The organism is Xanthomonas sp. CFBP 7698, assembly GCF_003600855.1.
Classification (GTDB): domain Bacteria; phylum Pseudomonadota; class Gammaproteobacteria; order Xanthomonadales; family Xanthomonadaceae; genus Xanthomonas; species Xanthomonas cannabis.
Map to the genome: position 1 here is coordinate 1,444,301 of NZ_PRDN01000001.1, position 57,671 is coordinate 1,501,971.

Here is a 57,671-nt window from a genome sequence, read left to right on the forward strand (position 1 = left end):
AGGCACCGCCTCGAAGAACGGGTTCTTCAGCGCGGACGGGTGATTGAGCACCAGCGCACCCTGGCCCAGGTAATTGAGCAGCAGCATCGGCAGCACGAAGAAATACCAGCCGTGGCGGATCGGCTTTGCGCCGAAGTGCCCCATGTCCGCGTACAGCGCCTCGCCGCCGGTCACCGCCAGCACCACCGCGCCCAGGATGAACACCCCGTGCCAGCCGTGCTCGATGAAGAAGCGGATCGCCCACCATGGGTTGAAGGCCTTCATCACCTCCGGTGCGTCGACGATGTTCCAGGCGCCGATCGCGCCCAGCGACAAAAACCATAGGCAGGTAATCGGGCCGAACACCTTGCCCACGGTCTCGGTGCCGAAACGCTGCACCATGAACACGATCAGCAGCACCACCACGGTGATCGGCACGATGAAGGGATGCAGGCTGGGCGCAGCGATTTCCAGGCCTTCCACCGCGCCCATCACCGAGATGGCCGGGGTGATCACGCCGTCGCCGAAGAACAGCGAGGCACCGAAGATGCCGAGAATGCCCACCACATACGCCGAACGCGAACCCTGCTTGAGGGTGCGCTGGGTCAGCGCCATCAACGCCATGATGCCGCCCTCGCCCTCGTTGTCGGCGCGCATGATGATGGTGACGTACTTGAGCGTCACCGTGATCATCAGTGCCCAAAACGCCAGCGACAGCACCCCCAGCACCGTGTCGTGGTCGCTGCTCAGCCCGTAGTGCGGCGAAAACGCCTCCTTCAGGGTGTACAGCGGGCTGGTACCGATATCGCCGAACACGACGCCGATGGCGCCGATGACCAAGGCCATATGGCTGTTGGCGGGCGCGTGGCCGTGGCCCGCTGCAGGAGTGGAGGTCTGTGACATGAGTGGGCAGGGTATCGCCGAAGGGCGTGAAGAATGGGAAAGGTCGAGGCTGCTTAACGCAGCGCGGCCTGCAGGGCCTTGCGAATGACCATGGCGACGTCGTCGCCTTCTGCCCCGGCCTCGCGTGCCATGCGTGTGGCCTCGGCCGGCTTGTAACCCAGCTGCTGCAAGGCCACCGTGGCTTCGGACACCGCATCAGGGCCGAGCTGGCCGGTGATCGGCGCACCGCTGCTGAAGTCGGCGGCGCGGTCGCGCAGCTCGACCACCATGCGCTCGGCGGTCTTCTTGCCGATGCCGGGGATGCGCGTGAGCGCGGTGATGTCGCCGCTGGTGATCAGGCGGGCGAACTCGTCCACGCTGACGCCGGATAGCACTGCCAGCGCGATCTTGGCGCCGATGCCGGTGACCTTCTGCACGTCGCGGAACAGCCGCCGCTCGCCCTCGCGCAGGAAGCCGTACAGCGCCACGCTGTCTTCCTTCTGCGCGTAATGGGTAAACAGGATGACGTCGCGACCGACGTCGGGCAGGTCGTAGAAGGTGCTCATCGGCGCCTCCAGCTCGTAGCCCACTCCACCCACGTCGATCACCAGCCACGGCGGCTGCTTGTAGGCCAGGATCCCGCGCAGACGGCCTATCACGCGGCACCGCCTTGGCGGTGCCGGGAATGGGGAATCGGGAATGGGGAATCGAAACAGCGTGCGCTGCTCTGGACCCTGCTCTTGCAATTCCCGATTCCCGATTCCCGATTCCCGATTCTCATCTTTTGCGGCTCCAGGCCTGTTGCGTATTGACGCCCAGACGTTGCGCGGTGGCGCGGACATGGGCGTGAGTGATGGCGACGGCCAGTGCGTCGGCGGCGTCGGGCTGCAGCTTGCCTTTCAGGTTGAGCATGATGCCGACCATGTGCTGCACCTGCACCTTGTCCGCGCCGCCCTTGCCGACCAGCGCCAGCTTGATTTCGGTGGCAGCGTACTCGTGCACCGGCAGGTCGCGCATGACGACCGCGCAGATCGCCGCGCCACGTGCATGGCCAAGCTTGAGCGCCGAATCGGCGCTCTTGCCCATGAACACCTTCTCGATCGCTACCTCGTCCGGCCGGTAGATCTCGATCAGCTCGCCCAGCCCGTGCAGCAGGCGCTTGAGCCGCTGCGCAAAGTCGCCCTCGCCCAGCAACACCAGCGGCGCGTGGTGCACATGCCGGCTGCGACCGCCTTCGTCGATATCGATGATGCCGATGCCGGTGCGCTGCGAGCCGGGATCGATGCCCAGGATGCGGGTCATCTAGAGGCCGGGATTGGGGAGTCGGGAATCGGGAATGGGTAAAGCGGCCTACTGGCGTGCTCGACATTGCCGAGCGATGCAGGATGCTGCTGTTTCGATTCCCGATTCTCCATTCCCGATTCCCGGCGCTTACGCGCCGAGTGCCGCTTGGTCGACGTTCGAATAGACGTCCTGGACGTCGTCCAGGTCTTCGAGCATGTCGAGCAGCTTGCGCACCTGCACGGCGGTGTCGCCGTCCACGGCGATGTCGTTGTCGGCGCGGAAGGTGATTTCGGCATGCGCCGGTTCCAGCCCAGCAGCGACCAGTGCGTCCTTGACTTGGGCAAAGGCGTCCGGGGCGGTCAGCACGTCGATGGCGCCGTCTTCCGGGTACACCACCACATCGTCGGCGCCGGCCTCGATGGCGGCGTCGGTGAGGGTGTCCTCGTCGGTGCCGGCGGCAAAGCTCAGCACGCCCAGGCGCTTGAACATGAAGGCCACCGAGCCGTCGGTGCCCATGTTGCCGCCGCACTTGCTGAAGGCGTGGCGCACGTCGGCCACGGTGCGCACGCGGTTGTCGGTCAGGCAGTCCACGATCACCGCCACGCCGCCGGGGGCATAGCCCTCGTAGCGCACTTCTTCGTATTCCACCCCTTCCAGCTCGCCGGTGGACTTCTTGATGGCGCGCTCGATCACGTCCTTGGACATGTTCGCCGACAGGCCCTTGTCCATGGCGGTGCGCAGGCGCGGATTATTGGACGGGTCGCCGCCGCCGGCGCGTGCGGCCACGCTGATCTCGCGGATGATCTTGGTGAACATCTTGCCGCGTTTGGCGTCGGAGGCGTTCTTGCGGCCTTCGATCGAGGGGCCTCTACCCATGGGTGGTTCCAGACTGGCTTGGATGACAGGGCGCGGATTTTACCTGATTGCTCGCCCGCACCGGGGCGCCGACATGCGCCAGCGGATGTTCAAGGCGCAAAGTGGCCGTTGCGGAGGAAGGCCAGGGCTTGCCGGGCCGCCTCGGGCGAGCGCAACAAGCCGCTGTGGCTGGCCTGCACCACGCAATGGTCGCGCAGGCCGGGCAGGCGGGTTTCGGCCAGCGCAACGGTGCCGTCGGAGCCGGCGTCCAGTGGCGCCAGCCAGCGGCCGACGCCGCGTGGCACGCAGCCGGCCACCTGGCCGATCTCGGCCGGCCCGTCCCAACGGGTGAACCCGTGCTGCAACAGCGCGGCGCTGCGGCCCATGGCCCATACGCCGCCACGCCGGGCGAGGCTGCGCGCGGCGGCACTGCCGCGCAGCGGCGAGCCAAGGCAGACCACCCGACGCACCGGCAGATCGGGCGCGTCCTGCAATGCCTGCAGGGCCACCAGGCCGCCGAGGCTATGGCAGATCAACAGTTGTGCACGGCTGGCGCGCAGCCGCGCGATCAATTGCGGCACTGCCTGCGCCGGACCGCCGAACACGCTGGCATAGCCGAACACTGCAGGCGCCAGTCCCTCGCTCCGCAGCCGCCGGGCCAGCGGCAGCAGCCAGTGGGCGGTGTTCCAGATGCCGTGGACCAGCAGCACGTCGGCGGTGGCGGTGGTCGCCGGCTTGCGCGAGGCGCGCCTGGCTGCACCTGGAAATGCAGCGGCCGCGCCGGGCATCAGCGCGATTGCCTGCAGGTGGCGCGCAATCGCCGGGCAAGTGCGGACGGTGCCGGCATGCCGTCAATCGGCCGCGATCAGCGGCCTGCGACGCAGGATGTGTTCGCGATCGACAACTTTGCCCACCGGGAAGTCGTACTCCCCCACTTTCTCGAACCCGTAGCGCGCATAGAACCGCTGCGCGCCGAAGTTCTCCGACCACACGCCGATCCACAGGGTGCGCGGGCCGTCGCGCTCCAGCCACTCCAGTGCGGTTTCGAACAGCCGGCTGCCCCAACCGCTGTTCTGGTAGTCCTTCAGCAGATACAGCCGCTTGAGCTCTCCATCGGCTGGGCGTACGTCTGCGTGCGGCAGCCCGCAGGGGCCGGCGGCGGAATGACCAACCAACAGGTTGTCCATCTCCAGCAACCAGATCGCGTAGTCCGGATGCCCCAGCACGATGCGCGCGCGCTCGACCGCATACGTTTCTTCGAGAAAACCACGCAGGTCTTCTTCTGGATACAAATGCCCGAAGGTTTCGGTAAAGGTCTGTGCGGCCAACAGCGACAGTGCTTCGGCATCGTCCGGTGTGGCGCGGCGGATGCGGGTCATGCGGGCTTCTCGTACCGGATGGGACGTGGCAGCTTCTCGCATGCGGCGGCGCTGCTGCAAGTGGAGAATCGGGAATCGGCAAATGCGGCGCCTGAGCGCGGCGCACGGATGGGTCGCCACCACTTCGCCAAGGTCGTTGGCGCCTGGCGGGGCAAACAACACGGCCACGCGCGAGGCGTGGCCGTGCTTGCGCGCAGGTCAGGCCTGCTTGGGGCGCACCTGCACGTGCACCTCGGCCAGCTGTTCGGCGGCGATCGGCGACGGGGCGTCGGTCATCAGATCCTGTGCGCCCGTGGTCTTGGGGAACGGGATCACGTCGCGGATGGATTCGGTACCGGCCATCAGTGCAGCGATGCGGTCGATGCCGAAGGCGATGCCGCCGTGCGGCGGGGCGCCGTAGTTCAGGGCATCCAGCAGGAAGCCGAACTTGGCGCGCGCTTCTTCGGCGCCGATGCCGAGCAGCTCGAACACTGCGCTCTGCATGTCCGGGCGATGGATACGGATCGAGCCGCCGCCGATTTCATTGCCGTTGAGCACCATGTCGTAACCGCGCGACACCGCGGTGCGGGCATTGGCGCGCAGGTCGGCGATGTCGTCCACCGCCGGCGCGGTGAAGGGGTGATGCAAGGCGACGTAACGCTGCGCCTCGTCGTCCCATTCGAACATCGGGAAATCGGTGACCCACAGCGGCGCCCAGCCCTCGGCGACCAGGTTGAACTCCTTGCCGGCCTTCAGGCGCAGCGCGCCCATGAAATCGGACACCTTGTTGTAGCCGCCGGCACCGAAGAACACGATGTCGCCATTGCCGACGCCGACGTGCTTGAGCAGCGCGGCAAAAGCGTCTTCGGAGAAGAACTTGGCGATCGGCGAGCTGACCTCGCCGGCCTCCGAGAGCTTGATGTAGGCAAGGCCCTTGGCACCGTATTTGGCGGCATGCGCGGCGTATTCGTCGATCTGCTTGCGCGACAGCGCTGCGCCACCGGGGATGCGCAGCGCGGCAACGCGACCGTCGGCATCGTTGGCGGCGGCGGTGAACACCGGGAATTCGCTGGATTTGACCAGCTCGGCCACATCGACCAATTCCAGATCGATGCGCAGGTCCGGCTTGTCCGAGCCATAGCGACGCATCGCCTCGGCCCAGGTCATGCGCGGGAACTGCGCGGCCAGCTCGACGTCCACCACTTCCTTGAAGATGGCGCGGATCATGTCCTCGACGAAATCCTGCACGTCGCGTTCGCGCACGAAGGCGAACTCCATGTCGAGCTGGGTGAATTCCAGCTGGCGATCGGCGCGCAGCGCTTCGTCGCGGAAGCAGCGTGCGATCTGGTAGTAGCGGTCGAAGCCGGCCACCATCAGGATCTGCTTGAACAGCTGCGGGCTCTGCGGCAATGCGTAGAACTCGCCCGGATGCATGCGCGCGGGCACCAGGAAGTCGCGCGCGCCTTCCGGAGTGGCCTTGGTCAGGATCGGGGTTTCGATGTCCTGGAAATCGCGCGCATCCAGGTGCCGGCGCAGCGCCTGCACCAGCTTGATGCGGGTGCGCTGCATGCGCTGCATTTCCGGACGGCGCAGGTCCAGATAGCGGTATTTCAGGCGGGTATCCTCGCCGGGGTTCTCGTGCGCGTGGAACGGCAGCGGCGCGGCCTTGTTGAGGATGCTGATGCGCGTGGCGATCACTTCCACCTTGCCGGTGCGCAGCTTGTCGTTGACCGCATGGCGCGCACGTACCACGCCTTCCACCTGCAGCACGTCCTCGTAGCCGAGGCTGGCGGCCACCTTGAACAACTCTGCGCTGACGTCGTCGCCAGCCACCGGCTCCACCGTCACCTGCACGATGCCTTCGTGGTCGCGCAGGTCGATGAAGCACACCCCGCCCAGATTGCGGGCCACGTCGGTCCAGCCGGCGAGAGTGACGGTTTGGCCGATCATGGTCTCGTCGACCAGGCCGCAGAAGTGGGTACGCATCGAAAGCTCCGCTGAAAACCCGACGCAGGACAGCGCCGGAAAGCCGGATATTCTGGGGCCGGCGGGCGGCAGGAGCAAATGCGGCGGCGGTCACCGGCGCTTAAGTCGGCGCCCGGCTGAATAGGCGCCACGCCCCTCCCGCACCAAGGACGCCACGATGCTGCGCACCGCCCTGCTGATCTCCGGCTTCAGCCTCCTCGCCTTCGGTGGCGCGCTGGCCAGCCGTCCCGCCGCCGCGCAGGACCGTGGCTGGAACGGCCAGACCGTCACCTGTTCCAGCAACGACAACCGCCGCCGCGAATGCGACACCCCTTTCCGTGGCCGCGCGGCGCTGGTGGAAAACATTTCCGGCACGCGCTGCATCGAAGGGCGCAACTGGGGCAGCGACCGCGGCCGGATCTGGGTGGACAACGGCTGTCGCGGCCGTTTTGCCGAGGCCCGCGGCGGCTGGGGCGGTGGTGGCTGGAATGGTGGCGACGATCGCCCCGGCAACGCCGCAGCCGGCACGGTGCGCTGCGAGAGCCGCGACCAGCGCCAGGCGGTCTGCAATACCGGTTGGCGGCGCGCAATGATCGTGCGCCAGCTCTCCGGCACCCCCTGCGTGGAGGGCCGCAACTGGCATCAGGAACAAGGCCGCATCTGGGTGGACGACGGCTGCCGGGCCGATTTTGCGCAGGCCCGTGGCGGCGGCTGGGATCGGGATGACCGCGGCGGCGGCCCTCGCGGCGATTACTCGGTGACCTGCAACAGCGACGACCGCCGCCTGCGCACCTGCAAGTGGGACGCGGACGCCGGCCGCCCGATGCTGACCCGCCAGCTATCGGACACGCGCTGCGAGGAAGGCCGCACCTGGGGCTACGACTCGCGCCGCTCGACGGTCTGGGTCAACGATGGCTGCCGCGCGCGGTTCGATGCCCGCTGAGGGTTGAACGGGGCCGTTGCAGGCGGGAATCCACAGGTCGGTCCGGCGTGGGCCGGCCTGTGTCGTTTTCGTCGCGCAAGTCGTGCAGGCGTCGCCGCCTAGCAGGGTCGCGGTCACGCCGCGCCGGATGCCGGCTTCGCCGCTGCTGCGGCCGGTGCAGCTGCTGGCTTGCTGTCGCCGGCTGCGGCAGGCTTGGCCTCGCCGCCTGCGCTGCTGCTGTCGGTGAGGTTCTTCTTCTTTTCGCCGGCCGACTTGAAATCGGTCTCGTACCAGCCGCTACCGGACAACCGGAACGACGGCGCGGTGACCTGGCGCTTGATCGTGGCCGCGGCGCAGGCCGGGCAGCTTTGCGGATCGGGGTCGGCCATCTTCTGCAGGCGGTCGAACGAATGGCCACAGGTGGTGCACTGGAACGCGTAGATGGGCATGGCAGAAGATGAGGAAGACGATGCAGGGGCGCAGATTCTAGACGGATGCGGGTGCGTCGGCGCAATGGCCAACCGGTGCGCGCGAAGATGGGGCCTGATGCGTTGGCACCTCGCACTGCGTGATGCGCGGAGACGCCGGCGACGCGGTGCGATGCCGCAATGGCCAGCCGGTTGAGACAGCACGCCGGCAAGTACGACAGCCGCCACACGATCATCCGGTTCGACTGCTCTGTGGCAACACAGGCATCGCGTGCGCGGGTCGCCCATCCGCACCCACACGCGATGCAGTTCGTGGACATGCACCGGTGCGGGCGGCCGTCGCTGCAGGCTGCGCGCGGCGAGATCCGGACTGAGCCGCACTGCCCGGGCTGCTACACTCGAACACGTGATCGACGCGCCTTTCCCCCCACGAGGGCCGCATCCATGCTGCGGCTGACTGCCTTATTGCTCGGCGTTGCCCTGCTGCTGACCGGCAGTGGGCTGCTTGGCACCTTGCTCGCCGTGCGCGGTGGCCAGGCCGGCTTCGATGCGCGTGCGCTGGGCCTGATCATGTCCGGCTACTTCGCCGGTTTCTTCCTCGGCACGTTCTTCGCGCCGCCGTTGATCCGCCGCATCGGACATATCCGTGCATTCGCGTTCTACGCATCGCTTGCGGCGATTGCGGTGCTGCTGCATCCGATCTGGCTCGATCCCTGGGGCTGGGGCGTGTTGCGCCTGGTCACCGGCGCGGCGCTGGTCGGCCTGTACACCGTGATCGAAAGCTGGCTCAACGCCGAGCCGGATGCGCGTCGGCGCAGCCGGGTATTTTCGGTCTACATGGCGATCAATCTATCGGCGCTGGCGCTGGGCCAGATCCTGCTCAGCATCGGCGATGCAGGTGCACCGGCGATGTTTACGCTGACGGCGATCCTGATCTGCGCGGCGGTGATGCCGGTGATGACCACGCGGCTGATCCCGCCCGAGGTACCGCATGTCTCGCGCCTGCGACTGAAAACACTGTACGCCTTGGCGCCGGTGGCGACGGTTGGTGCCGGCCTTTCCGGACTGGCGATGGGTGCGTTCTGGGGTCTGTTGCCGGTGTACGCCAGCCGCATCGGGCTGGATGCCGACGGCGTGGCGATGTTCATGCTCGCTGCCATCGTGGGCGGTGCGGTGCTGCAGTGGCCGATCGGGCGCATCAGCGACGGACATGACCGCCGCATCGGCCTGGTCACGGTGAGCGTACTGGCCGCCGGTATCGCCATCGCTGCCGCCATGCCGATAGTGCAGACGCAGACCACCGTGTTGTTCGTGCTGTTTTTCGTTTACGGCGGATTGGCGTTTTCGCTGTACCCGTTTGCGGTTGCGCACATGCTCGATTACCTGCCACGCGAGGACCTGCTCTCCGGTTGCAGCAGCCTGCTGCTGGTACACGGTGTGGGTGCGGCGATCGGCCCGGCGCTGGCCGGCGGTGCAATGCAGAAGTTCGGCCCGGCGGCCTTGCCGGTGTATTTCGCGGTGATGCTGCTGGCGCTGGCCGGATTCACGCTGTCGCGGCTGCTGCGCTTCACCCGCCGCCGCACCCATCCCATCTCCTTCCGCCCGATGCTGCGTACCACGCCATCGGCGCTGGAGCTGATGCCGGAAACGCAGCAGGCCGAAGCATCGCCGCACATCAAGGGCGGCTGACACAGCTCTTCGCCGTCGTTATCTGCAGTGCGAGTGAGCTGTCCTTTGCTGTATGACCTTGCCTGCTCACCAGCGCGAGATGTGCCCGCAAGGCAGAGCAGCTGGTAGACAACCTGGTGGGTAGATCAGCAGTGGAGCACTCGATCTGCTGCTTGATTGCAGGGCTCTCGCCCCGCCCACCATCGCAGGACACGCCGCAAGTACGTCCATGTAGGCGCTGGCGCGGCATCCGTGCCGCTCGAGGTCCCGCGACGGCGGGCGGGCAAGGACCAGTCGAGACGGTCGGTGCGCATGGATATGAACCAGCGACGAGCAGGCTGGTGATGCGGCGACCTTTGCTTTCCAACAAAACCACCAACCAACTATCTGGCGTGGTGCCCTCGCCGATTGCGGAACCGTGTGGCGGCATGGATGCCGCTACCGAGCCTACAAGGACGTACTTGCGGCGTGTCCCGCGAGCGGTGAGGGCACCGCGCCCTCGACCAGACTTGAAGATAACAAAGCGCTCGCAATACGCACGATGCAGTCGTTGCTAACTGATTGCTCAATACTGGTAGATCAGGGGGAAAGCGGATCATCTGCGCCATTGCTGCAGGGCCCTTGCCCGCCCACCATCGCAGGACACGCTGCAAGTACGTCCATGTAGCTCCGTGGCGGCATCCATGCCGCCAAGGGTCCCGCGACGGTGGGCGGGCAAGGACCAGTTGCGATGGTCGGTGCGCAAGGTTTTCAACAAGCGACAGGCAACCAGCAACCTAGTGGCGCGGCGCCCTCAGTTCTTGAACAAAACCACCAACCAACTGTCTGGCATGGTGTCCTCACCGAGCCGGCGCTGACGGATTCATCGCGTGTCCCGCGCGCGGTGAATCCGCCGCGCGCTCGCCCGGCTCGGCTTTGAACCAGACCTCCGACGACAGATGACGTCGTCTCGTATCGGAGATCTCACCGGAAGGCTGGGAACACCAGCGTCCACTAGACATCATCCTGTCGCTGCGACTCGACGCACCGCTATGCGTGATCGCAGCCCCATCCCTAGCGCGGTCATCATCACGCAACGCAAGCGCGGCAGTCTTTGAACACCCCCCGCTTGCTGGATTGCAATGGATTCGACGTCTTTCTCGCGCGTGCGCCAGCCGGCCACGCTTGCGTTACTGCTGGTTCCACTCGCCGTGTCCGCTTATGCGCAGCAAGCTCCTGACGGCGCAACGTCAGGCCTGGTTGCGGGCGACGCACCGACCGGCACTGGCGAGCAAGTGTCCACGTTGGATCAGGTGCAGGTAGTCGGCCAGGCGATGACGTATTCCAAGACCTCCGTCAGCAAGGAAATGCTGGACCGCCAGTTCGTGCTGGGCAGCGTCAACGATGCGCTCAACGAACTGCCCGGCGTGGTGGTGACCGAGGCCGATGCATTCGGCTCGTCGGATTGGGGCACCCAAATCAGCATGCGTGGCTTCGTCAGCAATCGCGATACCCAGCAGATCGGCACCACCATCGACGGCGTGCCCAATGGCGGCTCGGCCTATGGCGGCGGCTCCAAGGCCAATCGCTTCATCGACATGCCGGATCTGGAAACGGTGGAAGTGAGCCAGGGCACCGCCGACATCGCATCGCGCTCCAACGAAGCGTTGGGCGGCACCTTGAATTACCTCACGGGCGAACCGCTGGACACCCAGCGTGTGCGGGTGATCGGCGGCATCGGCGACAACCAGGCACGCAAGTATTACGCCCGTTACGACACCGGGCTGCTCGGCGGCACTACGCGCGCCTGGATCAGCGGCTCGTCGGCGCGTAACGACGACTGGATCGACGGTAGCGGCCACACCAGCCGCGATCACCTGGCCGGCAAATTCGTCAGCGCATTGAACAAGTGGACGCTGAGCGGCTATGCGTCCTACGACGATGCCGACGAATCCGAATACACCAGCGTGACACCCGAACAGTTCGCACGCGACCCCGAGCACGATCTGTTGACCGGCACGCTCACCGGCATTCCGTATCTGGACCAGAACTACCGCTCCGGCTCGCGCGCATTACGCAAGAACACCTTCGGTTACCTGCGCGGCGCCTTCGATGGCGGCAACGGCTTCAAGACCACATTGACCGGCTACGCGCACCGCATGCAAGGCCGTGGCGACTGGATTCCGCCGTATCTGGTGGACGTCACCAACGACGGCGCCGGCGCAGCGGAATCCGAGGCGCGCGGTGGCAAAACCGTGTATGCCGGCAGCGACCTGGGCAAGCTGTATTACCTCACCCCCGGCGGCGCGGCCGCGACGATGCTGGCCGGTTGCGCCGGTAGCGATGCGGTGCCGGCCGAATCCAATCCGGCCTGCTACCTGGCCGGCTCGGTGCCGGTGCAGTCGTATCGGCACAGCCACTACGACAACCACCGCGCCGGCGCGATGGCCGATGTGGAATGGCGTGCAGATCTCGGCGCCATCGACAACACCGTGCGCGCCGGTGCCTGGCTGGAGCGTTACGACCGAAGCGTCACCCGCGACTGGCATCGCCTGCTCAACGTCGGCACCAACATCAGCTTCGATCATCAGCCGTACTGGGTGCAGTTCAAGGACAACTACCAGACCGACGAACAGATGTACTACGTGGAAGATGTGATGCGCTACGGCGCCTTCGCCTGGCGCGTGGGCGTGAAGCAGTTCTTCCTGGACCAGACCCGCGACCGCCGCATCGGCGAGGCGCAGCATGTGGAATCGGATGCGCATTCGGACCCGCTGCTGTCGGCCGGCCTGACCTGGACCACGCCGCTGCAGGGCCTGGAAGCCTTTGCCGGTTACTCGCAGAATTTTGCCGCCATCCCCTCCGGGGTGCTGGGCGAAACCGACCCGATCGCACTGAGCCGGGTCAAACCGGAAACCGCCGACAATGTCGAACTTGGCCTGCGCATCAGCCGCTGGCCGCTGACCGGCAGCGTGACCTTGTACGACATCCGTTTCGACAACCGCATCGTGTATGTGCCGGCCAACTTCGTCAGCGGTATCGACTACCTGGGCGAAACCGATGGCGTGTACGAAAACTTCGGCGGCGTGCATGCGCGCGGCGTGGAAGCGGCGCTGGGCTACGGCTGGGACAACGGTTGGCGCATCAATGGTGCCTACACCTACAACAAGGCCGATTATCTGGGCAGCGGCGATGCCGCGCGCGATACCGCATTGGAGATCACCCCCGGTGCGCAGGTGATCGGCCAGCCGCGCAACACCTTGGTGATGTCGGCCGACTGGCGCGGCCAGGCCTGGCGCTTCGGCGTCTCCGGCCGCAATCTGGGCAAGCGCTATCTGGACGCGTCCAACCGCGCCGCGCTCGATGGCGTGACGACCTTCAATGCGAACCTGGGGGTGGAGCTGTCGCAGCTATCGTCGCAGCTCACCGGCCTGCAGCTGGCACTCAACGTCAGCAACCTCACCGACAAACGCTACCTGGAAGGCGTGGACGGCAGCGACAGCGCGTTCATCGCGGCGCCGCGCACGGTCGGTTTGACGCTGACGCTGGATCTGTAACGGCGGATCGACCGGTGCGTGGTGCACGGGCGCTGCTGCTGACTTACGCTAGTCAGAGATTTTTAGGTGCGGGTACTGCGCCCCCATCCGCCCTTCGGGCACCTTCCCCCGCAGGCGGTGGAAGGCAGCGTTTCCCTTCTCCCGCTGGCGGGAGAAGGTGGCGCGTAGCGCCGGATGAGGGCGGGGCCGGCGGGGCTTAGACACCAGGGGTCCAGAAAGCCCGCGCCTACGCCTGCAACTAGCTGCTTATGCCGACCATGCCCCCATCCGCCCTTCGGGCACCTTCCCCCGCAGGCGTTGGAAGGGACTCGTGAGGTTTCAGCCAATCAGGTGACACGATGATCGATCTTCCCCGCCGCCGCGTTCTGCAGACCGGGCTTGCCGGCGCCGCCGCCGCGCTGCTGCCTCCCAGCATCGCGCGGGCCGCTGCCATTGCACCGGACCGTCGCAGCGGCACGCTCAACGACCTGCAGCACGTGGTGATCCTGATGCAGGAAAACCGCGCGTTCGATCACTACTTCGGTGCCCTGCCCGGCGTGCGCGGGTTCGGCGACCGCTTTCCGATTCCGGCGCCGCCGTTGCCAGGCGCTCTAGCGCGGACGGTGTGGCTGCAGCCCAGCGAGGACGGCAAGCAATGGCTGACGCCGTTTGCACTGGACACCGCCGCGCAGTTCGGCTTCATGCGCGTCAAGGGCACACCGCACAGCTGGCCGGATGCACACCAGGCCTGGGACCATGGCCGGCTCGGACATTGGGCCGCCGCCAAGCACGACCATGCGCTGGGCTATTACGGGCGCGCGGATATTCCCTTCCAGTACGCGCTTGCCGATGCCTTCACCATTTGCGATGCGTACCACGCTTCGATCCAGACCGGCACCAATTCCAACCGCGTGTTCCTGTGGACCGGCGGCAACGATCCGCAGGCGCGCGCAGGCGGCCCGGTGATCGGGAATTCGCACGACAACTTTCCGGAACTGGGCGGCTTTGCCGAGCCGTATCGCTGGGCCACCTATGTTGAACAGCTGCAGCGCGCGGGTGTGTCCTGGCAGATCTACCAGGACATGGCCGACAACTTCACCGACAACCCGCTGGCCGGCTTCGACGCGTTCCGGCAGGCGTACCGCAATGCCCCTGGTCACGACGCGCAGTTGCGTGCACGTGGCATCAGCACGCGTGGTGTGCAGCAGCTACGCGCAGACGTGTTGGGCGGCCGGCTGCCGTCGGTGAGCTTTGTCATCGCCGATGCGGCCGGCAGCGAGCACCCCGATCCGTCCAGCCCCGCCCAGGGCGCGGCCTACACCGCAGGCGTGCTGGATGCGCTCACCGCCGATCCGGCGGTATGGAGCCGCACGGCCTTGCTGCTGATGTTCGATGAGAACGACGGCTTTTTCGACCATATGCCGCCGCCCGCACCGCCGTCGCTGGATCCGCGTGCCGCCGGTGGATTTGCCGGCGCATCCAGCATCGCCACCGACGACGACTACCACCGCCACCCGGCACCGGGCGAGCAGAAGGTGGATCTGCCCGAGCTACGCGGCCGCCCATACGGGCTGGGGCCGCGTGTGCCGATGTATGTGATCTCGCCATGGAGCCGTGGTGGCTGGGTGGACTCGCAGGTGTACGACCACACCTCGGTGCTGCGTTTGCTGGAACGCCGCTTCGGCGTGCCCGCAGCGGAGATCACGCCGTGGCGGCGTGCGGTGTGTGGCGATCTGACCAACGCGTTCGATTTCCGCAGCGCCGATGCACGCCCGTTCGCCGCGGCGCTGCCCGATGTGGGCGATGCCGCAGCGCGTGCAGCGGCCCTGCGCGAGCACACGCTGCCACCACTCCCGGCCACCTTGCAGCCGCCCGCGCAGCCATTCGGCCTGCGCCGCTCGCGCGCCGTACCGTATCGCCCGAGCGTGCAACTGGCGCATGCACAAGAGCGCGGCGAGGTGCGGCTACGCATGGGCAACAGCGGTGCAACGGTGGTACTGCAGGTCTACGACCGCTACGACCTGGCGGCGGTGCCGCGCCGCTACACGGTGGGCACCGGCGCCATCCTGGAAGGCGACTGGAGCACCTACGATGGCCGCTACGATCTGTGGCTGATCGGCCCCAACGGATTCCATCGCCACTATCGCGGCGACCTGAGCACCCCGTTGCTGATGACCGAGATCAGCCAAGATCCGGACGACGCCACATCCGTGTTGCTATCGCTGCGCAATGGCGGCAGCGCTGCCGTGCAGGTGGAGCTACAACCAGGCGCCTATGCAGCCGCGCAGCCGCACGAGCGCCTCAGCATTGCGCCCGGCGCGACCGAGCAACGCCGTTGGAAAGCGGCAGCAACCGGCGGCTGGTACGACCTGTGGGTGCGCCACGACGGCGCGGCCCAGCGCCTGGCAGGTCGCATCGAAACCGGCGCCGACAGCGTCAGCGATCCCGCCATGGGTGGACCGGCGCGGTTGCAACAGGAAAGACCTGTCGCGATCGATGCGCTGGGCTGAGTGGCCGTGCCAGGTTGAATGTTGCCGCTGGCCAGCGGCAACCATCGCTCCGCATCACCGCTGCTGCGTGGAGGAACGTCGCAACCTCCCTCGCCGCGATTGTGCCTGCCGAATCGACATGCGCCGCTATCGCCACGTGTCGCTTCGGCAGGCTCACCTTGCAAACCATTCCCGCACCGCGACCGCGACTGCCTTCAGCGCCGCATCGCGTGCAGCAGCGTCGACCTTGGCTCCGTTCAAGTATGTCGTCAGCAGCAGCGGCGGCTGGCCCTTCGGCGGCCAGAGGATGGCGATGTCGTTGCGGGTATCGGTGCCGTTGCTACCGGTCTTGTCGCCAATCTTCCAGTCGGCCGTGAGCCCCGCGCGCAGGCAATCGTCGCCGGTGCGGTTGTCGATCATCCAGTCGGTCAGCTGCTTGCGCGAGGCAGGCTGCAGCGCATCGCCAAGCAGTAGCGTGCGCAGCGTGGACGCCATCGCAGCAGGCGTGGTGGTGTCGCGCGGCTCGCCGGGGGCGAACCCGTTCATCTCCGGCTCGTAGCGGTCGCTGCGGGTCTTGGCATCGCCGATGCTGCGCAGGAAAGCGGTCAATCCGGCCGGGTCGCCGACCAGCGGGAACAACAGGTTGCCGGCCGGGTTATCGCTGTGGATCATCGTGGCCCGGCACAGTTCGCCGACACTCAGCGTGCCGCCGACATGCCGCTTGGTGACCGGCGCATGCTCAAGCATGTCCGAGGCACGAATCTTGACCGGTTGCGCCAGCGTGAGCTTGCCCTCATCCACCCGCCGCAGCACCGCCGCAGCCAATACAAATTTGAAGGTACTGCACATCGGAAAGCGCTCGTTCTCGCGCTGCCCGAGGCGCCAGCCGGGGGCGCTGCCGAGCAGGCTGATGTCCAGGCGACCACCGGTGCCACGTTCGATGTCCGCCCACTGTGCCCGCAGCATGTCGTCCACATTCACCGCCGGACTGAGCGCCAGTGCGGGTCTGGAGGCCGCAAACAGCATGCCCGCGCCGGTTGCGTACAAGAACTCTCGCCGATTCAACATGCGTCTACCTCCTTGAGGAGCCCGCAGTATCGATGCGCATGGCGCATGCCGACCATCGCGATGTTTCGATCCCAGGCATGAATTGAACTAATCTCTCCCGATGCCCCGCCCCCGCCTCCCGCTCAATGCCCTGCGCGCGTTCGAAGCCGCCGCACGCCATCAAAACCTGACCCGCGCGGCGAACGAGCTGTGCGTAAGCCAAGCCGCGCTCAGCCACCAGATCAAGGCGCTGGAGCAACAGCTGGGCACCAGCCTGTTCCACCGCCTGCCACGCGGGGTGGCGCTGACCGACGAGGGCGCGGCGCTGGCGCCGGTGCTGGGCGAGGCCTTCGACCGCATCGCCGCCACCCTGGAGCGCTTCGCCGATGGGCGCTATCGCGAGGTGCTCAGCGTGGGCGTGGTAGGCACCTTCGCCACCGGCTGGCTGCTGCCGCGATTGCCGACCTTTCATGCCGCGCATCCGGATATCGAATTGCGCCTGTCTACCCACAACAACCGGGTCGATCTGGCCGGCGAAGGGCTGGATCTGGCGATCCGTTTCGGCGATGGCGACTGGCAGGGCCAGATCGCGCATGCGCTGATGGAGACACCGTTTGCGCCGGTATGCGCGCCCAGCATGGCGCGCGGCCTGCACACGCCGGCCGATCTGGCGCGGGCGCCGTTACTGCGCTCGTATCGGCTGGATGAGTGGCCGCAGTGGTTTCGTGCCGCGGGAGCGGCGAGCGTGCCCGCGCGTGGGGCCATGTTCGATTCGTCGTTGACGCTGGCCAGCGCCGCGGCGGCCGGCGCCGGTGTGGCGTTGTTGCCATTGCCGATGTTTCGCCAGGACCTGGATGCCGGGCGCCTGGTCTGCCCGTTCCCGATCACGATCGATGCGGGACGCTACTGGCTGACGCGGCTACGTTCGCGGCCTGAGAGTGAGGCGGGGAGGAGGTTGCTTGCGTGGTTGCTGGTGGAGCAAAGGCTGGGGTGACGTTGGATGCGTGGTGTGTTGACTGCGTGCGTATGCGCAACACAGCCTTGCCCGCATGCGATGTCTGGGCCGCACCTTATCTGGCGCCTCTATCAAGATGGCTGTCTTCCGCCGTACCCTCACCCCACCCCCTCTCCCGCAGGGAGAGGGACTTTTCATCACCAGAGCTGCGGCTTGCCCCCTTCTCCCGCCGGGACATTGTCCTCCTTTATGGGGGACAAGGTGGCGCGTAGCGCCGGATGAGGGTGCGGGCGCGAAGCGCAACGCAACGCAACGCAACGCATTCTGCTGCGACTGCCTACCCACCTGAGCTAATGGCACACCCGATGAGCGGCACATGCTCGGTCCAGACACTGCTCCGTCGACGCATGATGCAGAACATCAAAGCCGTGCACCGCTGAAAACCACCTACGGCAAGCGCGATCGATCAGCACGATCAACATGCAGCAGCATCATCTCGTCCCGCCTTACGCGCCGTCGATCAGCTCCATCCACGCCGCTTCGGCGGCGGCCAGCTGCTGGGCGGTTGTTTCGCGGTCGCGCCCCAGCACCGCCATCTTGTCGCTGTCGGCATAGTTGCCCGGGTTGGCAAGCTCACGATCCAGCGCGGCCAGCGCTGCCTCCAGCTCGCCGACGCGCTTTTCGGCGCTGGCCAGCTTATGCGGGTTGACGGCCTTCTTCGGCGGCAACGGCTTGGTCGGCGGTGGCGGGGTCGGTGCCGCTTCGGCCATCTTCTGCTTGGTGCCCTGCGCCGCCGGGCGGCTACGCAGCCATGCGGCGTATTCGTCCAGATCGCCGGCGAATGGCTCGACCACGCCATCGGCCACGCGCCAGAAACTGTCGCAGACCAGGCCGATCAGATGGCGGTCGTGCGAGACCATCACGATGGCGCCTTCGAAGTCGCTCAACGCTTCTGCCAGCGCCTCGCGCATTTCCAGGTCCAAGTGGTTGGTCGGTTCGTCCAGCAACAGCACGTTGGGCTGCTGCCAGGCGATCAGCGCCAGCGCCAGACGCGCGCGCTCGCCGCCGGAGAAACCATCCACCACCTCGAACGCGCGGTCGCCGGCGAAATTCCATTTACCCAGGAAATCGCGGAACGCCTGGTTGGAACCATCCGGCGACAGGTCGCGGAAGTGGTCCATCGGCGACTGGCCTTCATGCAGCGACTCCACCGTGTGCTGGGCGAAGTAACCGATACGCAGGTCCGGATGCGCGCTGCGCTCTCCCGCCAACGGCGCCAACTCGCCCACCAACGTCTTGACCAGCGTCGACTTACCCGCGCCATTGGGCCCCAGCAACCCGATGCGGTCGCCCGCCTCCAGGCCGAAGCCGACGTCGTGCAGGATGACCGTGGCAGCGTCGCCCCCATCCGCCCGTCGGGCCCCTTCCCCCGCACGCGGGGGAAGGGAGGTCGGAGCCGGATAGCCGGCCTGTACATGATTCAAGCGGATCAACGAAAACGGCAGCCGATTGGGCTGCGCGAACTGGATGCGGAACTCGCGCTCGGCGCGCACCGCTTCGGTACCGGCCATCTTGGCCAAACGCTTCATGCGGCTCTGCGCCTGGGTGGCCTTGCTGGCCTGCGCCTTGAAGCGGTCGATGAAGCTCTGCAGATGCGCGCGTTCTGCCTGTTCCTTGTCGTGGGCGATCTGCTGCTGGCGCAGGTGTTCGATGCGCTGGCGTTCGAAATCAGTGTAGCCGCCGACATACAGCTTGGCGGTGCCGCCGTGCAGGTGCAGGGTGTGGGTGGCGACGTTGTCGAGGAACTCGCGGTCATGCGAAATCAGCAACAAGGTGCCCGGATACTTGAGCAGCCATTGCTCCAGCCACAGCACCGCGTCCATGTCCAGGTGGTTAGTGGGTTCGTCGAGCAGCAGCAGGTCGCTGGGCATCATCAGCGCACGCGCCAGATTCAGCCGCACGCGCCAGCCGCCGGAGAACGACGACACCGCGCGGTGGTGCGTATCGGCCGGGAAGCCCAGGCCGTGCAGCAGTTTGCCGGCGCGCGCCTCGGCGTCGTACGCGCCAAGCTCGGCCATCTTCTGGTGCGCGTTGGCCACCGCTTCCCAGTCCTCGCGCGCGGTCGCGTCGGCCTCTTCCTGCAGCACCGCGGACACCTCGATATCGCCGCCAAGCACGAACGACAGCGCCGGGTCGGGCAGCGACGGGGTTTCCTGCGAAACGCTGGCGGTGCGCACCTTGCCGGGCAGGTCCACGTCGCCCTTGTCGGCCTCCAGCTCGCCCTTCACCGCGGCGAACAGGCTCGACTTACCGGTGCCGTTCCGGCCCACCACGCCGACGCGGTAGCCGGCATGCATGGTCAGGTCGACGTTGGACAACAGCAGACGCTCGCCGCGTCGCATGGAGAAGTTGCGCAGGGAAATCATTGATGGACAGTCCGATAGAACGAAAAGGAATGAGCAGATGAGCAGCATTCCTGCGACGCCATTCTAGCGTTAACGAATAATTAGCGCCTTCAGGTAGGCCGCCGTCGTCTTCGCCCGCTCGCGACCACCCCCTGCCTAGCCTTTAGCGGCCGCACACGGCCCCACAGTTTTCGGAGTTGTCATGACCATCCCCCTTTCCTCGCTTGCGACCGCCGTGGTCGCTGCACTGCTTGCCGCGCCGGCCCTGGCGCAGGACGCCGCCGCCCCGGCAACCGCCAACACCCTGGACACGGTGATCGTCACCGGCACCCGCGTGTCCGACCGCACCGTGGCCGAATCGCAGTCGCCGATCGACATCATCAGCGCCGAGTCGCTGCAGGCCACCGGCACCCCGGAACTGGCCACCGCGCTGGCGCGTGCCCTGCCCTCGCTGAACTTCCCGCGCCCGGCGCTGAGCGACGGCACCAGCGCGATCCGGCCGGCGCAGCTGCGCGGCCTGTCGCCGGACCAGGTGCTGGTGCTGGTCAACGGCAAGCGCCGCCACACCTCCTCGCTGCTCAACCTCAATGGCACCATCGGCCGCGGCGCCGCGGCGGTGGATCTGAACACCATCCCGGTGGCGGCGATCGCGCGGGTGGAAGTGCTGCGCGACGGCGCTTCGGCGCAGTACGGCTCCGACGCCATCGCCGGTGTGGTCAACATCGTGCTCAAGGGCGCGGAAAAGGGCGGCAGCCTGCAGGCCGGTTTCGGCCAGTATTCGGCCGGCGACGGCAACAACTACGAGCTCTCCGGCGACACCGGCGTGGCCTACGGCGGCGACCGCGGCTGGCTGCATGTGGCGGCCCAGCTCAACCAGCAGGATCCCACCGACCGTGCGCGCGGCTATGCCGGCGCGCCCAGCGTCTCGCAGCCGGCCGTGGGCCAGAAGGCGTTCAAGATCGGCGACCCGGACGTCAATGCCCAGGCCGCCTCGCTCAACACCGAGTACCAGTTCAGCGACAGCATCACCGGCTATGCATTTGCCACCGCCAGCAACCGTGACATCACCTCGTTCGCGTTCTTTCGCGCGCCGGGCAGTTCGCAGAACCTGTTGTCGATCTATCCGCAGGGCTTTTTGCCGGAGATCCAGAGCTACGCCAAGGACCGCTCGCTGGTGGCCGGCGTGCGCGGCTCCACCGCCAGCGGATGGGATTGGGACGCCAGCTACAACTATGGCTACAACCGCATCGATTTCCACACCCGCAACACGCTCAACGTGAGCCTGGGGCCGACCTCGCCCACCTCGTTCTACGACGGCGCGTTGGAGACCACGCAGAACATCGTCAACCTGGACATCAAGCGCGGCTTCGACTGGGGCCTGGCCTATCCGGTGACGGTGGCCTTCGGTGCGGAATACCGCAACGAGAAGTGGAACCAGTCGCCGGGTGAAGTGGGCTCGTATTTCCAGGCGGGCACGTTGGCCGGCGGCGCGCAGGGCTTTGGCGGATTCGCACCCAGCGTGTCCGGGCAGTATTCGCGCGACAGCTACGCGTTGTACGCCGACATCGAAGCCGACTTCACCGACAAGTTCTCCGCCGGGCTTGCCGGGCGTTATGAGGACTACAGCGATTTCGGCAGCCAGGCCTCGGGCAAGGCGTCGGCGCGCTATGCGTTTACCGACAAGATTGCACTGCGCGGCACGGTGGCCTCCGGCTTCCGTGCACCGTCGCTGGCGCAGCAGTATTTCCAGTCCACCAGCACCACGTTCCTGGCCGGCAACCCGAATCCGTTCGAGATCCGCACCTTCCCGGCCGACAGCAACGTGGCGCGCGCCTTCGGTGCCGAACCGCTGGATGCCGAGACCTCGCTGTCCTACAGCCTGGGCCTGGTGCTGCAGCCCACCGATGCGCTCTACCTCACCGTGGATGCGTACCAGATCGATGTGGACGACCGCATCGTGCTGTCGTCCAACCTCACCGGTGCCGGCGTGCGCAGCCTGCTGGAAGCGCAGGGCATCTTCGGCATCAACGGCGGGCGTTACTTCACCAACGCGGTGGATACGCGCACGCGTGGCGTGGATGTGGTGGGCAGCTATCGCTGGCAGCTTGCAGCCAGCAGCGTGGACCTGACCGCCGGTTACAACTACTCGGAAACCGAGGTGCGCAGCGTGGCGGCCAACCCGGCGGCGTTGTCGGCCAACGGATTGAGCCTGGAGCGTATCGACCGCACCGAGCGTGGCCGTATCGAAGAAGGCTTCCCGCGCGACAAGTTCCTGATCAACGGCAGCTGGAACTCCGAGCACTGGACGCTGGCGCTGGGCGCGACGCGCTATGGCAAATACAGCACCCGCCCGGCTGCGGCGATCAACGACCAGACCTTCGGTGCCAAGTGGGTGCTGGATGCCTCGGCCAGCTACAAGGTCGACCGCTGGACGCTGACGTTGGGCGCGGACAACCTGCTGGACGAATACCCGGACGAGAACAACTTCGCCAACTCCACCAGCGGGCAGTTTCCGTACAGCAACCTGTCGCCGTTCGGCTTCAACGGTGCGTACGTGTACGGGCGCATCAACTACCGTTGGTAAGCGATGCGCACAGGCAGCGGCAAGCGCCGCTGCTGTCGCGAGGTGCGGCAACGACGGACCCTGCACGGCGCGTGGCGCAGCGGATCTGGCAACGCCAGCCACGCCTTGCGATGCGGGCAGACTGACGCATTTTGCTGGTGTCAGCGCTGCCGCTTCGCTGTTGTCGTTCGACCACACGCCCCGGCCCTGTCCGGGGCGTGTGCGTTCAGGCGATTGCGACACACGCGTCAGCGGCTACAGGCGCCGGCTGAGGGCTGCATCGCACGAGTAGACGTGCACACGGCGCTTCCGTTAGCACGTGGCACCTTGCCGCGCCGTCCGCCCCGCCCCGTCCGCATACCAGCCGGAACGATGACGGCGCCTGCGCCTGCGCCGTGCTATGAGCGGTGTTCCTGTCATTGCCGGAGCATGCAGATGGACGCATCGAACGTGTGTCGCGGTCGCTTGATCGATCACCTGCATCTGGTGGTGCAGGACCTGCCGGCAAGCCGACGTTTCTATCAGGCCGTGCTCGATGCGCTCGGCGTCCCGATCGGCGGCGAGGGCGATGGGTTCTTCTGGGCCGACGAACTGTTCGTTTCCGACCGGCACACCGTCGCGCAAGGCGTCCTGACCGGCCGCCACCATCTGGCCTTCCAGGCCCGCGACATCGCCATGGTGCACGCCTTCCATCAGGCCGCACTCGCCCACGGCGGCCGCGACAACGGTGCGCCCGGCGTGCGCCCCTATCACCCGAACTATTACGCGGCGTTTGCGCTCGATCCCGATGGCAACAACATCGAAGCGGTCTTCCATGGGCCTGCGCAACGCAGTGCCGAGATGGTGCAAATCACGTTCTGATGCAGAACTTTCATATCTGTTATCGATGTCCATGATGGTGCAAGCAAACCCGCGGGGCAGTAGGTTCGGTGCAAGTGATGCATCACCGTGGTGCAAGCTGGCACCGTTTTCATACGCATATTTCCGATGACGGTTGCACGCGCAACGTAACCAAAATTTGACATGCGGTTACACGTGGTTAATGGTTGGGAACGCACCGCAGCTGCCGCCACGGACGCGGCCTGGGAGGGGGCCCACTGCGCTGCATCCGTTCCCCACTCGGAGTTGTCACCGCATGAATTGCAAGTCCAGTCCACTCGCAGTCGCTGTCGTTGTCGCCTTGTCGTTTTCCGCTTCAACCGCAGCCGCGCAGTCACAGGCTCCTGCGCAGAAAACCCTCGACACGCTGATCGTGACAGGCACCCGTGTGGCCGACCGCACCGTGGCCGAATCGGCATCGCCGATCGACATCATCTCGCCACAGGCACTGGAATCGACCGGCACCACCGAGTTGGCAACCGCGCTGTCACGCGCGATCCCCTCGCTGAATTTCCCGCGCCCGGCCATCTCCGACGGTTCTGACGCAGTGCGTCCTGCACAGCTGCGCGGCCTGTCGCCGGATCAGGTCCTGGTGCTGGTCAACGGCAAGCGCTATCACAGCACTGCGCTGATCAACCTCAACGACACCCAGGGGCGCGGCTCTTCGCCGGCCGACCTCAACACCATTCCGATCGCGGCGGTGGAGCGCATCGAAGTGCTGCGCGATGGCGCGTCGGCGCAATACGGGTCGGACGCGATTGCCGGCGTGATCAATGTCGTGCTCAAGGGCAGCGGCGAAGGCGGCAGCGTCAATGGCCGCTATGGCAAGTACAGCGCGGGCGACGGCGAGCAGTATCAGCTCTCCGGCGACGCCGGCTTCAGCTTCGCCGGCACCGGCAAGGTGCACCTGGCCGCGCAGGCCGGGCATTCGGACCAGACCAACCGCGCGCTGCCGTTCGGCGGCCGCGTGGAGCAGCGCTACGGCGATCCCGAGATCGACCAGGGCGCCATCTCGTTCAACGGCCAATACAGCCCCACCGATTACCTGACCTTCTACTCGTTCGGCATGGTGAGCCGCCGCGAAGTGCTGTCAAACGGCTACTTCCGCTTTGCCGGCGACAACCGCAACCGCCCGGAAATCTATCCGGACGGCTTCCTGCCGCAGATCTACAACGTCAGCAAGGACGTGTCGTGGGTGGGCGGCTTGAAGACCTCCACCGAGGGCGGTTTGAACATCGATCTGAGCTACAACTACGGCCAGAACAATCTCACCTTCGATGTGCGCAACAGCTTGAACAACAGCTTGGGCTTGGCCAGCCCTACCGACTTCCACGCCGGTACGCTGGAAGTGACGCAGAACGTGCTCAACGCCGACTTCACCAAGACGCTCGATTGGGGCCTGGCCTACCCGGTCACGCTGGCATTCGGTGCGGAATGGCGCGGCGAGAAGTTCAACCAGTCGCCCGGCGATGCGGCGTCATCGGCCAATGGCGGGATTCCCTCCGCGAACGGGGCGTTGATTCCGGGCGCGCAGGTGTTCCCGGGCTTCAAGCTCTCCGATGCCGGTTACTACAACCGCAACAGCCACTCGGCGTACGTGGACCTGGAAGCGGACCTCACCGAAAAGCTGTCGGCCGGCCTGGCCGGGCGCTACGAGAAGTACAGCGACTTCGGCGACACCGCCACCGGCAAGCTGTCGCTGCGTTACGCGTTCACCGACAAGGTGGCGCTGCGCGCCACTGCGTCCACCGGCTTCCGTGCCCCGTCGCTGCAGCAGCAGAACTTCCAGTCGATCGCCACGCAGTTCCTCAACGTGGCCCAGCCCAATGGCAGCGTGACGGCGATTCCGTTCGAGATCGGCACCTTCCGCACCGACAACCCGGCCGCAATCGCACTGGGCGCCGAGCCGCTCAAGGCCGAGGAATCCAAGAACTACGGCCTGGGCGTGGTGCTGCAGCCGGTGGACAACCTGTACATCACCGTCGATGCCTATCGCATCGATATCGATGACCGCATCGTGCTGTCGGAGAATCTCACCTCCACCGCTGCGCGCAACTATTTGCAGGCCAACGGCTTCCCGGGCATCGGTGGCGGACGTTACTTCACCAATGCGGTGGACACCAAGACCCAGGGCGTGGATGCGGTGGGCACCTACCGCTGGGCCCTGGATGGCGGCAGCGCGGAGCTGACCACCGGCTACAACTACAACAAGACCGAAGTCGAGCGCATCGCCGCCAACCCGGCTGCACTGGAAGCCATCGACCCGGGAGCGGTGCGCATCGGCCGCGCAGAACTGGGCCGCATCACCGAAGGCACGCCGCGCGACAAGTTCTTCCTGGGCGGCACGTGGTCGCCGGGCAACTGGTCGTTCACCGGCACCGCCACGCGCTGGGGCGAGTTCAGCACCTTCGGCACCAACGCCGGCAGCGACCAGACCTATGCGGCCAAGTGGACGCTGGACCTGGCCGCGTCCTACAAGCTGGGCGCGTGGAACTTCACCGTCGGTGGCGACAACGTGCTCAACGAATATCCGGACCGCCAGGAAGCGGGCCTGGGCACGCGCACCTACCTGCCCTACAGCAGCGCCTCGCCGTTCGGCTTCAACGGTGCGCTGGTCTACGCCAACGTGAACTACAAGTGGTAATGGGCTGCGCCGGTCGGTAGCGACTGGCGCCTGCCTTGCACGGCCACGCAGGACCATGCGTTGCCAACGCCGTCGCGCGTGCGCCATGCACGTGCCGGCCATTGCGTCACACCGCAGATGGATCGCCATGTCCCGCACGGATGCGCCCGGCAAGGATGCCTGCCGCGTCACACCGGCGTTGCAGATCACCTCCGCTGCTTCCGTCTGCGCCACTGCAACGCGCCGCTTGCAGGCAGGCCAGCCTGCGCACTCCGCTGCATCCCCCCTGCATCACACGCGTCACCGCTGTTTCCATCATCCCCTTTGAGCCTTGATTCCCATGCACACCTCCAACGCACTTTCGCTGGCGATTTCAGTCGCACTCACGGTCTGTTCGTTCGCTGCCAGTGCGCAGTCGCAATCGACCGAACCGCAGAAAACCCTGGACACCCTGATCGTCACCGGCACGCGCGTCAGCGACCGCACCGTGGCCGAATCCGAATCGCCGATCGACATCATCACCGAGCAATCGCTGCAGGCCACCGGTGCCACCGACATCGCTACCGCGCTGGGCAAATTGCTGCCCTCGCTGAACTTCCCGCGCCCGGCGATTTCCGACGGTAACGACGCCGCCCGCCCGGCCACGCTGCGCGGGCTCTCGCCCGACGCGGTGCTGGTGCTGGTGGACGGCAAGCGCTATCACACCTCTTCGCTGATCAACTACAACCCGTACGTGGGTCGCGGCTCGGCACCGGCGGATCTGAACTCGCTGCCGATGTCGGCGATTGCACGCATCGAAGTGCTGCGCGACGGCGCCTCGGCGCAGTACGGCTCCGATGCCATCGCCGGCGTGGTCAACATCGTGCTCAAGCACGGGGCCGATGCGGGCAGCAACAGCGTGTCGATCAACGGCGGCCTGATGGACAAGGGCGATGGCGCGCAGAACGGTATCGACGGCTCGATCGGCCTACCGTTCGGCGGCACCGGTGGCGATAGCGCACCGGGCTGGGTGCGGCTGTCCTGGAACTACCAGAACACCATGGACACCAACCGCAGCGAGAACACCAACCGCGCCACCACCATCGCCGGTGCGGCCAACCCCGGCGGCGTGCCCTACCAGCGCCACGGCGATCCGGATTCGACGTTCTACCAGGGGCTGGCCGCCTTCGGCTACGCGTTCTCGCCGAACGTGGAGCTGTACGGCCATGTCAGCGCGAGCCGGCGCGAAGTCACTTCCAACGGCTACTACCGCGCCTTCGACAACACCAGCCGCAACGTGCAGGCGGTGTATCCGAACGGGTTCCTGCCGCAGATCTACAACCCGGTCAACGACCGCTCCGCGGTACTGGGCCTGAAGGGCACCACCGCCAGCGAGTGGAACTGGGACGTGTCGGCCACGTACGGCAAGAACGACATGAGCTTCAATATCCTCGACAGCATCAACACCAACCTGTACTGGACCACCGGCAGCTCGCCGACCCGCTTCAATTCCGGCGGTTTCGAGACCGAGCAGGGCGTGGTCAATCTGGACATCAACAAGTCCTTCGACTGGGGCCTGGCCTATCCGGTCAATGTCGCCTTCGGCGCCGAGCATCGCCAGGACCGCTACGAGATCACCGCCGGCTCGCCGGATTCGTATTTCTTCGACCCCAACACCATCAATCCCGACACCGGCGCGCCCTACCCCGGTGGCGCGCAGGTGTTCTCCGGCCTGGAGCCGTCGGTGGCCGGCCGCTTCGGCCGCCACAGCAATGCGGTCTACGCCAACCTGGAAGCGGATCTGACCGACAAGCTCTCCGGCGGCATCGCCGGGCGCTACGAGAAGTACAGCGATGCCGGCTCCACCCGCTCGGGCAAGCTGTCGGCGCGCTATGCCTTCACCGATACGTTTGCGTTGCGCGCCACCGTCTCAAACGGCTTCCGCGCGCCGTCGCTGGCACAGCAGAACTACGCCTCGGTGGTGACCCTGATCCAGGACGGCGAGCTGGTGCAGGTGGGCACCTACCGCACCTCCGATCCGGTTGCGGTGGCGCTGGGCGCACGCCCGCTGAGCCCGGAAAAATCCTCCAACTACAGCCTGGGTGGCGTGTGGCAGCCCACCGCGGACTTCACTTCCAGCCTGGACGTCTACCAGATCCGCATCTGGGACCAGATCCTGTATTCGGACCAGCTGCAGCTGGCGCAGCCGATCGGCCAGGTGGCGGCGGTGCAGTTCTTCGTCAACGGCGCCACCAGCCGCACCCGCGGCGTGGACTGGATCAACAGCTACCAGGCCGACCTGGGCAGCTACGGCAAGCTCAATCTCAGTGCCAGCGCCAACTACAACAAGACCACCATCCTGGAGCTGTCCAACCCGAACTTCGGGCGCGCCAGCCAGGGCCTGCTCACCGATGCCACGCCGCGCACCAAGTACATGGCCGCCGCGGATTGGTCGATCGGCGGGTTTGCGCTGAACTTCAATGCCACCCGCTACGGCGCGATCAAGCGCATCAGCGACCCGGCCGATGGCAGCCAGGACCAGACCTACGACGCACGCTGGCTGCTGAATCTGGCCGCCAGCCAGACCTGGAACGCCTTCACCTTCACCGTGGGCGCGGACAACCTCACCAACCAGTACCCCACCAAGGCGCAGCTGACCACCGCCTACGACGACCGCGCCGGCGGCCTGCAGTATTCGTCGCTGTCGCCGTTCGGCTTCAATGGCCGTTACTGGTATGGCCGGGTGACCTACCGGTTCTGATCGGCGAGCGAGTCGCCTGCGCTGACCGACACGTCGGTCGGCGCAAGGGTGCAGGCATCACCGGTCGGCGGTGATGCCTGTTTGTTCGCGTCGACGCCTGCATCGGCCTACGCGCTACGAGCAGCCATGCCTTGCCATGGCATCACCAGGACGCGAGCAAGGCGTCCACGCCCCGCAGGTTGGAGCGGTCGTTCCAGGTCAGCGTGTCGAGCTGATCCAGGCGCAACGCCGGCAGATGTTCCAGCAATGCCGCAAGCGCGGCTTCCAGTTCGATCAAGGCCAGCCGGTTGCCCAGGCAGTGGTGAATGCCGCCACCGAACGACAAGGCACGGCCCTGTTGCCGGCGGATGTCCAGCAGATGCGGGTCGGTGAACTGCACGGGATCGTGATTGGCCGCACCCAGCATCAGATACACCATGGCGCCCTCGTGCAGGGTCACGCCATCGACTTCGAACTCCTGCAGCACCGTGCGTGTGGCCATCTGCACCGAGCTGTCGTAGCGCAGGCATTCGAGCACCGCATTGGGCATCAGGGCGGGGTTCTGCTTGAGCAATGCCAATTGGTCCGGATGCCGATGCAGGGCCACCAGCGCATTGCAGATCATGTTGGAGGTGGTTTCGTGGCCGGCGAAGAACAGCAGGATCACGTTGGAGACGATCTCGTCGTTGCTCAAGCGGCAGCCGTCCTCCTCTGCGCGGATGAAGCGCGAAATCAGGTCATCGCCGTCGGCGCTCCGGCGCTGCTCGATCACGTCCTGGAAATAACGCTCCAACTGCAGGTACGCCGCACTGGTGGCCTGCAGCTCATCGGGCGTCATCATCGGGTCGAACACCTTGGCCAGCGCGCTGGTGGCATGCCCCACCGTGGTGGCGTCGGCCGCATCGATATCCAGCATGCGGCAGATGATGCGCACCGGTAGCGGGAATGCGAACTCCTGCAGCACATCGCACTGGCCGTTGGCCTGGAAGCTGGCGATCAGTGCGGCGGCGGTGTCGCTGGCCACCTGGCGCATGGACTCGATCTGCCGCGCGCTGAAGGCCTGGGTCATCAGGCCGCGCAGGCGCGTATGCGCCGGCGGATTGACCAGCAGGAACATGCGGCTCATTCCCTGGAACAACGGCATCTGCGGCGCATCGTTGCCGTAGCGCAGGCGAATGCTCTCCAGATAATCGCGGCCCACGCGTCGGTCGCTGAGCAGGCTGTCGACCACGCTGTAACGCCCGCTCATCAGCCGGCGCTCGGCCACTTCCACCAGCGGCCCCTCGTCGCGCAGGCGCGCATAGGTGGGATAAGGGTCCTGGCGAAACTGTGGGGTAGCGAGATCGCGAAGGTGCATGGCCTGGGCTCGTGGGGCCTGGTCGCCGGGCGCGGCGGCAAGGTGTGGACGTGGGGAAGACGCGAGGCGTGTGCGCCGCAACGCCCGGATTGTCGGCCGCCGTCGCGCATGCGCCATGCCCGGGCGCGAAGCCTTGTCGTCAAACTTGAATCGATGTGCTGCAGCGATGCAGTTGCGTGATCGAGCGCGTGGACCGAATACGCGGTTGCAGCACGTTGCGGCCGCAGGCGACGACGCGCGCGTTGGGCGCGTGTGGGCAACCGGCCGCCACCGTAAAGCGCACTGTTACATCCAGCGCAGTGCTCATGCAGCACAGTGTGCGCAACCGCACCCTGTGCACGGACGTGTCCCCTGCGCATCCGCAACTCGCCAGGTCATGCCGCGCTGCGCCACGCGCACCGGCTTGCGTCACAAGTCATGTAGCTGGCAAGGGTCCGCGGCGTGGCGAAAAAGTTGCCACTGCCCTGATGCCCACCGGTGCGTTGCCACCCTGCGCACCCTGCGCACGCTGCGCGGCGCAGGCAGCCGCATTGCCTGCCTGCGCCGCATGTCGCATCGCGTTAATCATGCGCTGTGTACTATGGGCGTCCGGCCAACCGGACCAGAAACGCGGTCCTGTTCCCCTCGCGCCGATCTCAGCCATGACCATGCAATGCCCGCAGGCGACGCCCGGCGCAGTGCCGTTGGCTGGCCTGCCCGCCTCGTTCTCCCGGACACTCTCACAACGGATTGGAATGCATCACGACACCAGCCTCATCGACATCATCGCCGTCGGCCTCGCGGTCGCCTTCATCCTTGGCACGCTCGCGCAGAAGGTGAAGCTCTCGCCGCTGGTCGGCTACCTGTTGGCGGGCGTGTGCGTCGGGCCGTTTACGCCGGGCTTCGTGGCCGATCAGACCATGGCCAACCAGCTGTCCGAGCTGGGCGTGATGTTGCTGATGTTCGGAGTGGGGCTGCACTTCTCGCTCGAAGATTTGATGGAAGTGAAGTGGATCGCGGTGCCCGGTGCATTGGCGCAGATCGTGGTGGCTACGCTGCTCGGCTGGGCGCTGGCCTGGAGCATGGGCTGGCCGCTGATCCACGGCCTGGTGTTCGGCCTGGCGCTCTCGGTGGCCAGCACCGTGGTGCTGTTGCGCGCACTGGAAGAACGCCGCTTGCTGGACACCCAGCGTGGCCGCATCGCGGTGGGTTGGCTGATCGTCGAAGACCTGGTCATGGTGCTGGCGCTGGTGTTGTTGCCGGCACTGGCGGATGTGCTCGGTACCGGCGCGCCGTCGGCGGCGCACGACGGCCAGTCCACTTCGCTGCTGGCCGCGCTCGGGTTGACCCTGCTCAAGATGGTGGCGTTCGTCGCGGCGATGCTGGTGATCGGCCGCCGGGTGATTCCGTGGTCGCTGGAAAAGGTCGCGGCCACCGGCTCGCGCGAACTGTTCACCCTGGCCGTGCTCGGCATCGCGCTGGGCGTGGCGTTCGTGTCGGCCACGCTGTTCGGCGTGTCGTTTGCACTGGGCGCGTTCTTTGCCGGCATGCTGCTCAAGGAATCCGAACTCAGCCATAAGGCCGCCAGCGACTCGCTGCCGTTGCGCGACGCATTTGCGGTGCTGTTCTTCGTGTCGGTGGGCATGTTGTTCGACCCGATGATCCTCATCGCCCACCCCTGGCAGGTGCTGGCCACGTTCCTGACCATCACCGTGGGCAAGTCGCTGGCGGCATTCCTGATCGTGCGCGCCTTCGGCCACCCGACCGGCACCGCGCTGACCATTTCCACCAGCCTGGCGCAGATCGGCGAGTTTTCTTTCATCCTGGCCGGGCTCGGTGTGCAGCTGGCGATCCTGCCGGAAACCGGGCGCGATCTGATCCTGGCCGGCGCGCTGCTGTCGATCGTGGCCAACCCGTTCCTGTTCTCATGGCTGGACCGTTGGCAGGCCAAGCAGGCGCAGGACGCACCGGCCACGGCGCAACCGGAGCTGCCGCCTGGCCCGCCGTTGCCGGCCGACGGCCATGCCATCGTGATCGGCTACGGCCGCGTCGGCAGCGCGCTGGCGCAGCTGCTACGCAGCCGCGGCGTGCCGGTGCTGGTGATCGACGACAACGGCGACCACGTGGCCAAGGCGCATGCAGCGGGAATTCCGGGCATCCGGGGCAGCGCGGCAGCGGATCGGGTGCTGGCCGAGGCCCGCCCCGAGCACGCCAAGATCGCGATCCTGGCCATCCCGCAGCCACTGGAAGCCGGCGAAGCGCTGGCCAAGCTGCGCGTGATCAACCCTTCGCTGACCCTGCTGGCGCGCGCGCACAGCGACACCGAGGTCAAGCATCTGCTCGAACACGGCGCCGACGGCGCAGTACTGGCCGAGCGCGAACTGGCCTATTCGCTGGCCGAGATGGTGATGTCCACCCCGCCGTATCGGGCGTTGAATGTGCCGGCGTCGTGACGCCGGCGGCTTGTTTCGGTAGCGTCTAGCTCATCGCCAGACCAATTGATGCGCATGAAGCAATGCATCGGCGATGGAGTATGTTGCAGCTACTTGCCCAGAGCGTTTGCGCGACGCCTTGCAAGGCGATAGGCAAGACCGCAGTCGACGCCGACATCAGCGGGCTTTGACCGGTCGATACTGACGACGGTCACCGTAAGCGGCGCCTTTGGTCTCCACATTGGCGCATAACCGGTCGCCGCATAGCACTACGTCGGCGGCGTTGTAGGCGCGCAGCAACTCGGCACGCAACTGGTTGTCGCGGATCTCCTGGCGATACTGGCTCAGTAACCATCCGCCGCCTACCAGCAACAGCAGCAAACTCCCCAGGACAACTGCCGCGCCTTTCCAGAGCAGCAGGCGCTGCCCGCGTTCGATACGCTTGAGTTGATCAGACAGCGACTGCGCGCCTTCGCCGATCAAACCGCCCGCTTGCTGTAGCCGCTTTTCGAACCCGGCGACAGGTTGGCCCAACCCCTGCTGGATGCTTCGAATCAACGTGTCGGGCACGCGTTGTAGCGTTTGTTCGGCCGAACGCGTCACTACGTTTGGCAGCGACTGCGCTACCTGCTCCAACTGCTGCGCAAGACGGCGTTGCAGTTGCTCCAATTCGGCACATCGGCGCTCGAACTGTTCCATCAAGGCAGCGGTCTTGCTGGCCAGCTCCATCGGGTCGTGTGTGCTCATCGTGCGTCCTGCCTTGCTGGTGATGACGATTACAGGCTGCGCGCACCGACGCGCATGGTTTCCTGCTGTTGCGACTCGGCCTGTTGCCGCTGTGCCTGCATCGCCTGCTGGGCCGCCTGTTGTTCCTGCTGGTTTACCGCCTCGACCGCCTCGGCGCGCAAGCCGCGGCCGGGCGGTTCGTTGGCCAGGGTCTGAGTCATCTGACGGAACTGATCACAGTCGCCGTTCTGTGCGGCGGCCAACATGCGGTCGAGGAATGCGCCGGGGTCGTCCTGCAGGGAGGACGGCTTGCCGCCGTGTGTCGGCGACGCCGCGCGCACCTCCTGCATATCCTGCTTGAGCGGGACCTACCAGGTCTGTGGCGCATGGCTGCGCTCGCGGTCTTGCTGAAATTGTTGCATCTGCTGCTGCCAGCTGGGCGCATCCATTTCCCGACGCCCGGCGCCCGACTCCGCTGGACCGCGCAGCTGGTCGACGCCATCACGAACAAGGCCAGGGATTCCACGCGAATACAACGTCAAGCCCGCCCGCAGCGTTTCGACGTCGCCGCGATACTTCTCGATCATTGGCGCGTACTGCTGCGCGAGCTGACGTGCTGCGGGATCTTCCAATACGGAACGATCCGGCTTGCCATCGGCATCAACGGGGAGAAAGTTATGCATAACGTGCGAATCGCCCAGCTTGGCTGCCGCTAATAACGGAAGGCGCGCATCCAGCACTTCTTTGTCGTTGGCGTAATCAGCTCTCTTCAGCGTGGCGATCTCTTGCGGCGTAGCGTAGATCTCCACGCGCCCGTAATGCCGGCTGGCGGCGCTGACCGCATCGCCGGCCATTACGTGATTGATTACCTCGTTACCACCCTCGGGAATTCGCCGATCCAGGCTCGTCGCTCCGTAGGCGTTGAATGTCTGTCCTTTCAACCCGAAATGGTGCGCCGTGACCTGAGTCAGTCCGCCGCCAAGGGAATGCCCGGTGACAGTGACTTCGGGCTTATGCCCATCGCGCTTCGCTAGACGCTCTGCCAGCTCGATCGCCCGTTGTGTCAGCTCGATGGCGTCGTCGACCTGGGGATTATGACGCTTCACCACCATGCTGCCATCAGCATAAGCGCCATCTTTCAAAAGCTGTCTATCAGGCTCGGTACCGCGATGTGCAACGATTACCTCCCTAGTATCCACGCTCCGATAGACGACCCCCTGATATCCCGAAGGGCGATCCATATACTCGAGGCGCTGATATCGACCCTCTCCAATTGAAATAACGGGACTCTTTAATCCAACCATATCAGGCCGATTATAAGAATCATTTGCCAGCGCTGCATAATCTCGGTCAGTTAGAGTCACGGCACCTCCTTCCTGGCGGATAATGTCACCTTAAACAATTCTCCACGCAACTCATCCTTGAATTTAGCAGGATCGCCCTCACCAGTATCTGGAAAGTCTTCCAACTCATCTCGCGGGTAGCCACCCTTCCAAAAATAAGTCGTCTTTTTGCCTGAACTTAGAATCTGATCTTTTTCCAGACTAGGCGAAAAGTTCGTCTCCTCTTTCTTGCCATTCGCCTTTAAAGAAATGCCGACACCCATCAATTCCCAATGACACACGCCCTTTCCATAATAATCCGCGTCAATCATGCCGTCTGCAAAAATCGTCGCAACATAGGTCGTGGTATCGATTTTCTTGAAAACTGCAGGAATACTATCTTCTTTTTGCTTTGACCAAACGCCGGCAATCGGCTCAATCGGGGTGCACAGCGTATGGTTAGTCATCTGATAAAAAGCCGCGCCATCTACGAAATCGAACGGTCCTGGCGCATTCTCGATGGTCATGGTGATTCGATAGGCTTGCGTAGGGCGCGGATTCTTTCGATAGATCGGATCGCCGTCAGCGTCGCGGGCCTGCATGTCCTTGGATTGCATGGTGGTCTCCTTTGCTCCGCAAGCGCACAGCAATGCGGCCAGGGAGATGCATAGCAGTGTGGTGGAGGCGCGATACACGATTGGATTTGGCCAATAAATGCTTGATAGCAGAGCCTACGCCGTTTTTATAGTCGCCTCAACAAGATTCGTCAGGGACGCGATTCAGCCGCTGGCCCATCGCGCTCTGCCTGAAGCTCCGCCGGTGGATTGACCGTTGGATCAGCTCGATTGCATCGTCGACCTAGGGATTATGCCGCTTCACCACCATGCTGCCATCAGCGCAAGCTCCATCCTTGAAAAGCTATCGATCAGGCTCGGTGCTGCGGTGGGCGACGACTATTTTGCGGGTATCCTTTCTCTGGTAAATGATACCTTGATACCAGATGGATGGCCCACATACATTAGCCGTTGGCAAGGAACCCCACCAATATCGATAATCTGGCTTCTTTCTCCAGTCTCGCGCGGCCCATCGCAAACATCGCGAGCAAGCACCGCCTATTACTGACTTTTAAAACTCATGGCGATTCCTTTAAAGATTGCAGGGTGACCTTGAAGAGATTGTCGCGCAGTTCTTTCTTAAACGCTTCAAACACTAGGAAGCACTGTATCCGGGTAGTCCGCCACATCTTCCTTACGATACCCACCAGATCAAAAAAACAGCCATTGGTTCAAAAGCAAAAAAATCCTTCTTATCCAGACGTAGCATGAAGTTTGCCTCACCCCGTGCACCGGTCGCCTTGAGCGAAACGCTTACCCCGCCAAAATCCCAATGACAAATCCCTTTTCCATAATAAACCGCACCCAACATTCCATCCGAATAAACGATCGCAACGTACGCCCCGTTGTCTACTCTTTGAAAAACTATCGAAATTCCGTTTTATTTCGGTTTTGTCGACATGCCCAAAGCGGGATCGAACGGCGCACGTTCACCGCGATTTGTCATGTCATAAAAGGCTGTACCTGACATTGACCCAAACGGTCCTGGCGCATTCTCGATGGTCATGGTGACCCGATAGGCCTGCTTTGGATACGGGTTCTTTCGATAGATCGGATCGCCGTCAGCGTCGCGAGCCTGCACGTCCTTGGATTGCATGGCGGCCTCCTCTGCTCCGCAGGCGCACAGTAAAGTCGCGAGGGAAATGCATAGCAGCGCGACTGAAGTGGGATACATCGTGTAGTTGGCCGATAAACGCCCTGTTTCTACAAAGCTACGTCCTTTCCTGGACAGCAACAATATTTTTCCTGGCGCAACGCCAGTGCTGCTAATCGAATCGGGCGGCATAGCTCCGGCGGTATCGATGCCTATCTCCAAATTCAGTCCAACGAGTCAAGCCACCTCTCCTGGTTACCCAAAAAGACCGAAAGACACACTTGATAATCATTCCCATCAAGCGCAGGATGAGCGCCCGTTTCCCTGGCGGCCTCTACCATGGCGTATGCAGTCGGCCTTCTCAATGCGTTGCCCAGCGTGCAGCTGTGCGAGCTGCTGGGCCGCATCGGTTGTGGATTCGTGGTGCTCGATCTGGAGCACGTGCTGCGTGCGCCGGAGCAACTGGAACATGCCATCCGCGCGTGTGAGCTGTCCGGCTGCGAAGCCTGGGTGCGGGTGCCGGAGGTGGACGAAAAACTGATCGGCCGCGTGCTGGACGCCGGTGCGCGCGGCATCGTGGTGCCACGCGCCGAATCGGCGCAGCAGATGGCGTGCGCGGTCGCCGCCGCGCGCTTTCCGCCGCTGGGCCGGCGCGGCATCACCGGCGGTCGCGTCACCGGCTTCGGCAACACCGACCTGCCGACCTATATCGCGCAGGCCAACCGCGACATCCGCATTGTGCCGATGATCGAAAGCGCTGCTGGCGTGGCCGCATTGCCCGACATTCTTGCCGTGCCCGGCGTGGCGCTGGTGATGGAAGGTGCGCTGGATCTGGCACTGGATCTGGGCCTGGGTCCGCAACCCACCCATGCGCAGGTGTGGGAGTTGCTGCTGCAACTGCAGGCGCACTGCCGCGCGGCCGGCGTGCCGTTCTGCCCCAATCCACGCACCGACGCGCAACGCGCGCACTGGCTGCAACAACCGGATCTGCGCTGGCTGCTGGCCGGCGAAGACCGCGCCCTGATCCAGCGCGCGTTGCGCGGCCATCTGGCCACGTTCGACGCGCCCGCCTCCCTACCCGCCTGCAGGAGCACGCCGTAGATGTCGACGTTCCGTTTCCACACCCTGACCACTGCCGTCATGGCCGCGCTCACCTTGAGCGTGTCGCCGTCTGCGTTCGCCACCGATACGCCCGATGCCGCCGGGCTCGATGGCGAGACGCCGATCCGTGCGCTGGACGCGATCCAGGTGCAGGGCAGCCTGCTCGGCCGCTCCAGACCCGACGACGTGCAACGCTACGCGGGCAGCCGCCAGGTGATCGACCGCGAGCAGCTGCGCAATGGCGGCAACCGGTCGCTCGACGATGCCCTGCAGCGCGTGCCTGGCATCAAGATCTTCGACGAAACCGGCACCGGCGCATTGCCGCAGCTCATGCTGCGCGGCCTGTACGAAAGCCGCAGCGGCCGCGTGCAGGTGCTGGAAGACGGCATCCCGCTGGCACTGGCGCCGTACGGGCAAACCAGCCTGTCGCTGTTTCCGGTGGGGCTGAATCAGATCGACCGCATCGACATCGTGCGCGGCGGCGCGGCGGTGCAATACGGGCCGAACAACGTGGGCGGGGTGATCAATCTGGTCAGCAAGGAGATCCCCAGCGAGTGGAGCACCACGCTGGCGCACAAGGTCACCGCCGGCGGCCAGGGCCAGTTCCTGCAGGACAGCGCGCTCAGCAGCGGCGGTTACCTCAGCGACAATTTCGGCATGCAGGTCGATGCCAATCGCACCTACGGCGATTATTGGCGCGCGCATAGCGACACCGACATCAGCAATCTGCGCGTGCGTGCGGAGTGGTGGCTGGACGACACCAAGTCGCTCAAGGCCAGCGTGCAGCGCTACCTGGTGGACATGGATCTGGCCGGTGCCCTGAGCCCGGCCGATTATCGCCGCGACACGCGCCAGGCCACGCGCCCGCTGGACACCTTCAACGGCCGCACCACGCGCGCGTCGTTGAGCTATGAGCAACTGCTGGGCGACTGGGGCCCGCTGCAGGACGTGCGCCTGGACTGGACCAACTTCAGCGCGCGCAGCAGCCGCAACTTCATCGTCGGCATGCGCCAGGCCGCCACCGAAACCTGGCGGTCGGACCTGCCGCCGCAACTGCGCCAGACCGCACCGCGCGACTTCCGCGTGGTGGGCAGCGAGCCGCGCCTGAGCTGGAGCATGGGCAGTGCCGGCGGCGTGCGGCAGCAATGGACCGCCGGCGTGCGCGCGGTGCGTGAGGACATCGATTTCCTGGTCGGCAACCTGCGGCTGCGCGATGGCCTGTTCACCACGGTGCGCGACTGGCAGTTCGAAGACCGCGCGCTCGCGGCGTATGTCAGCAATGCCATCACCTTGCCGGACGAGCGCCTGACCATCACGCCCGGCCTGCGCTACGAGCGCCTGGATTCGCGCTATTTCAACCGCGCCACCGGCGTGAGCACGCTCAACCAGACTCGCGACGTGCTGCCGGGGCTGACGGTGGGTTTCCAGGCCAATGAACAGTGGTTCCTGTATGCGGACGGGCAACGTTCCATGCGCGCGCCACAGGTCACCCAGATCATCTTCGGCAACAATCTCGATGCCGAGCTGGCGTGGAATTACGAAGCCGGTACGCGCTATCAGCCCAACGACCGCACCCGTATCCAGGTCGGCGCCTACCTGATCGACTTCGATCAGCAGATCCAGCTGGACAACACCACCCGCGTGTTCCGCAATCTGGGCAAGACCCGCCACCAAGGGGGCGAGGTGGAACTGCAATGGAGCCCGGAGAACCTGCGCGCGCTCACCCTCAACGCCGGCTATGCGTATCTGGATGCCAGCCAGGAATCGGGAACATTCCGTGGCTTGCGCGTGCCGTTTACCTCGCGCAATCAGATCACCTGGGGCGGCACCTACGCGCTCGGTCATACCACTGTCGCGCTGTCGGGGTACTACTTCAGCAAGGCCTTCAGCGATGCCGCCAACACCGTGCAGGAAAACGCCATCGCCTCGGTGGGCCAGCTGCCGGCGTACATGGTGTGGAACACGCAGGTGAGCCATACCTTGTTCGAACGCGATGGGCAGAAATTCAGCGCCTCGCTGGCGATCAACAACCTGTTCGACCGGCAGTACTGGTTCCGTGGCGTGGACACCAGCCCCTGGGGCCGTCAGGCCGCGCCCGGCCGCACCGTCACTGCCGGCCTGGAGTACACGTTCTAACGACTGCGCCCGGTGCGCGGTGCGGGCCGCAGCAAGCCGCACGCGGCGTGAGACGCGTTGCGGTTCTGCACCGGCACGCACACCTGGCCGATGTCGGCATCGCTTGATCGGCGTCGCTGCAGCAACCCGCAGCGGCACGACGCGACCACTGTGCAGGGGCAGTGGTCGACCACGATGGCCATGGCGCTCACGCCATCGCCATCGCCCACCACATGGCGTGCATGAGGCACGCATCAGCGCCGCAGCATGCGGCAGTGCGATCGCTGGATCGCAGGCCACCCAACGCCCGTTCGCGGCGCCAGGCAGCCCGTTTACCTATCGGTTTCCCCACCGCCCTGTCGAACGAGAGCTGCCATGAATGCTGTACCCGACGCCCCCCTGGTGATCCTCACCCATGTCTGCCACCCGGCCATCACCGATGGCTTCTTGCCGGCCGCGCACGCGCAAGGCATTCCGGTGTGGCTGCTGACCGACCATCGGCTCGATCACCTGGCCTATTTCCGCGACCACCCCACGCATGCGCCGCAGCGGGTGATCGAATGCGACGTGTTCAATCCGCTCGGCGTGCTGGATGTGCTGCACGACGCCGCGCTGCGGCCACGCGCGGTCTTCAGCAACAGCGATCATTTGCAGACCAGCACGGCGCTGGTTGCGGCCGGCCTGGGGTTGCCGGGCAAGGATTGGCAGGTCTGCTACGCGGCCAAGAACAAGGCCGCGATGCGGCAGCGCCTGCGTGCACGCGACCTGCCCTCGCCGTGGTTCTGCACCCTGGCGCCCGGCGCCGCGCCACCGGACGAGATCCCGTGGCCGGTGGTGGCCAAACCGCGCGAAGGCGTGGCCAGCCTGGATGTGCGCCATTGCGCCGATGCCACGCACCTGCAGGACTATCTCGATGAGGTCTGGCAGCGCCACCCGCAGCGCACCGTGCTGCTGGAAGGCATGTTGCAGGGGCCGTTGTTCACGCTGGAAACGCTGGGCGACGGGCAGACGCTGCAGGCCATCGGCGGCTTCAGGGTGCGCCTGTCGCCGCCACCGCATTTTGTCGAGTGCGAAGCGCAGTGGGATGCCCGGGTCGATACCGCAGTGGTTGCGCAGGCGCTGCAGCAACTGCGTGCCTTCGGCGTCAACTTCGGCCTGTGCCATAGCGAATTCATCCTCACCGACCAGGGCCCGGTGCTGGTGGAAATCAACTACCGCAGCATCGGCGACCGCCGCGAATTCCTGCTCGACGGCATGTTCGGCGGGCACTGGTTTGCCGCTGCGCTGGCGCCGCATCTGGGCCAACCGCTGCCGCAGCTGCGCAGCGAGCGTGCGCATGCCCTGCTGCGTTACTACGTGGCCGAAACGGAAGGCGAGCTGGTCACCGCCAGCGAAGACCGCCGCCATCGCGACGCGCACAGCGACGTGCAGTACCGGCGCATGCGCGCACCGGGCGAACGCATCCAGCTGAGCCACTCCAACAAGGATTACCTGGGCGTGCTGAGTGCGGTGGCCAGCGATGCGCAGGCGCTGGAGCAGGCGGTGGTGCAGGCCGAGGCCGGTCTGCACTGGCGCATCGACACCGCGCAGGTGCATGCATGAGCCGCGCCGACGACCAGCGCTACATCACCACCCGCATCATCGACGCCTGCCTGCGCGAGGATCTGCGCGGAATCGTCAGCCGCGGCCAGGCGGCCACGCCCGACCCGGGCGTGCTGGCGCAGTGGCCCGACCCCGGCCAGGTGGACGGTTGGTGGCGCATCGCGCATCTGCCCGGCGGCACGTTGTGGCTGCCGATCCACCACGGCGGCGTGCTGCAGGACTTCAGCGCCTGCAGCGATCGCTGGGTGGTGCAGACGGCCGACGCTGCGCAGCTCGAACAGGGCGCGCGGGCCTGGCTGCAGCGCATGGGCGCCGAGCTCGATGCGCAGACCACGCAGCTGCACCGCGCCTATGCCGACGAGGCCGACTGCGCCGCAGCGCACCGCGGCCTGGCACGCCAGGCCTATGATGCGCAGGCACCGGCGCTGGCCACCGCCCTGCAGCACGCAGACCCGGCCGAACGCGCCTACCGTTGCGACCAGCTGGCCAGTTACCGCGACCATCCGTTCTATCCCACCGCGCGCGCCAAGGCCGGGCTGGAGGCATCGGAGTTGCGCGACTACGCGCCGGAGTTTGCGCCCACCTTCGCGCTGCGCTGGCTGGCGATCCCGCATGCACTGGTCAGCTGCACCAGCACGCCGCCGGCCGCGCTGTGGCCTGACATGGCCACGCTCGGCCTGCCGCCGGCGCTTGCGCACACCCACCTGGCCTGGCCGGTACATCCGCTGGTGTGGGAGCGACTGGGACAGCCCGGCTTCGAGCTTCCGGCCGGTGCGGTGCGTGCACCGCGGGCACGGCTGCAGGTGCGCCCCACCCTGTCGGTGCGCACGCTGGTGCCAGTGCAGCAGCCGCACCTGCACCTCAAACTGCCGATCCCGATGCGCACGCTGGGCGCACTGAACCTGCGTCTGATCAAACCGTCCACGCTGTACGACGGGCACTGGCTGGAGCGCGCGTTGCGTCGCATCGATGCGCACGACAGCGCCCTACGGGGCCGGTGCGTGTTCGTGGACGAGTCGCATGGCGGGCATGTGGGCCAGACCCGGCACCTGGCCTATCTGGTGCGGCGGTATCCACCCCTGGACGACGCCACGCTGGTGCCGGTGGCCGCGCTGTGCGCGTGGCTGCCCGATGGCCGGCCGATGGCGATCCACCTGGCCGAGCAGTTCGCCCACGGCGACGTGCAGGCCTGGTGGCGCGACTACACCGAGTTGCTGCTTGCGGTGCATTTGAGGTTGTGGCTGCGCTACGGCATTGCATTGGAAGCCAATCAGCAGAACAGCGTGCTGGTGTATGCCCACGGCCAACGCACCCGCCTGCTGATGAAGGACAACGACGCCGCGCGGATCGCCATGCCGCAACTGCGCGCCCAATTGCCGGACATCGACACGCTGGGCCCGCTGCACGATGCGCGGATTGCGGTGGACGATGCGCAGGCGCTGGCGCAGATGTTCTGCACCATCGTGCTGCAACTGGATCTGCAGGCGGTGCTGGAAGGCCTGGCCGAGTGGCAGCCGGCGCTGCGCGCGCCGCTGGCGGCGCAGCTGCAGGCCCAGCTCGCGCGGACGCTTGAACACCTGCACGCCGAAGGCATCGATACCGCGCCCGCGCGTGACCTGCTCGCCATGCCCCGGTTGCCGGTGAAGTACCTGCTCAGTGCCGGCAGCCTGCTCAGCAAGCAGCTCACCGGTGCGAGCGACATCAACAAGTTCTACGGCAACAGCGCGCCCAATCCGTTCGGCATTGCGTTTGCGCAACAGCCGCGCCATCAGGCCGGTGGTGGGCGATGAAGCGCATTCTCGGCCCGGTGCTGGCAGCGCACTATCTGGCCGCCTTCACCGCCCTGGGCATGCCGCTGTTCCTGCCGCAGGTGCTGGCCGAACTGGCACCGGGCGCGGCGGTGGGCTGGAGCGGCGTGCTGTACGTGCTGCCGACGCTGTGCACCGCGTTGACGGCCGGCACCTGGGGGCGGCTGGCCGACCGCTACGGGCGCAAGCGTTCGTTGCTGCGCGCGCAGCTGGGGCTGGCGCTGGGCTTTGCCATCGCCGGCTTCGCACCGTCGCTGCCCTGGCTGGTGGTTGGCCTGGTCGTGCAGGGCGGCTGCGGCGGCTCGCTGGCCGCGGCCAACGCCTATCTAGCCAGCCAGCCGCAGGCCGGCCCGTTGGCACGTGCACTGGACTGGACCCAGTATTCGGCGCGGCTGGCAATGGTGAGCGCACCCGCGTTGCTGGGGCTGGGGTTGGCCCTTGCCCTGGGCCCGGCGCAATCGCTGTACCGCGCGCTCGCGCTGCTGCCGCTGATCGCGTTCGCGCTGACCTGGCGGTTGCCGGCCGATCACCCGGCTCCACGGCCAGTGGCCGCACCAAGCGCCGCGTCGGGTCCGTCGCCATTGCAGGCCACTCCAGCGTCATGGCCTGCGCTGCTGCTGGCGCAGTTCCTGTTCTGTTTCGCGATGGTGGTGACCTTCCCGTATTTCATTCCCTACGCACTCGCGCGTGGCGCCGGCCACGATGCGCTCGCCGGCCTGCTCTACAGCCTGCCGCACCTGGTGTACCTGGTGGTGCTGCCGTGGTGGCGGCGCGGCGATGGCCATGCATGGCTGGTGCCCGGGCTGTTGCTGTTTGCGCTTGCCTGCCTGTGGCAGGCGCTGCTGCACGACGCCCTCGCGCTGGTGGCGGCGCGGCTGCTGTTCGGCCTTGGCATGTTGTTCGGCCTGCGTGGGCTCAACCGCAGCCTGGCCCTGGTCGCCAGCGGCCACGGCGCCGGGCGCCGGTTCGGCCGGTTCGATGCCTGCGGCAAGTGGGCCGGCGTAGCCGCCGGCGCCGCCGCCGGTGCGCTGGCCCAGGCCGCCGGCCCGGCCAGCCCTTTCCTGGCCGCCGCGCTGGCGGCCGCCGCTGCTGCGCTCACCGTCCTGGTGCGCTTTCCTTCGAGGAGATCTGCCGATGTCGCTGCACACGATGCATGACCCCTGGTACGACAGCATGGCCGACGCCCAGGCCTGCAGTTGCTGGTTGAACTGCTACCTGCGCGAGTTCGCCATCCCGCAACATGCCGCCGATTTCGATTACCGCGGGCTGGATCGCCCCGGCCCGCGGGTTGCCGAACAACGCTGGCTGCGCATCGCGCTGGGCGCCGTCGGCACGCTGTGCGTGCGCATTGCCCATGCCGACCGGCTGGGCCGCTGCCGTTTTGCGTCCACGCCGTTTCTCAAGAGCGCCGGCCAGCCGTGGCAGAGCCTGGATGCGCACGCCCTGGCACGCTGCCTGCTGCAGTCGCTGGGCAGCAGGCAGGCGGTGAATCCGGAGCTGCTGGCACAAAGCGCCAACAGCGTGGCGGTCACCGCGGCGTTGTTGCGGCAGGCCCAGTGCAGCGCGGCCAGCGGCGAGGCCATGATCGATGCGGAGCAATCGATGCTGTGGGGGCATGCGCTGCATCCCACGCCCAAAAGCCGCGAAGGCGTCGCGCTGGAGCAGGTGCTGGCCTGCGCCCCGGAAGCGCGCGCGCAGTTCCAGTTGTTCTGGTTCCGCATCGACCCGCGCCTGCTGCGCGTGCAGGGCCAGGACGTGCGCACCAGCTTGGCCCAGCTGTCCGGCGACCCGGCGCTGTATCCCTGCCATCCGTGGGAGGCGCAACGCCTGCTGGACGACCCCTTGCTGCGCACGCTGCAATCGCGCGGCCTCATCGCACCGGTCGGCCTGCGTGGCGCTGCACTGCGCCCCACCTCGTCGGTGCGCACGCTGTATCACCCGGCGCTGGAGTACTTCCTCAAGTGCTCGGTGCATGTGCGCCTGACCAATTGCGTGCGCAAGAACGCCTGGTACGAACTGGAAAGTGCGGTCGCCCTCACCCAACTGCTGGCGCCGAGCTGGCAAGCGTTGGCCGTGCAGGTGCCCGGCTTCGATGTGATGCTGGAGCCGGCGGCAACCTCGCTGGATGTGGCGCAGGTCGATCGCGCGTTGCACGACGCCGACCCGCACGCCGCACGCAACCTGTCGGAGAGCTTCGGCATCCTGTACCGCAAGACCATCCCCGCCGCGCAGCGCGCGCACTGGCAGCCACAGGTGGCGGCAGCGTTGTTTACCTGCGATGCGCAGGGCAATAGCGTCTGCGCCCGGCAGCTGCAGGCGCTGAGCCGCACGCCGATGGATCGCCGCACCGCCACACTGCGCTGGTTCGGCGCCTATGCCAGCGTGTTGCTGGACGGCGTGTGGAGCGCGTTGTTCCAGCATGGCATCGCCCTGGAGCCGCATCTGCAGAACACCGTGATCGGGTTTGCCGACGGGTGGCCGACGCGGGTGTGGATTCGCGACCTGGAAGGTACCAAGCTGCTTGCCCACCATTGGCCACCGACACGGCTGCACGGCGTCGGCGAGCGCGCGCGGCAATCGCTGTATTACACGCCCGAACAAGGCTGGAACCGCGTGGCCTACTGCGCCCTGGTCAACAACCTGGCCGAGGCCATCTTCCATCTGACCGAAGGCGACGGCACGCTGGAAGCGCAGCTGTGGCACCGCGTGGAAGAGATTGCCGTGCGTTGGCAGCAGCGCCACGGCGCACAGCCCGCGCTACAGGGGTTGATCGACGGCGCGCCGCTGCCGGGCAAGAACAATCTCGGCACCCGTCTGTTGCAACGCGCCGACCGTCAATCCGACTACACCGCCCTGCCCAATCCCATCGCGCCGGTCGTCCGCGCACGGCAGGTGGCGGCGTGAGCCTGCAGATCGACACGGGCCGCGTCATCGCTGCATTGCCGCAACTGCGCGCCAGCAGCGATGGCCCGGTCTGCGCGTATGTCTACGATCTGGCCACGCTGCACGCGCATGCGGCGTGGATGCGCGCGCAGCTACCGGCGCCGTGCGAGCTGTTCTACGCGGCCAAGGCCAATGCGGAGCCACCGATCCTGCATACGCTCGCGCCGCACGTGGACGGCTTCGAGGCCGCATCCGGTGGCGAACTGGCCTGGCTGCATGCACAGCAACCACAGGCAGCGCTGCTGTTCGGCGGGCCCGGCAAACTCGACAGCGAACTCGCCCAGGCGGTGGCCCTGCCCGACTGCAGCGTGCACGTGGAAAGCCTCGGCGAGCTGCAGCGCCTGGCGGCCATTGCCGCGGCTGCCGGCCGCTGCGTGCCGGTGTTCCTGCGCATGAACATCGCCGTGCCCGGCGCCAAGAGCACGCGTCTGATGATGGGCGGGCAGCCCTCGCCTTTCGGGCTCGACCCGCAGGACCTGGACACCGCCATGCAGCTGCTGCGCGCAACCTCGGCACTGCGCCTGGAAGGGTTTCATTTCCACCTGATGTCGCACCAGCGCGATGCCGGCGCGCAGCTGCACCTGATCGCCGCCTACCTGCGCACCGTGCAGCAGTGGCGACACGCCTACGGTCTCGGGCCGCTCAGGGTGAATGCGGGCGGCGGCTTCGGCGTGGACTACCTGACGCCGCAGGCTTCATTCGACTGGGCTGGCTTCTGCGCGGGGCTGCCGTCGTTGTTGCGCGAGCACGGCGATGCGGTGCGCCTGCGCCTGGAGCCGGGCCGCTATGTCAGCGCCAGTTGCGGCTGGTACCTGATGGAAGTGCTCGACCTCAAGCGCAGCCACGGCGCCTGGTTTGCAATCGCGCGCGGCGGCACCCATCACTTCCGCACGCCGGCCGCGCAGGCGCACGACCACCCGGTCCGCGTGCTGCGCGGGGTGCACCCGCCGGTCGTCAGCGATGCCGCAGTCACCCTGGTCGGCCAGCTCTGCACGCCCAAGGACGTGCTGGCCCGCAACCAACCCGTCGCCGCACTGGCCCCCGGCGACTGCCTGGCCTTTCCGCTGGCCGGCGCCTACGCCTGGAATATTTCGCACCAGCAGTTCCTGATGCACCCGCCACCGCAGCAGCTGTTTTTGCCGGTGGTGGGTTGATGGTGACCGCACACGATGCCCGCCATACGAACGCACGTCGCACTGGGTCCACCTTGCATGCTGCCCGGAGTTCCAATCACGCGATGCAGTAACTGCGCGCAGTTGCTGCCACCCCGGTTCGGTCAGCGGGTCCTCGAACTGGCCGCGCTCACTGCGCTGGCGGTATCGCATGCCGCAGCAAGGTGGTCTGCACGCTCATGCGTCGGATACGCCGGCCTCGGCAAAGGTGGCCATGCCGTTGTGCAAGGCGCAGGCGCTGCGCAGCAGCGGAATCGCCACCGCCGCGCCGCTGGCCTCGCCCAGGCGCAGATCCAGCTGCAGCAGCGGTTCGGCATCGAGTGCGCGCAGGAGCGCAGCGTGACCGCGTTCCTGCGAGCGATGCCCGAACAGCAGCCATTCGCGCACGCCAGGGTTGAGACGGGTGGCGACCAATGCCGCAGCGGTGGAAATGAAGCCGTCCACCAGCACCGGGATGCCGGCCTGCGCAGCGGCGATATACGCACCGACCAGGGCGGCGATCTCGAAGCCACCGAGCCGGCGCAACCGTTCCAGCGGGGTAGCCGCATCGGCGTGCACGGCCAGCGCACGCGCGATCACCGTGGCCTTGTGCGCGATGCCCTCGGCATCCAGGCCGGTGCCGGCACCGGCCATCGCCTGCGGAAATTGTGACAGCAAGGCGCAACTCAGCGCGGCGGCGGCGGTGGTGTTGCCGATCCCCATCTCGCCGCCGACGAACAACTGCGTATCGCAGCTCCTGGCCTGCGCGATGCTCTCGGCGCCGGCGGCAAGCGCATCGCGCAACTGCGCCTGAGTCATCGCCGGCTGCTCGCAGAGATTGGCGGTGGACGGCGCGATCCACGCACGTCGCACCCGTGGCAGCTCGCCCGGGTCGTTGACCACGCCCAGGTTCACCACTTCCAGCCGTGCGCCGAGCTCGCGCGCCAGCACCGCGATGGCTGCGCCGCCGCGTGCGAAGTTGCGCACCATCTCGCCGGTGACCGCCTGCGGAAAGGCCGAGACACCTTCGGCGGCAACGCCATGATCACCGGCGTACACCGCAATCCACACCCGCTGCACGGTCGGGTGCGCGTTGCGTTGCCAGGCGGCCAGCTGCACCGCCAGTTGCTCCAGCCGCCCCAGCGCGCCGTGCGGCTTGGCCAGCTGTTCCTGCCGCGCCAGCGCCGCAGCGCGCACGCGCGCATCCGGCGTTGCGCATGCAGCAAGGATCCAGTCACTACTCACACCGCTTCTCCCGTCAGCACCATGGGTAAGCCTGCTGCCACCACCATCACAGGCCCGCACTGTAGCGCCAATGCCTGGCGCCGCCGGCCGGCTTCATCGACAAAACGAGGCGTGAGTTCGCCCGGCGGTACATCGCCGTGCCCGCCCGCGTTGCTGACCAGCAGCACCTGCCCGGGCAACTGCGGCAGCGGTGTGCAACAGGTCACATTCGCGCATGCAGGCGCCCCGCATCCGGGTGTCCCGGCAGGCGGGCGGGCTGCGTCAGGGTGGCGGTCTCCGGAGGCGTTGCAGCGCGTCACCCGGACGGGCGAGCGAGCCGCCATGCAGCGCGGCATGAGCCGGGGGACGCAGCACAACCAATCCCCAGCCCGGCAAAGCGGCCAGCGCCTGCGGACCGTCGGCACCTGCCGCAGCGCATCCCGCCTTCGCGCGCGACGGAAGATCGCGTTATTGCGCTGGCTGGTAGCGGAAGGTGAGCAGGTAATTCCGCCCGGGCTGCGCATACCAGCGCGCGGTTTCGTAGCGGCGGTCGAACACGTTGTTGGCGGTGAACTGCACCGTCCAGTCCGTGTTGATCGCATAACTCATGCGCAGGTCCAGCAGACCGTAACCGGCCAGGCGCTCGGTGTTGGCCAGGTCATCGAAGCGCTTGCCCGAGCCGAACAGGCTTGCGCCCACGCCGAACGCGCCGACGGTGCGGTCGGCATCGATGCGCCCACTCTGGCGGGCGCGACGCGGCAGCCAGTTGCCGTGCCCGACCTCGCCATCGGCCTGCGGCGCCAGCCAGGTCAGCGCGCTACGCAGCGTCCAGCCAGCCAGCGCGGTCTCGTAACCGGCTTCGGCGCCACGGATGCGCGCCTTGTCGATATTGTTCGGCTGGCCAAAGGGGTGGGCGGCATCCACCAGCGAGGCGTCATAGGCGATTAGGTCGCTGATGCGGGTCTGGAAGGCGCTGAGCGTCCAGGTGCCCCAGTCGTAGCGCCCCCGCAGCCCAAGCTCCGCACTGTTGGACGTCTCCGGCCCGAGCAACGGGTTACCGAAGTCCGGGTAGTACAGCTCATTGAAGGTGGGCGCCTTGAATGCGGTGCCGTAGCTGGCGGTCAGGCGCAGGTGCTCGGCAAAGTCCCAACCCCACAGCAGGCTGCCGGTGGTCTTGCCGCCGAACTGGCTGTTGTCGTTGCGACGCAGGCTGGCCTGCACCGACTGCGCACCGAAGCTCTGCTGCCACTGCGCAAATGCCGCACGATCGATGCGGCTGTCGGCGTCGTAGTTGTCGCTGCTGGCGATGGCGTCGCGCTGCCAGTCGAAGCCGACCGTCAACAGGCCCGGTGCCGTGGTGATGTCGGCCTGCAACGAGCCCTGCTTGCGGCGGGTGTCGTAGGTGGAGACGTACGCACCGTCGTAATACGCATCGCTGAAGTCGGAACTGCCGCCGACACTGGCGGTGAACTTGAGCGCATCGGTGGGTGCGTAACGCACACGGCCACCGACCGCCTGCTGCACGCCCTTGGACAGGTTGCCGCCAAAGACAGAGCCGTCGTAGTCGTTACGGCTCTGCGCACGCAACGCGTGCACGTCGGCATCCCACTGCCGGTTGAAGCGCCAGCCGCCTTGTGCACTCAACGAATCGTTGCGATACCCATCGCGATCCGGGTCGTAGGCGCTGGAACTGGTGTCCAGATACGCATTGATGCCGTCGGTTTCGTCATGAACTGCGTTGACCGAATACCAGCCGCCGGCCTCGCCCAGATCGCTCTCGCTCCGCCCGGCCAGGCCGGCACCGTAGCGGCGCGCGGTGTTGCTGCCGGCAGCCACGCTGAGCATCGGCACGAAGCTGCCCTGCGGGCGACGGGTGAAGATCTGGATCACCCCGCCCAGCGCTTCGGAACCATACAGGCTGGAAAACGGACCACGCACGATCTCGATGCGTTCGATCTGTTCGATCGGCAGGTCCTGCAAAGCCGCCCCACCGGAGGTGGCCGAGCCGATGCGCACGCCATCGATCAGCACCACCACCTGGTCGGATTCGGTGCCGCGCAGGAACAGCGAGGTCGGCTTGCCCGGCCCGCCGTTGTTGGCCAGCGACACCCCGGCTTCGCCACGCAGCAGATCCTGCAATGCGGTGACCTGGCGACGCTCGATCTGCGCGCGGTCGATCACCGTGACCGGCGCCAGCGTCTGGTCCTGGGTCTGCGCGGTGCGCGAGGCGGTGACCACGACTTCGTCGAGATCGACGGCGGCCTCTGCCCGGGCCAGGTTGGTCATGCACAGCGACAGCCCCACGGCCAGCACGGCGCGGGTCGGCAAAACGGAAGAAACGGACATCGACTGCTGCTCCTGGAACCGCGCCTACCCGCGCGGGGGCAATGGGGACGGCAGACAGCAACGGGCCAGGCGCCCAACGCCGCAGCGCCAGACGATCAAGGCCACGCCCACCGCGTGCCGGGTCTTGTCCCTCAGGCCGGTCTCCGGGCTCGCGAGTGGAAGCAGACGCTTCCCAGGCCTGCGCCTTCCCATGCAAGCACAGTGGCGTGACGTGCAGACCCTTGTCTCGCCCACCGTTGCGGGGGCAGCTCCGGAATTGCGACCCGCCCAAGGCGAGCCGCGCACCGGATTCCCGTTTAAACCACCGCAACTGCGGCAGTCACCTCAGGGGCGCGCATGGTAGCAGGCGCCCCAGAGGTCTGCGACCACCGGCCAAGCCAAGCGCGTCTCCACGCGCTGGGCGGTGAATGACCGCTTCCTTCTCCCGTGGGACATTGTTCTCCTTCATGGGGGAGAAGGGCTCAACCTGTCCTTCTCCCATTGGGAGAAGGTGCCCCGAAGGGGCGGATGAGGGTGCGACAGCGAGTCGATGGCGGAGCTCGACGTCGACTGCTTCATTGCGGACCTACCGCACCCTCACCCCAACCCCTCTCCCGCAGGAGAGGGGCTAAACCTCACGCCCCCTGCAGCGCCTGCTCCAGATCTGCCAGCAAGTCATCGATATGCTCGATGCCGATCGACAGCCGCACGGTGTCTTCACTCACCCCGGCATGCTCCAGCTCGGCCGGGCCCAGCTGGCGGTGCGTGGTGGACGCCGGGTGCGTCGCCAGCGATTTGGCATCGCCGATATTCACCAGCCGGGTAAACAGCTGCAGCGCATCCAGGAAACGCGCGCCGGCCGCACGCCCGCCGGGCAGACCAAACGTGAGCACGCCGGACCCGTGGCCGCCCAGATATTTCTGCGCCAACGCATGCTCGGGGTGATCCGGCAACGCGGCGTAGTTGACCCAGGCAACGCGTGCGTGGTGCTGCAGATACCTCGCAATGGCCAAGGTATTGGCGTTGATGCGCTCCATGCGCAGCGGCAATGTTTCGATGCCTTGCAGGATCAAGAACGCGTTGAACGGCGACAGCGCCGCACCGGTATTACGCAGCGGCACCACCCGCGCACGGCCGATATACGCCGCCTCGCCCAATGCTTCGGTATAGACCACGCCGTGGTAACTCACATCCGGTTCGTTGAGGCGCGGAAAGCGTGCCTTGTGCGCCGCCCACGGAAAGCGCCCGCTGTCCACGATCGCCCCACCGATGCTGTTGCCGTGCCCGCCTAGATACTTGGTCAGCGAATGCACCACGATGTCGGCACCGAAGTCGATCGGCCGCAGCAGCGACGGCGTGGCGACGGTGTTGTCCACGATCAACGGCACGCCGTGGGCATGCGCCACGGCCGCCACCGCCTCGATATCGGTGATGTTGCCGCGCGGATTGCCGATCGACTCGACGAACACCGCCTTGGTGCGTTCGTCGATCAAGCCGGCGAACGCCTGCGGGTCGCGATAGTCGGCAAAGCGCGTACTGATGCCGAACTGCGGCAGCGTATGCGCGAACAGGTTGTAGGTGCCGCCATACAAGGCGCTGGAGGACACGATATTGTCGCCGGCCTCGGCGATGGTCTGGATCGCATACGTCACCGCGGCCTGCCCCGATGCCAGCGCCAAGGCGCCGATGCCGCCTTCCAGCGCGGCCACGCGCTGCTCCAGCACGTCGTTGGTGGGGTTCATGATGCGGCTGTAGATGTTGCCCTGCACCTTCAGGTCGAACAGGTCCGCGCCATGCTGGGTATCGTCGAACGCATACGCCACCGTCTGATAGATCGGCACCGCCACCGCGCGCGTGGTCGGGTCGGGGCGATACCCGCCATGCACGGCGATGGTTTCAGGCTTCCACTGCGGATCGGTCATGGCACGGCTCGCTGCTGGACAAGGAGCCCGACGATACCCGGCCGCCGACCCGCACCTCATGACAGCCGGCAATGACGACATCGCCAACGATCAGGTCGTGCAGAGGCGCACGCGCGCCCGCCGTCGCTGCTGGCAACCCGACGCCCCTCAACCATCGCTCACCGCACCGGCTGATGGTAAACGTCGCGCAACATCTCTTTGTACTGATGCATGGGAGGGAGCCCCATGCTACGGCGACGCGCATCCAGGCCCGCTTCGTCCTCAGTGGGCTGCAGCGACATGTAGCCATCCGCACCCGTCTGAAACTGGGTGCCGTAGCGCTGCGGCTTCCCTTGCGCGCGCAAGACACGATCGGTGAGTAGCGCCACATCGTCAGGCGCCACATCCTGCCTGGCAAGCGCCGCTTCCATCAATGCCAGCACCTGCGCCTGAAACCCTGGATCGGCGTCGGAATGCTGTATCAAGGTCCATGCTGCTTTTGCGCCGTCTTCGCCCACCAGGCGCCGTCCCGGCCACCCCTGCGTCGCGACGATCTGCTTGAGCCATTCGGTGTTTTCGCGCATCACCGGCACGATCGATGCCCAGTCGGCTGGCTTGCCTCCAGCGGTGATTGCTGCATTTTGCGCATGCTGATCCTTCTCTACGCGCGCAAGCAGCTCCTGCCGCAATTGCAGATTCAACGCCGTCTGCTGCTGCGCACTGATGCGGTCGGCCTTCGCCAGCAGCGCAGGCCACCCATCCGTCTTTCGCAGCCGATTCAGGCCGGGCCGGTCCTTGCTGCGCAGATCATCGATGGAAATGCGCCCCCGTGGAATTTCCTCTTCGAGATAGCGTATCGCCTCGTCGGTCTGTTTCGCTGCCGCCAGACACTCTGCACGCAGGAGTTCGCCATTTTGCGGCAGTTCGCCGGAGGAGCGCTGCAGTGCGGCCATCACCTGGGCACAACCCGCGTAGTCCTCGGCCTCGTAGGCTTTGAGCGCGGCGAAAATATCCGGCACTTCCGCTGCGTGCAGGGCACCTGTTAATCCCAAGGCGACGCCGACATAGATCGGAACATACGCAAGACGCATCTGAAGTTCCTTGCCAGATGAGGTGTTCGAGGGAGGCAGAGCGCGGCAATCCGCCAGGCTCCAAAGCGGCCAGCATGCCGCAGGCGAGCCACCCCCGCATCCTGCGGGACGACTCGCCCTCCAATCAAGCCTTACCGAACTCCAGATGCCTGCCCTGCGCATGCGCGCGCATAACCGGCGCTGCGCCTCAGCCCTTGGTGAAAGCCAGCCGCCCGCCTTCAGCGCGCACTTGCACGGTGTCGCCGCTGAGGTACTGCCCCGACAGGATCTGCTGCGCCAACGGGTTTTCCACCTGCGACTGGATCGCGCGCTTGAGCGGGCGTGCGCCATACACCGGGTCGAAGCCGACATTGCCCAGCAATTCCAGCGCGGCATCGTCCAGATCCAGCTTGAGGCCGCGCTCGGCCAGGCGTTTTTCCAGCCCATGCAACTGGATGCGCGCGATCGACTTGATCTGCGCCTTGTCCAGCGGGTGGAACACCACGATGTCGTCCAGCCGGTTGATGAACTCCGGGCGGAAGTGCGCCTGCACCACGCCCATCACTGCGGCCTTCATCTGCGTATAGGCCTCGGCGCTGCCGTCGCCGGACAGCTCCTGGATCTGGTGCGAGCCCAGGTTGGAGGTCATCACGATGACGGTATTGCGGAAATCCACCGTGCGGCCCTGCCCATCGGTGAGGCGGCCATCGTCGAGCACCTGCAGCAAGATGTTAAAGACATCGGCATGCGCCTTTTCCACCTCGTCCAGCAGGATCAGTGAATACGGGCGACGGCGCACCGCCTCGGTGAGATAGCCGCCCTCTTCATAGCCCACATAGCCCGGGGGCGCACCGATCAGGCGCGACACCGAATGCTTTTCCATGAACTCACTCATGTCGATGCGGATCATGGCCTCGGTGCTGTCGAACAGGAAGTCCGCCAGCGCCTTGCACAACTCGGTCTTGCCCACGCCGGTCGGCCCCAGGAATAGGAACGAGCCGCTCGGGCGATTGGGATCGGACAGACCCGCGCGCGAGCGGCGCACCGCGTCGGAAACGACCTTGATCGCTTCGTTCTGCCCGACCACGCGGTGATGCAGCTCGTCTTCCATGCGCAGCAACTTGTCGCGCTCGCCTTCGAGCATCTTGTTGACCGGGATCCCGGTCCAGCGCGACACCACTTCGGCAATTTCCTCGGCCGTGACGCGGTCCTGCACCAGCTTGAAGTCGTGGTGTTCGACCTCGTTGGCCAGCAGCATCTGCTTTTCCAGCTGCGGCAGCACGCCGTACTGGATCTCGCTCATCTTGGCGTAGTCCTGGCGACGCTGCGCGGCCTCCAGCTCCAGCTTGGCGTGCTCGATCTGCTCCTTGATCTTGGTGGTGCCCTGCAACGCGGCCTTCTCGGACTTCCATACTTCGTTGAGGTCGGAGAACTCGCGCTCCAGCTTGTCGATGTCGGTTTCCAGATCGGCCAGACGCTGCCGCGAGGCGTCGTCCTTTTCCTTCTTCAGCATTTCGCGCTGGATCTTGAGCTGGATCAAGCGGCGCTCCAGGCGGTCGAGCTCCTCCGGCTTGGAGTCGATCTCCATGCGGATGCGCGATGCGGCTTCGTCCATCAGGTCGATGGCTTTATCCGGCAACTGGCGATCGGTGATGTAGCGGTTGGACAGCGTGGCCGCCGCGACGATCGCCGGGTCGGTGATTTCCACGCCGTGGTGCACGGCATAGCGTTCCTTCAAACCACGCAGGATGGCGATGGTGTCTTCCACCGTCGGCTCGCCCACGAACACCTTCTGGAAACGCCGCTCCAGTGCGGCGTCCTTTTCGATGTACTTGCGGTATTCGTCCAGCGTGGTGGCGCCGATGCAATGCAGCTCGCCGCGCGCCAGCGCCGGCTTGAGCATGTTGCCGGCATCCATCGCACCATCGCCCTTGCCCGCGCCCACCATGGTGTGCAGCTCATCGATGAACAGGATGATCTGGCCTTCGTTCTTGGAGAGGTCGCTGAGCACCGCCTTCAGGCGCTCTTCGAACTCACCGCGGAATTTTGCGCCGGCAATCAATGCGCCCATGTCCAGCGACAGCACGCGCTTGCCGCGCAGGCCTTCGGGCACTTCGCCGTTGATGATGCGCTGGGCCAGGCCTTCGACAATGGCGGTCTTGCCCACCCCGGGTTCGCCGATCAGCACCGGGTTGTTCTTGGTACGGCGCTGCAGCACCTGGATGGTGCGGCGGATCTCTTCATCGCGGCCGATCACCGGATCGAGCTTGCCGCTTTCGGCACGCGCAGTCAGGTCGATGGTGTATTTCTCCAGCGCCTGGCGCTGTTCCTCGGCGTTTTCCGATTGCACGGTTTCGCCGCCGCGCAGCTTGTCGATGGCCGCTTCGATCTTCTTCTTGTCGCCACCGGCCGCGCGCAGGGCCACGCCCAGCGGGCTGGCATCGTCGGCGGCAGCCAGCACGAACCACTCGCTGGCGATGAAGGCATCGCCATGTTGCTGGGCCAGCTTGTCGGTCTGGTTGAGCAGGCGATTGAGGTCGTTGCCGATCGACAGGTTGCCTTCCTGCCCGGAGACCTTGGGCAGCGTGTCCAGCGCCTCGCCCAGGCGCTCGCGCAGCAGCGGCACGTTGACGCCGGCCTGCGACAGCAGCGGGCGCGTGCTGCCGCCGCTCTGGTCGAGCAGCGCGGCCAGCACGTGCACCGGCTCGATGATGTTGTGGTCGCGGCCCACGGCCAGCGACTGCGCGTCGGCCAGTGCCTGCTGGAACCGCGAGGTGAGCTTGTCCATTCGCATGGGAAATCCTCTGAACGGGTGGCCGGCGACGCCGGCGATACCGTGCAGATGCGGTTGCCGGGCGGGGTTTCAAGGCTTGCCGGTGCCGGAGCCGGGCCGCGGCGAGGCAGGTGCCCGGCTCTAATCGGCATTGCCAGGCGGCGCACGCAGCCGGTGTGCGGTTGCGATGGCGCACCGCAGCCTCTTGCCTGCTGGTTGAGGGAGGACGCGTAGCGCAGGGCGCGGCGGCGGAGCCTTCGCGCCCGACGTCCGCTGCTAGACGATCCGCTGCAGCGGTGCCCCTCCGTGTCGCGCAGCCTCACGCGTGGCGTCGCGCCGCACCTCGCCCTTCGCGGCAGCCGCCTGCTCGGAGGTCTGCGCAGCTCCCAGCAGGCGCGACAGTACCTGCGCCTGGATCGCCGCCAGGGCCGGTGACCCGGGCGCACGCGGGTGCGCCACCGGCACCGCGACATCCAGGCCGACCTGACCCTGCTCGACCACCACGATGCGGTCGGCCAGCGCGCAGGCTTCGGCCACGTCATGGGTCACCAGCACCAGGGTGAAGCCGTAGCGCTGCCACAGCTGCACGATCAGCTGCTGCATTTCGATACGGGTCAATGCATCCAGCGCGCCCAGTGGTTCGTCCAGCAGCAGCAGCCGTGGCCGATGCACCAGCGCGCGCGCCAGCGCCACGCGCTGCCGCTGGCCGCCCGACAGCGCCGCCGGCCAGTCGCCGCCACGCGTGCCCAGCCCCACCGCATCCAGCGCGGCCTGGGCCTGCATGCGGCCGGCACGGCCCAGCCCCAGCGCTACGTTGTCGATCACCCGCTTCCACGGCAGCAGTCGCGCGTCCTGGAACATGAGCCGCACCGCATCTCGCTTTGCGGCAAGCGGCGCAGCGCCGCTCTCCACGGTGCCGCTGTCGGCCGCTTCCAGCCCGGCAATCACCCGCAGCAGCGTGCTCTTGCCGCAGCCGCTGCGGCCCACCACCGCGACGCAGGCGCCGGGGGCGATCTGCAGATCGATGCCACGCAGCACCTCGCTGTCGCCATAGCGCTTGCCGATGCCGCGCAGGCTCAGTGGCAGGCCGGTGTCGGTCGCGCTCATCGGCGCACCTGCGCACGCTGCTGGTGTGCCGGATGCCAGCCCAGCCACCAGGCTTCCAGGCCGCGTGCGGCCAGGTCGGCCAGCTTGCCGAGCAGCGCGTACAGCACGATCGCCACCACCACGATGTCGGTCTGCAGGAACTCGCGCGCATTGGTGGCCAGATAGCCGATGCCGGAACTGGCCGAAATGGTCTCGGCCACGATCAGGGTCAGCCACATCAGCCCCAGCGCGAAGCGCAAGCCGACCAGGATGGAGGGCAGCGCGCCGGGCAGCAGCACATCGACAAACAGCTGCGGCCCACGCAGGCCGTAATTGCGCGCCATCTCGATCAAGGCCGGGTCCACGCTGCGGATGCCGTGATAGGTATTGAGATAGATCGGGAAGAACGTGCCCAGCGCCACCAGGAACAGCTTGGCGCCCTCGTCGATGCCGAACCACAGGATCACCAGCGGAATCAGCGCCAGATGCGGCACGTTGCGCAGCATCTGCAGG

At 66.3% G+C, this 57,671-nt stretch carries 37 protein-coding genes, 5 pseudogenes and 1 riboswitch (2 of these 43 running past the window's edge); of the genes and pseudogenes, 17 read left to right on the top strand and 25 right to left on the bottom strand.

All coding sequences use genetic code 11. The features are described from left to right. The 7 genes from XnspCFBP7698_RS06110 to aspS form a co-directional block, all read right to left on the bottom strand. Positions 1-882, bottom strand: the 5' portion of a protein-coding gene (locus XnspCFBP7698_RS06110) for a potassium transporter Kup (RefSeq protein ID WP_039563631.1). It extends 1,026 nt beyond the left edge of the window; the window shows 882 of its 1,908 coding nt (coding positions 1-882); it begins with the start codon at positions 880-882; the stop codon falls past the left edge of the window. 53 nt (positions 883-935) lie between these two features. Beyond that, a complete protein-coding gene (ruvA, locus tag XnspCFBP7698_RS06115; protein ID WP_039413813.1) occupies positions 936-1,520 on the bottom strand; it encodes a Holliday junction branch migration protein RuvA in 585 nt (194 codons plus the stop codon). A 118-nt stretch (positions 1,521-1,638) separates the two neighbouring features. Beyond that, positions 1,639-2,163: a crossover junction endodeoxyribonuclease RuvC gene (gene ruvC / locus XnspCFBP7698_RS06120; RefSeq protein ID WP_104579883.1), complete on the bottom strand. Its 525-nt coding sequence runs from the start codon at positions 2,161-2,163 to the stop codon at positions 1,639-1,641. A 129-nt stretch (positions 2,164-2,292) separates the two neighbouring features. Next, a complete protein-coding gene (locus tag XnspCFBP7698_RS06125) occupies positions 2,293-3,021 on the bottom strand; it encodes a YebC/PmpR family DNA-binding transcriptional regulator (RefSeq protein ID WP_047695292.1) in 729 nt (242 codons plus the stop codon). An 89-nt stretch (positions 3,022-3,110) separates the two neighbouring features. Then, on the bottom strand, positions 3,111-3,788 hold the full coding sequence (locus XnspCFBP7698_RS06130; protein WP_146093182.1) for an alpha/beta fold hydrolase: 678 nt from the start codon (positions 3,786-3,788) through the stop codon (positions 3,111-3,113). Positions 3,789-3,851: 63 nt separating this feature from the next. Beyond that, entirely contained in the window at positions 3,852-4,379 is a 528-nt protein-coding gene (locus tag XnspCFBP7698_RS06135) for an N-acetyltransferase (RefSeq protein ID WP_104579884.1), read from the bottom strand. Between the two features lie 198 nt (positions 4,380-4,577). Further along, positions 4,578-6,344: an aspartate--tRNA ligase gene (aspS, locus tag XnspCFBP7698_RS06140; RefSeq protein WP_104579885.1), complete on the bottom strand. Its 1,767-nt coding sequence runs from the start codon at positions 6,342-6,344 to the stop codon at positions 4,578-4,580. A 157-nt stretch (positions 6,345-6,501) separates the two neighbouring features. Here aspS and XnspCFBP7698_RS06145 point away from each other — a divergent pair, with 157 nt between their 5' ends. Beyond that, positions 6,502-7,266 carry a DUF3011 domain-containing protein gene (locus tag XnspCFBP7698_RS06145; protein WP_047695296.1) on the top strand — a complete coding sequence of 255 codons (765 nt, stop codon included), beginning with the start codon at positions 6,502-6,504 and terminating at the stop codon, positions 7,264-7,266. 113 nt (positions 7,267-7,379) lie between these two features. Here the strand turns inward: XnspCFBP7698_RS06145 and XnspCFBP7698_RS06150 are convergent, their stop codons facing one another. Beyond that, the gene (locus XnspCFBP7698_RS06150) at positions 7,380-7,694 is read right to left on the bottom strand and encodes a zinc ribbon domain-containing protein (protein ID WP_047695297.1); all 315 of its coding nucleotides are present in this window, start codon (positions 7,692-7,694) and stop codon (positions 7,380-7,382) included. A 423-nt stretch (positions 7,695-8,117) separates the two neighbouring features. On the opposite strand from XnspCFBP7698_RS06150, the gene XnspCFBP7698_RS06155 reads away from it, so the two are divergent. From XnspCFBP7698_RS06155 to XnspCFBP7698_RS06170, 3 genes are all read left to right on the top strand, one after another. Next, positions 8,118-9,362, top strand: coding sequence for an MFS transporter (locus XnspCFBP7698_RS06155; RefSeq protein ID WP_104579886.1), 1,245 nt, complete (start codon positions 8,118-8,120; stop codon positions 9,360-9,362). Between the two features lie 1,100 nt (positions 9,363-10,462). Continuing rightward, positions 10,463-12,877 carry a TonB-dependent receptor gene (locus tag XnspCFBP7698_RS06165; RefSeq protein WP_123137302.1) on the top strand — a complete coding sequence of 805 codons (2,415 nt, stop codon included), beginning with the start codon at positions 10,463-10,465 and terminating at the stop codon, positions 12,875-12,877. A gap of 338 nt (positions 12,878-13,215) precedes the next feature. Next, entirely contained in the window at positions 13,216-15,366 is a 2,151-nt protein-coding gene (locus XnspCFBP7698_RS06170) for a phospholipase C, phosphocholine-specific (RefSeq protein WP_123137303.1), read from the top strand. Between the two features lie 153 nt (positions 15,367-15,519). Here the strand turns inward: XnspCFBP7698_RS06170 and bla are convergent, their stop codons facing one another. Then, positions 15,520-16,413 carry a class A beta-lactamase gene (bla, locus tag XnspCFBP7698_RS06175; protein ID WP_123137304.1) on the bottom strand — a complete coding sequence of 298 codons (894 nt, stop codon included), beginning with the start codon at positions 16,411-16,413 and terminating at the stop codon, positions 15,520-15,522. A gap of 100 nt (positions 16,414-16,513) precedes the next feature. On the opposite strand from bla, the gene ampR reads away from it, so the two are divergent. Further along, a complete protein-coding gene (ampR, locus tag XnspCFBP7698_RS06180; protein WP_123137305.1) occupies positions 16,514-17,386 on the top strand; it encodes a LysR family transcriptional regulator AmpR in 873 nt (290 codons plus the stop codon). Between the two features lie 467 nt (positions 17,387-17,853). Here the strand turns inward: ampR and XnspCFBP7698_RS06185 are convergent, their stop codons facing one another. Further along, a complete protein-coding gene (locus XnspCFBP7698_RS06185) occupies positions 17,854-19,773 on the bottom strand; it encodes an ABC-F family ATP-binding cassette domain-containing protein (RefSeq protein ID WP_123137306.1) in 1,920 nt (639 codons plus the stop codon). 181 nt (positions 19,774-19,954) lie between these two features. Here XnspCFBP7698_RS06185 and XnspCFBP7698_RS06190 point away from each other — a divergent pair, with 181 nt between their 5' ends. The 4 genes from XnspCFBP7698_RS06190 to XnspCFBP7698_RS06205 all read left to right on the top strand — a co-directional run bounded on the left by XnspCFBP7698_RS06190 (position 19,955) and on the right by XnspCFBP7698_RS06205 (position 28,557). After that, positions 19,955-22,336 (top strand): TonB-dependent receptor, encoded by a 2,382-nt coding sequence (locus XnspCFBP7698_RS06190; protein WP_123137307.1) that lies wholly within the window; start codon positions 19,955-19,957, stop codon positions 22,334-22,336. Between the two features lie 414 nt (positions 22,337-22,750). Then, entirely contained in the window at positions 22,751-23,176 is a 426-nt protein-coding gene (locus XnspCFBP7698_RS06195; RefSeq protein WP_047695575.1) for a VOC family protein, read from the top strand. A 274-nt stretch (positions 23,177-23,450) separates the two neighbouring features. After that, positions 23,451-25,838, top strand: coding sequence for a TonB-dependent receptor (locus XnspCFBP7698_RS06200; RefSeq protein ID WP_047695562.1), 2,388 nt, complete (start codon positions 23,451-23,453; stop codon positions 25,836-25,838). A gap of 319 nt (positions 25,839-26,157) precedes the next feature. Next, positions 26,158-28,557 (top strand): TonB-dependent receptor, encoded by a 2,400-nt coding sequence (locus XnspCFBP7698_RS06205; protein ID WP_104579893.1) that lies wholly within the window; start codon positions 26,158-26,160, stop codon positions 28,555-28,557. Positions 28,558-28,699: 142 nt separating this feature from the next. Here XnspCFBP7698_RS06205 and XnspCFBP7698_RS06210 read toward each other — a convergent pair whose 3' ends face one another. Further along, positions 28,700-29,893 carry a cytochrome P450 gene (locus tag XnspCFBP7698_RS06210; protein WP_123137308.1) on the bottom strand — a complete coding sequence of 398 codons (1,194 nt, stop codon included), beginning with the start codon at positions 29,891-29,893 and terminating at the stop codon, positions 28,700-28,702. Positions 29,894-30,627: 734 nt separating this feature from the next. Here XnspCFBP7698_RS06210 and ybaL point away from each other — a divergent pair. After that, positions 30,628-32,325, top strand: a complete 1,698-nt coding sequence (ybaL, locus tag XnspCFBP7698_RS06215; protein ID WP_047695565.1) for a YbaL family putative K(+) efflux transporter — start codon at positions 30,628-30,630, stop codon at positions 32,323-32,325. 156 nt (positions 32,326-32,481) lie between these two features. On the opposite strand, the gene XnspCFBP7698_RS06220 is transcribed toward ybaL, so the two are convergent. The 5 genes and pseudogenes from XnspCFBP7698_RS06220 to XnspCFBP7698_RS06235 form a co-directional block, all read right to left on the bottom strand. Further along, positions 32,482-33,051 (bottom strand): relaxation protein, encoded by a 570-nt coding sequence (locus tag XnspCFBP7698_RS06220; protein ID WP_123137309.1) that lies wholly within the window; start codon positions 33,049-33,051, stop codon positions 32,482-32,484. Positions 33,052-33,080: 29 nt separating this feature from the next. Then, positions 33,081-34,394 (bottom strand): annotated as a pseudogene (locus XnspCFBP7698_RS06225) (lipase). Further along, complete coding sequence (locus tag XnspCFBP7698_RS06230; protein WP_047695568.1) at positions 34,391-34,969, bottom strand: hypothetical protein; 579 nt, start codon at positions 34,967-34,969, stop codon at positions 34,391-34,393. Before XnspCFBP7698_RS06230 ends, XnspCFBP7698_RS06225 begins: the two are co-directional and overlap by 4 nt. Positions 34,970-35,213: 244 nt before the next feature. Beyond that, positions 35,214-35,461: pseudogene (locus tag XnspCFBP7698_RS21875) on the bottom strand (lipase); the annotation flags it as partial. A gap of 23 nt (positions 35,462-35,484) precedes the next feature. Continuing rightward, positions 35,485-36,062, bottom strand: a pseudogene (locus tag XnspCFBP7698_RS06235) (hypothetical protein). 336 nt (positions 36,063-36,398) lie between these two features. On the opposite strand from XnspCFBP7698_RS06235, the gene XnspCFBP7698_RS06240 reads away from it, so the two are divergent. The 7 genes from XnspCFBP7698_RS06240 (at position 36,399) to XnspCFBP7698_RS06275 (ending at position 46,782) form a co-directional block, all read left to right on the top strand. Next, complete coding sequence (locus XnspCFBP7698_RS06240; RefSeq protein ID WP_047695569.1) at positions 36,399-37,160, top strand: aldolase/citrate lyase family protein; 762 nt, start codon at positions 36,399-36,401, stop codon at positions 37,158-37,160. Beyond that, positions 37,161-39,296, top strand: coding sequence for a TonB-dependent siderophore receptor (locus XnspCFBP7698_RS06245; protein ID WP_123137310.1), 2,136 nt, complete (start codon positions 37,161-37,163; stop codon positions 39,294-39,296). It begins immediately after the preceding gene. 354 nt (positions 39,297-39,650) lie between these two features. Further along, positions 39,651-40,877: a siderophore biosynthesis protein PvsA gene (locus XnspCFBP7698_RS06255; protein ID WP_199680053.1), complete on the top strand. Its 1,227-nt coding sequence runs from the start codon at positions 39,651-39,653 to the stop codon at positions 40,875-40,877. Further along, entirely contained in the window at positions 40,874-42,667 is a 1,794-nt protein-coding gene (locus XnspCFBP7698_RS06260) for an IucA/IucC family protein (RefSeq protein WP_123137312.1), read from the top strand. The genes XnspCFBP7698_RS06255 and XnspCFBP7698_RS06260 overlap by 4 nt, the downstream gene beginning before the upstream one ends. Beyond that, positions 42,664-43,842: an MFS transporter gene (locus XnspCFBP7698_RS06265; RefSeq protein WP_123137313.1), complete on the top strand. Its 1,179-nt coding sequence runs from the start codon at positions 42,664-42,666 to the stop codon at positions 43,840-43,842. The genes XnspCFBP7698_RS06260 and XnspCFBP7698_RS06265 overlap by 4 nt, the downstream gene beginning before the upstream one ends. Then, on the top strand, positions 43,820-45,589 hold the full coding sequence (locus XnspCFBP7698_RS06270; protein WP_123137314.1) for an IucA/IucC family protein: 1,770 nt from the start codon (positions 43,820-43,822) through the stop codon (positions 45,587-45,589). Before XnspCFBP7698_RS06265 ends, XnspCFBP7698_RS06270 begins: the two co-directional genes overlap by 23 nt. Beyond that, positions 45,586-46,782, top strand: a complete 1,197-nt coding sequence (locus tag XnspCFBP7698_RS06275) for a type III PLP-dependent enzyme (protein WP_123137315.1) — start codon at positions 45,586-45,588, stop codon at positions 46,780-46,782. Before XnspCFBP7698_RS06270 ends, XnspCFBP7698_RS06275 begins: the two co-directional genes overlap by 4 nt. A gap of 66 nt (positions 46,783-46,848) precedes the next feature. Here the strand turns inward: XnspCFBP7698_RS06275 and XnspCFBP7698_RS21725 are convergent. The 9 genes and pseudogenes from XnspCFBP7698_RS21725 to ssuC form a co-directional block, all read right to left on the bottom strand. Beyond that, positions 46,849-46,981: pseudogene (locus XnspCFBP7698_RS21725) on the bottom strand (histidine phosphatase family protein); the annotation flags it as partial. Then, positions 46,978-48,024 carry a nicotinate-nucleotide--dimethylbenzimidazole phosphoribosyltransferase gene (cobT, locus tag XnspCFBP7698_RS06280; RefSeq protein WP_123137316.1) on the bottom strand — a complete coding sequence of 349 codons (1,047 nt, stop codon included), beginning with the start codon at positions 48,022-48,024 and terminating at the stop codon, positions 46,978-46,980. The pseudogene XnspCFBP7698_RS21725 and the gene cobT, both read right to left, overlap by 4 nt. Continuing rightward, a pseudogene (locus tag XnspCFBP7698_RS21730) lies at positions 48,021-48,212 on the bottom strand (bifunctional adenosylcobinamide kinase/adenosylcobinamide-phosphate guanylyltransferase); the annotation flags it as partial. The gene cobT and the pseudogene XnspCFBP7698_RS21730, both read right to left, overlap by 4 nt. A 259-nt stretch (positions 48,213-48,471) precedes the next feature. After that, entirely contained in the window at positions 48,472-50,349 is a 1,878-nt protein-coding gene (btuB, locus tag XnspCFBP7698_RS06290) for a TonB-dependent vitamin B12 receptor (protein ID WP_123137318.1), read from the bottom strand. Between the two features lie 116 nt (positions 50,350-50,465). After that, a riboswitch (cobalamin riboswitch) is annotated at positions 50,466-50,691 on the bottom strand. Positions 50,692-50,963: 272 nt separating this feature from the next. After that, complete coding sequence (locus XnspCFBP7698_RS06295; protein WP_104579905.1) at positions 50,964-52,250, bottom strand: aminotransferase class V-fold PLP-dependent enzyme; 1,287 nt, start codon at positions 52,248-52,250, stop codon at positions 50,964-50,966. Between the two features lie 158 nt (positions 52,251-52,408). Further along, complete coding sequence (locus XnspCFBP7698_RS06300; protein WP_123137319.1) at positions 52,409-53,320, bottom strand: DUF6624 domain-containing protein; 912 nt, start codon at positions 53,318-53,320, stop codon at positions 52,409-52,411. A gap of 187 nt (positions 53,321-53,507) precedes the next feature. After that, the gene (gene clpB / locus XnspCFBP7698_RS06305; protein WP_047695089.1) at positions 53,508-56,093 is read right to left on the bottom strand and encodes an ATP-dependent chaperone ClpB; all 2,586 of its coding nucleotides are present in this window, start codon (positions 56,091-56,093) and stop codon (positions 53,508-53,510) included. 255 nt (positions 56,094-56,348) lie between these two features. Then, positions 56,349-57,179 (bottom strand): ATP-binding cassette domain-containing protein, encoded by an 831-nt coding sequence (locus tag XnspCFBP7698_RS06310; protein ID WP_123137320.1) that lies wholly within the window; start codon positions 57,177-57,179, stop codon positions 56,349-56,351. Beyond that, positions 57,176-57,671, bottom strand: partial view of an aliphatic sulfonate ABC transporter permease SsuC gene (gene ssuC, locus XnspCFBP7698_RS06315; RefSeq protein ID WP_123137321.1) — the 3' portion only. It continues 299 nt past the right edge of the window; only the last 496 of its 795 coding nucleotides appear in the window; its start codon lies beyond the right edge, outside the window; its stop codon occupies positions 57,176-57,178. The genes XnspCFBP7698_RS06310 and ssuC overlap by 4 nt, the downstream gene beginning before the upstream one ends.

Excerpts from the sequence above, each read along its gene's own strand:
- ruvC (WP_104579883.1), bottom strand. The coding sequence starts at position 2,163 with ATGACCCGCATCCTGGGCATCGATCCCGGCTCGCAGCGCACCGGCATC.
- XnspCFBP7698_RS06125 (WP_047695292.1), bottom strand. The coding sequence starts at position 3,021 with ATGGGTAGAGGCCCCTCGATCGAAGGCCGCAAGAACGCCTCCGACGCC.
- XnspCFBP7698_RS06130 (WP_146093182.1), bottom strand. The coding sequence starts at position 3,788 with ATGCCCGGCGCGGCCGCTGCATTTCCAGGTGCAGCCAGGCGCGCCTCG.
- XnspCFBP7698_RS06135 (WP_104579884.1), bottom strand. The coding sequence starts at position 4,379 with ATGACCCGCATCCGCCGCGCCACACCGGACGATGCCGAAGCACTGTCG.
- aspS (WP_104579885.1), bottom strand. The coding sequence starts at position 6,344 with ATGCGTACCCACTTCTGCGGCCTGGTCGACGAGACCATGATCGGCCAA.
- XnspCFBP7698_RS06145 (WP_047695296.1), top strand. The coding sequence starts at position 6,502 with ATGCTGCGCACCGCCCTGCTGATCTCCGGCTTCAGCCTCCTCGCCTTC.
- XnspCFBP7698_RS06150 (WP_047695297.1), bottom strand. The coding sequence starts at position 7,694 with ATGCCCATCTACGCGTTCCAGTGCACCACCTGTGGCCATTCGTTCGAC.
- XnspCFBP7698_RS06155 (WP_104579886.1), top strand. The coding sequence starts at position 8,118 with ATGCTGCGGCTGACTGCCTTATTGCTCGGCGTTGCCCTGCTGCTGACC.
- XnspCFBP7698_RS06165 (WP_123137302.1), top strand. The coding sequence starts at position 10,463 with ATGGATTCGACGTCTTTCTCGCGCGTGCGCCAGCCGGCCACGCTTGCG.
- XnspCFBP7698_RS06170 (WP_123137303.1), top strand. The coding sequence starts at position 13,216 with ATGATCGATCTTCCCCGCCGCCGCGTTCTGCAGACCGGGCTTGCCGGC.
- bla (WP_123137304.1), bottom strand. The coding sequence starts at position 16,413 with ATGTTGAATCGGCGAGAGTTCTTGTACGCAACCGGCGCGGGCATGCTG.
- ampR (WP_123137305.1), top strand. The coding sequence starts at position 16,514 with ATGCCCCGCCCCCGCCTCCCGCTCAATGCCCTGCGCGCGTTCGAAGCC.
- XnspCFBP7698_RS06185 (WP_123137306.1), bottom strand. The coding sequence starts at position 19,773 with ATGATTTCCCTGCGCAACTTCTCCATGCGACGCGGCGAGCGTCTGCTG.
- XnspCFBP7698_RS06190 (WP_123137307.1), top strand. The coding sequence starts at position 19,955 with ATGACCATCCCCCTTTCCTCGCTTGCGACCGCCGTGGTCGCTGCACTG.
- XnspCFBP7698_RS06195 (WP_047695575.1), top strand. The coding sequence starts at position 22,751 with ATGGACGCATCGAACGTGTGTCGCGGTCGCTTGATCGATCACCTGCAT.
- XnspCFBP7698_RS06200 (WP_047695562.1), top strand. The coding sequence starts at position 23,451 with ATGAATTGCAAGTCCAGTCCACTCGCAGTCGCTGTCGTTGTCGCCTTG.
- XnspCFBP7698_RS06205 (WP_104579893.1), top strand. The coding sequence starts at position 26,158 with ATGCACACCTCCAACGCACTTTCGCTGGCGATTTCAGTCGCACTCACG.
- XnspCFBP7698_RS06210 (WP_123137308.1), bottom strand. The coding sequence starts at position 29,893 with ATGCACCTTCGCGATCTCGCTACCCCACAGTTTCGCCAGGACCCTTAT.
- ybaL (WP_047695565.1), top strand. The coding sequence starts at position 30,628 with ATGCATCACGACACCAGCCTCATCGACATCATCGCCGTCGGCCTCGCG.
- XnspCFBP7698_RS06220 (WP_123137309.1), bottom strand. The coding sequence starts at position 33,051 with ATGAGCACACACGACCCGATGGAGCTGGCCAGCAAGACCGCTGCCTTG.
- XnspCFBP7698_RS06230 (WP_047695568.1), bottom strand. The coding sequence starts at position 34,969 with ATGCAATCCAAGGACATGCAGGCCCGCGACGCTGACGGCGATCCGATC.
- XnspCFBP7698_RS06240 (WP_047695569.1), top strand. The coding sequence starts at position 36,399 with ATGGCGTATGCAGTCGGCCTTCTCAATGCGTTGCCCAGCGTGCAGCTG.
- XnspCFBP7698_RS06245 (WP_123137310.1), top strand. The coding sequence starts at position 37,161 with ATGTCGACGTTCCGTTTCCACACCCTGACCACTGCCGTCATGGCCGCG.
- XnspCFBP7698_RS06255 (WP_199680053.1), top strand. The coding sequence starts at position 39,651 with ATGAATGCTGTACCCGACGCCCCCCTGGTGATCCTCACCCATGTCTGC.
- XnspCFBP7698_RS06260 (WP_123137312.1), top strand. The coding sequence starts at position 40,874 with ATGAGCCGCGCCGACGACCAGCGCTACATCACCACCCGCATCATCGAC.
- XnspCFBP7698_RS06265 (WP_123137313.1), top strand. The coding sequence starts at position 42,664 with ATGAAGCGCATTCTCGGCCCGGTGCTGGCAGCGCACTATCTGGCCGCC.
- XnspCFBP7698_RS06270 (WP_123137314.1), top strand. The coding sequence starts at position 43,820 with ATGTCGCTGCACACGATGCATGACCCCTGGTACGACAGCATGGCCGAC.
- btuB (WP_123137318.1), bottom strand. The coding sequence starts at position 50,349 with ATGTCCGTTTCTTCCGTTTTGCCGACCCGCGCCGTGCTGGCCGTGGGG.
- XnspCFBP7698_RS06295 (WP_104579905.1), bottom strand. The coding sequence starts at position 52,250 with ATGACCGATCCGCAGTGGAAGCCTGAAACCATCGCCGTGCATGGCGGG.
- XnspCFBP7698_RS06300 (WP_123137319.1), bottom strand. The coding sequence starts at position 53,320 with ATGCGTCTTGCGTATGTTCCGATCTATGTCGGCGTCGCCTTGGGATTA.
- clpB (WP_047695089.1), bottom strand. The coding sequence starts at position 56,093 with ATGCGAATGGACAAGCTCACCTCGCGGTTCCAGCAGGCACTGGCCGAC.
- XnspCFBP7698_RS06310 (WP_123137320.1), bottom strand. The coding sequence starts at position 57,179 with ATGAGCGCGACCGACACCGGCCTGCCACTGAGCCTGCGCGGCATCGGC.